At 70.3% G+C, this 57,671-nt stretch carries 47 protein-coding genes and 1 tRNA gene (2 of these 48 cut by a window edge); 19 read left to right on the top strand and 29 right to left on the bottom strand.

Annotated elements, in window-relative coordinates; translation table 11 throughout:
* The 3 genes from BA895_RS03530 to BA895_RS03540 form a co-directional block, all read left to right on the top strand.
* Window positions 1-1,058 carry the 3' portion of an aminotransferase class V-fold PLP-dependent enzyme gene (locus BA895_RS03530; protein ID WP_070190513.1) on the top strand. It extends 649 nt beyond the left edge of the window, so the window shows 1,058 of its 1,707 coding nt (coding positions 650-1,707); its start codon lies beyond the left edge, outside the window; its stop codon occupies window positions 1,056-1,058.
* A 164-nt stretch (window positions 1,059-1,222) separates the two neighbouring features.
* Window positions 1,223-2,563 (top strand): magnesium transporter, encoded by a 1,341-nt coding sequence (gene mgtE / locus BA895_RS03535; protein ID WP_070190514.1) that lies wholly within the window; start codon window positions 1,223-1,225, stop codon window positions 2,561-2,563.
* Window positions 2,564-2,768: 205 nt separating this feature from the next.
* Window positions 2,769-3,992, top strand: a complete 1,224-nt coding sequence (locus BA895_RS03540) for a ScyD/ScyE family protein (RefSeq protein ID WP_175442246.1) — start codon at window positions 2,769-2,771, stop codon at window positions 3,990-3,992.
* An 84-nt stretch (window positions 3,993-4,076) separates the two neighbouring features.
* Here the strand turns inward: BA895_RS03540 and BA895_RS03545 are convergent.
* Together BA895_RS03545 and BA895_RS03550 are read right to left on the bottom strand one after the other, a co-directional pair.
* Window positions 4,077-4,150: transfer RNA gene (locus BA895_RS03545), tRNA-Met, on the bottom strand.
* A gap of 77 nt (window positions 4,151-4,227) precedes the next feature.
* The gene (locus BA895_RS03550) at window positions 4,228-7,275 is read right to left on the bottom strand and encodes a UPF0182 family protein (RefSeq protein WP_070190515.1); all 3,048 of its coding nucleotides are present in this window, start codon (window positions 7,273-7,275) and stop codon (window positions 4,228-4,230) included.
* Between the two features lie 331 nt (window positions 7,276-7,606).
* Between BA895_RS03550 and BA895_RS03555 the strand changes: the two genes are divergently transcribed.
* Entirely contained in the window at window positions 7,607-8,137 is a 531-nt protein-coding gene (locus BA895_RS03555; protein WP_139142501.1) for a PPA1309 family protein, read from the top strand.
* A 358-nt stretch (window positions 8,138-8,495) separates the two neighbouring features.
* Here the strand turns inward: BA895_RS03555 and BA895_RS03560 are convergent, their stop codons facing one another.
* Together BA895_RS03560 and BA895_RS03565 are read right to left on the bottom strand one after the other, a co-directional pair.
* Complete coding sequence (locus tag BA895_RS03560; protein ID WP_254666300.1) at window positions 8,496-9,695, bottom strand: PDZ domain-containing protein; 1,200 nt, start codon at window positions 9,693-9,695, stop codon at window positions 8,496-8,498.
* Entirely contained in the window at window positions 9,692-10,111 is a 420-nt protein-coding gene (locus BA895_RS03565; RefSeq protein ID WP_083282928.1) for a molybdenum cofactor biosynthesis protein MoaE, read from the bottom strand. Before BA895_RS03565 ends, BA895_RS03560 begins: the two co-directional genes overlap by 4 nt.
* Before the next feature lie 205 nt (window positions 10,112-10,316).
* Here BA895_RS03565 and BA895_RS03570 point away from each other — a divergent pair, with 205 nt between their 5' ends.
* Both BA895_RS03570 and BA895_RS03575 read left to right on the top strand, forming a co-directional pair.
* A complete protein-coding gene (locus tag BA895_RS03570) occupies window positions 10,317-11,921 on the top strand; it encodes a zinc-dependent metalloprotease (protein WP_254666301.1) in 1,605 nt (534 codons plus the stop codon).
* Window positions 11,918-12,484, top strand: coding sequence for an NUDIX hydrolase (locus tag BA895_RS03575; RefSeq protein WP_070190517.1), 567 nt, complete (start codon window positions 11,918-11,920; stop codon window positions 12,482-12,484). The genes BA895_RS03570 and BA895_RS03575 overlap by 4 nt, the downstream gene beginning before the upstream one ends.
* Here the strand turns inward: BA895_RS03575 and BA895_RS03580 are convergent.
* Window positions 12,474-13,127, bottom strand: coding sequence for a M48 family metallopeptidase (locus BA895_RS03580; RefSeq protein ID WP_083282930.1), 654 nt, complete (start codon window positions 13,125-13,127; stop codon window positions 12,474-12,476). The two genes, BA895_RS03575 and BA895_RS03580, sit on opposite strands and share 11 nt — an antisense overlap.
* Window positions 13,128-13,292: 165 nt before the next feature.
* Here BA895_RS03580 and BA895_RS23390 point away from each other — a divergent pair, with 165 nt between their 5' ends.
* From BA895_RS23390 to BA895_RS03590, 3 genes are all read left to right on the top strand, one after another.
* Entirely contained in the window at window positions 13,293-13,454 is a 162-nt protein-coding gene (locus tag BA895_RS23390) for a DUF5679 domain-containing protein (protein ID WP_009775774.1), read from the top strand.
* A 226-nt stretch (window positions 13,455-13,680) separates the two neighbouring features.
* On the top strand, window positions 13,681-14,802 hold the full coding sequence (locus BA895_RS03585; RefSeq protein ID WP_070190518.1) for a hypothetical protein: 1,122 nt from the start codon (window positions 13,681-13,683) through the stop codon (window positions 14,800-14,802).
* 96 nt (window positions 14,803-14,898) lie between these two features.
* Complete coding sequence (locus tag BA895_RS03590) at window positions 14,899-16,224, top strand: AarF/ABC1/UbiB kinase family protein (RefSeq protein WP_070190565.1); 1,326 nt, start codon at window positions 14,899-14,901, stop codon at window positions 16,222-16,224.
* 111 nt (window positions 16,225-16,335) lie between these two features.
* Here BA895_RS03590 and BA895_RS24695 read toward each other — a convergent pair whose 3' ends face one another.
* From BA895_RS24695 to ppk2, 5 genes are all read right to left on the bottom strand, one after another.
* A complete protein-coding gene (locus tag BA895_RS24695) occupies window positions 16,336-16,470 on the bottom strand; it encodes a hypothetical protein (protein ID WP_256388426.1) in 135 nt (44 codons plus the stop codon).
* A gap of 53 nt (window positions 16,471-16,523) precedes the next feature.
* Window positions 16,524-16,811 carry a WhiB family transcriptional regulator gene (locus BA895_RS03595; RefSeq protein WP_070190566.1) on the bottom strand — a complete coding sequence of 96 codons (288 nt, stop codon included), beginning with the start codon at window positions 16,809-16,811 and terminating at the stop codon, window positions 16,524-16,526.
* A gap of 293 nt (window positions 16,812-17,104) precedes the next feature.
* Window positions 17,105-17,389, bottom strand: a complete 285-nt coding sequence (locus tag BA895_RS03600; RefSeq protein WP_139142502.1) for a hypothetical protein — start codon at window positions 17,387-17,389, stop codon at window positions 17,105-17,107.
* Window positions 17,390-17,521: 132 nt separating this feature from the next.
* Complete coding sequence (locus tag BA895_RS03605; RefSeq protein ID WP_070190520.1) at window positions 17,522-19,675, bottom strand: ATP-dependent DNA helicase UvrD2; 2,154 nt, start codon at window positions 19,673-19,675, stop codon at window positions 17,522-17,524.
* On the bottom strand, window positions 19,672-20,487 hold the full coding sequence (ppk2, locus tag BA895_RS03610) for a polyphosphate kinase 2 (RefSeq protein WP_070190567.1): 816 nt from the start codon (window positions 20,485-20,487) through the stop codon (window positions 19,672-19,674). The genes BA895_RS03605 and ppk2 overlap by 4 nt, the downstream gene beginning before the upstream one ends.
* A 159-nt stretch (window positions 20,488-20,646) precedes the next feature.
* On the opposite strand from ppk2, the gene BA895_RS03615 reads away from it, so the two are divergent.
* Window positions 20,647-20,976: a mycoredoxin gene (locus BA895_RS03615; RefSeq protein WP_371327686.1), complete on the top strand. Its 330-nt coding sequence runs from the start codon at window positions 20,647-20,649 to the stop codon at window positions 20,974-20,976.
* A gap of 33 nt (window positions 20,977-21,009) precedes the next feature.
* On the opposite strand, the gene nudC is transcribed toward BA895_RS03615, so the two are convergent.
* Entirely contained in the window at window positions 21,010-21,960 is a 951-nt protein-coding gene (gene nudC, locus BA895_RS03620) for an NAD(+) diphosphatase (RefSeq protein ID WP_070190521.1), read from the bottom strand.
* Between the two features lie 81 nt (window positions 21,961-22,041).
* Here nudC and BA895_RS03625 point away from each other — a divergent pair, with 81 nt between their 5' ends.
* Complete coding sequence (locus BA895_RS03625; RefSeq protein WP_070190522.1) at window positions 22,042-23,544, top strand: phosphotransferase; 1,503 nt, start codon at window positions 22,042-22,044, stop codon at window positions 23,542-23,544.
* A gap of 169 nt (window positions 23,545-23,713) precedes the next feature.
* Here BA895_RS03625 and BA895_RS03630 read toward each other — a convergent pair whose 3' ends face one another.
* The 4 genes from BA895_RS03630 to moeB all read right to left on the bottom strand — a co-directional run bounded on the left by BA895_RS03630 (window position 23,714) and on the right by moeB (window position 32,462).
* Window positions 23,714-27,214 carry an ATP-dependent DNA helicase gene (locus BA895_RS03630; RefSeq protein ID WP_254666302.1) on the bottom strand — a complete coding sequence of 1,167 codons (3,501 nt, stop codon included), beginning with the start codon at window positions 27,212-27,214 and terminating at the stop codon, window positions 23,714-23,716.
* Window positions 27,211-30,468 (bottom strand): ATP-dependent DNA helicase, encoded by a 3,258-nt coding sequence (locus BA895_RS03635; RefSeq protein ID WP_070190523.1) that lies wholly within the window; start codon window positions 30,466-30,468, stop codon window positions 27,211-27,213. Before BA895_RS03635 ends, BA895_RS03630 begins: the two co-directional genes overlap by 4 nt.
* A gap of 68 nt (window positions 30,469-30,536) precedes the next feature.
* Complete coding sequence (locus BA895_RS22960) at window positions 30,537-31,256, bottom strand: MGMT family protein (protein WP_083282931.1); 720 nt, start codon at window positions 31,254-31,256, stop codon at window positions 30,537-30,539.
* 30 nt (window positions 31,257-31,286) lie between these two features.
* Entirely contained in the window at window positions 31,287-32,462 is a 1,176-nt protein-coding gene (gene moeB, locus BA895_RS03645) for a molybdopterin-synthase adenylyltransferase MoeB (protein WP_070190524.1), read from the bottom strand.
* A gap of 152 nt (window positions 32,463-32,614) precedes the next feature.
* Here moeB and BA895_RS03650 point away from each other — a divergent pair, with 152 nt between their 5' ends.
* The 3 genes from BA895_RS03650 to BA895_RS03660 all read left to right on the top strand — a co-directional run bounded on the left by BA895_RS03650 (window position 32,615) and on the right by BA895_RS03660 (window position 34,012).
* Entirely contained in the window at window positions 32,615-33,286 is a 672-nt protein-coding gene (locus BA895_RS03650) for a TetR/AcrR family transcriptional regulator (protein ID WP_070190525.1), read from the top strand.
* Between the two features lie 74 nt (window positions 33,287-33,360).
* Window positions 33,361-33,582, top strand: a complete 222-nt coding sequence (locus tag BA895_RS03655) for a DUF3107 domain-containing protein (protein ID WP_070190526.1) — start codon at window positions 33,361-33,363, stop codon at window positions 33,580-33,582.
* A 166-nt stretch (window positions 33,583-33,748) separates the two neighbouring features.
* On the top strand, window positions 33,749-34,012 hold the full coding sequence (locus BA895_RS03660; RefSeq protein WP_070190527.1) for a GlsB/YeaQ/YmgE family stress response membrane protein: 264 nt from the start codon (window positions 33,749-33,751) through the stop codon (window positions 34,010-34,012).
* 140 nt (window positions 34,013-34,152) lie between these two features.
* Here the strand turns inward: BA895_RS03660 and BA895_RS03665 are convergent, their stop codons facing one another.
* Entirely contained in the window at window positions 34,153-34,869 is a 717-nt protein-coding gene (locus BA895_RS03665; protein WP_070190528.1) for a ferritin-like fold-containing protein, read from the bottom strand.
* A gap of 345 nt (window positions 34,870-35,214) precedes the next feature.
* On the opposite strand from BA895_RS03665, the gene BA895_RS03670 reads away from it, so the two are divergent.
* Both BA895_RS03670 and BA895_RS03675 read left to right on the top strand, forming a co-directional pair.
* On the top strand, window positions 35,215-36,855 hold the full coding sequence (locus tag BA895_RS03670; protein WP_254666307.1) for a DEAD/DEAH box helicase: 1,641 nt from the start codon (window positions 35,215-35,217) through the stop codon (window positions 36,853-36,855).
* Window positions 36,856-36,921: 66 nt separating this feature from the next.
* Window positions 36,922-37,470, top strand: coding sequence for a pyridoxamine 5'-phosphate oxidase family protein (locus BA895_RS03675; RefSeq protein ID WP_070190530.1), 549 nt, complete (start codon window positions 36,922-36,924; stop codon window positions 37,468-37,470).
* An 86-nt stretch (window positions 37,471-37,556) separates the two neighbouring features.
* Here BA895_RS03675 and BA895_RS03680 read toward each other — a convergent pair whose 3' ends face one another.
* The 10 genes from BA895_RS03680 to BA895_RS03725 all read right to left on the bottom strand — a co-directional run bounded on the left by BA895_RS03680 (window position 37,557) and on the right by BA895_RS03725 (window position 50,759).
* Window positions 37,557-38,606, bottom strand: a complete 1,050-nt coding sequence (locus tag BA895_RS03680; RefSeq protein ID WP_070190531.1) for an NAD(P)-dependent alcohol dehydrogenase — start codon at window positions 38,604-38,606, stop codon at window positions 37,557-37,559.
* A 96-nt stretch (window positions 38,607-38,702) separates the two neighbouring features.
* Window positions 38,703-39,524: a ParA family protein gene (locus BA895_RS03685; RefSeq protein WP_070190532.1), complete on the bottom strand. Its 822-nt coding sequence runs from the start codon at window positions 39,522-39,524 to the stop codon at window positions 38,703-38,705.
* A gap of 21 nt (window positions 39,525-39,545) precedes the next feature.
* Window positions 39,546-42,089: a glycoside hydrolase family 65 protein gene (locus BA895_RS03690; RefSeq protein WP_070190533.1), complete on the bottom strand. Its 2,544-nt coding sequence runs from the start codon at window positions 42,087-42,089 to the stop codon at window positions 39,546-39,548.
* A gap of 12 nt (window positions 42,090-42,101) precedes the next feature.
* A complete protein-coding gene (locus BA895_RS03695; RefSeq protein ID WP_070190534.1) occupies window positions 42,102-42,848 on the bottom strand; it encodes an HAD family phosphatase in 747 nt (248 codons plus the stop codon).
* A 56-nt stretch (window positions 42,849-42,904) separates the two neighbouring features.
* Window positions 42,905-43,795 carry a PD-(D/E)XK nuclease family protein gene (locus tag BA895_RS03700; RefSeq protein WP_254666303.1) on the bottom strand — a complete coding sequence of 297 codons (891 nt, stop codon included), beginning with the start codon at window positions 43,793-43,795 and terminating at the stop codon, window positions 42,905-42,907.
* 106 nt (window positions 43,796-43,901) lie between these two features.
* Window positions 43,902-44,945 carry a nitronate monooxygenase family protein gene (locus BA895_RS03705; RefSeq protein WP_254666304.1) on the bottom strand — a complete coding sequence of 348 codons (1,044 nt, stop codon included), beginning with the start codon at window positions 44,943-44,945 and terminating at the stop codon, window positions 43,902-43,904.
* Entirely contained in the window at window positions 44,942-46,663 is a 1,722-nt protein-coding gene (locus tag BA895_RS03710) for a class I adenylate-forming enzyme family protein (RefSeq protein WP_070190535.1), read from the bottom strand. The genes BA895_RS03705 and BA895_RS03710 overlap by 4 nt, the downstream gene beginning before the upstream one ends.
* A 220-nt stretch (window positions 46,664-46,883) precedes the next feature.
* A complete protein-coding gene (locus BA895_RS03715) occupies window positions 46,884-48,401 on the bottom strand; it encodes a carotenoid oxygenase family protein (protein WP_070190536.1) in 1,518 nt (505 codons plus the stop codon).
* Window positions 48,402-48,438: 37 nt separating this feature from the next.
* Window positions 48,439-49,665 (bottom strand): acetyl-CoA acetyltransferase, encoded by a 1,227-nt coding sequence (locus BA895_RS03720; RefSeq protein WP_070190537.1) that lies wholly within the window; start codon window positions 49,663-49,665, stop codon window positions 48,439-48,441.
* A gap of 233 nt (window positions 49,666-49,898) precedes the next feature.
* Window positions 49,899-50,759 (bottom strand): PHP domain-containing protein, encoded by an 861-nt coding sequence (locus BA895_RS03725; protein ID WP_254666305.1) that lies wholly within the window; start codon window positions 50,757-50,759, stop codon window positions 49,899-49,901.
* A gap of 192 nt (window positions 50,760-50,951) precedes the next feature.
* On the opposite strand from BA895_RS03725, the gene BA895_RS03730 reads away from it, so the two are divergent.
* Window positions 50,952-51,536, top strand: coding sequence for a SigE family RNA polymerase sigma factor (locus BA895_RS03730; RefSeq protein WP_083282932.1), 585 nt, complete (start codon window positions 50,952-50,954; stop codon window positions 51,534-51,536).
* Window positions 51,533-52,678 carry a hypothetical protein gene (locus tag BA895_RS03735; protein ID WP_070190538.1) on the top strand — a complete coding sequence of 382 codons (1,146 nt, stop codon included), beginning with the start codon at window positions 51,533-51,535 and terminating at the stop codon, window positions 52,676-52,678. Before BA895_RS03730 ends, BA895_RS03735 begins: the two co-directional genes overlap by 4 nt.
* 71 nt (window positions 52,679-52,749) lie before the next feature.
* On the opposite strand, the gene BA895_RS03740 is transcribed toward BA895_RS03735, so the two are convergent.
* The 3 genes from BA895_RS03740 to BA895_RS03750 all read right to left on the bottom strand — a co-directional run bounded on the left by BA895_RS03740 (window position 52,750) and on the right by BA895_RS03750 (window position 56,082).
* Entirely contained in the window at window positions 52,750-53,685 is a 936-nt protein-coding gene (locus tag BA895_RS03740) for a type IV toxin-antitoxin system AbiEi family antitoxin domain-containing protein (RefSeq protein WP_070190539.1), read from the bottom strand.
* Between the two features lie 192 nt (window positions 53,686-53,877).
* Window positions 53,878-54,408 carry a MaoC family dehydratase gene (locus BA895_RS03745; RefSeq protein ID WP_070190575.1) on the bottom strand — a complete coding sequence of 177 codons (531 nt, stop codon included), beginning with the start codon at window positions 54,406-54,408 and terminating at the stop codon, window positions 53,878-53,880.
* A 96-nt stretch (window positions 54,409-54,504) separates the two neighbouring features.
* The gene (locus BA895_RS03750; RefSeq protein ID WP_070190540.1) at window positions 54,505-56,082 is read right to left on the bottom strand and encodes a threonine/serine exporter ThrE family protein; all 1,578 of its coding nucleotides are present in this window, start codon (window positions 56,080-56,082) and stop codon (window positions 54,505-54,507) included.
* A gap of 76 nt (window positions 56,083-56,158) precedes the next feature.
* On the opposite strand from BA895_RS03750, the gene BA895_RS03755 reads away from it, so the two are divergent.
* Window positions 56,159-57,671, top strand: partial view of an aminopeptidase P family protein gene (locus tag BA895_RS03755; protein WP_070190541.1) — the 5' portion only. Its footprint extends 2 nt past the window's final position; only the first 1,513 of its 1,515 coding nucleotides appear in the window; the start codon lies at window positions 56,159-56,161; only part of the stop codon is in view: it crosses the right edge, with 1 base visible at window position 57,671.

The following is a 57,671-nucleotide window of genomic DNA, read 5'->3' on the forward strand; positions in this document are numbered from 1 at the left end:
ACGAGCACGGCGCGCTCGCCTTCTGGGACTTCGCGGCCGCGGGGCCCTACGTCGACATCTCGATGTACGGCGCGCTCGGCCACGCCGACCCGGCCAACACTGCGTACAAGGATGCCGTCTTCCTCAGCCCCCACAAGTTCATCGGTGGCCCGAGCACGCCCGGGGTTCTCGTCGTTCGTCGCGAGCTGCTGACCAACCGAGTGCCCGACGTGCCCGGCGGCGGCACCGTCAGCTACGTCGGCCCCAGCCGACACGACTTCCTGCGCGACGCCGAGCACCGCGAGGAGGGCGGCACGCCGGCCATCATCGAGTCGATCCGCGCCGGCCTGGTCTTCGCCCTCAAGGAGGCGGTCGGGGTCGACACGATCCGCGCCAACGAGGAGCGCTTCCTCCGGCGTGCAGTTGAGGCCTGGCGGCACGAACCGGCCATCGAGATCCTGGGCAACCTCGAGGCCGAACGACTCTCGATCGTCTCCTTCGTCGTGCGAGCTCCCAGCGGCAGCTACCTGCACCACAACTTCGTCGTCGCAGTGCTGAGCGACCTGTTCGGCATCCAGAGCCGCGGGGGCTGCTCGTGCGCCGGCCCCTACGGCCACCACCTGCTCGGCATCGACCTCGAGCGGTCGCAGGAGTTCGGGCGTGAGGTCGACCGCGGATGCGAGGGCATCAAGCCCGGTTGGGTGCGCATCAACTTCAACTACTTCATCTCGGATGCCGTCTTCGACTACATCGTGCAGGCCGTGCTGCTCGTGGCGCGTGACGGGTGGCGGCTGCTCGCTGACTACGACTTCGACGCCGCCAGCGGGCGATGGCGACACCAGCACGGGCCCGTCGAACCGCCCCTGCGGTTGTCGCAGGTCAGCTACGTCGACGGCGTGCTCACCTACCCGCGGCAGGTCGATCTGGCGACCGAGGACGACCTGACGGGCTATCTCGAGCAAGCCCGCACCGTGCTGGCCGAGGCCACCTGCGCCGGCGCCGAGCCCGGGCACGTCAACGCCGACTTCGACCAGCTGCGGTGGTTCGACCTACCGGCCGAGAGCCTCGCCGAGCGGTAGAGCATCTCGTCGACCGGGCCGGCCACGACGGTGGCCGCAGGGCCCAGCTGTCTCCGACCTGTCGCTCTCGTGCTCGACCGAGACCAGGGTCCAGCCCTGGGCGACTAGCCTTCGAGATCGAAGGATTCGAGAGACAACCTCATTCAGCCGGCAGGGAGGCCGCGATGGCAGCCGAGGTCGATGTGCTCACAGATCTGTTGCGCGAGAACGACATCGACGCGCTCAAGGCCCGGATGTCGCACACCCCCGACCGTTCGCTGGCCCGGCTCCTGCGACAGCTGGGCCGCCACGACGTCCGCACGATCTTCCAGCTCCTGCCGGCCGAACGGGCCGATGGGCTCTTTCAGATCCTTGACGGCGAGGTGCGGGTCGACCTGCTGACCGAGCTTTCCCAGGCGCCGGCCGCCCGGCTGTTCGCGCTGCTCGACCCCGACGACCGGGCATGGCTCTGCCAGCGGCTGCCCAAAGACGTCTGGCTCCCTCTGCTCGACCGGCTCACCCCCGACTCCCGCGAGGCCACCGAGCGGCTGATGGCCTATCCGCAGGACTCGACCGGGAGGGCGATGAGCCCGCACGTCATCGGCGTCGATGTCGACCAGCTGGCCGGCGCCGCCCTGGAGCGGGTGCGACAGGCCAGCCCGAGAACCGAGACGATCTACATGCTCCCCGTCATCGACGGGCACGACGTCGTGGTCGGTGTGGTCAGCCTCCGACGCCTCGTCACCAGTGACCCCCAGGCTGCCGTCGCCGACCTGATGAAGACCCCCGCCGTCGTCATGCGGGCCGATCAGCACCAGGAGGAGGCGGCTCGGGCCGTGCGTGAGGCCCAGCTCATCGCGGCGCCGGTCGTCGACGAGTCCGGCCGGCTCGTCGGAGTGCTGACGGTCGATGACGCCATGCGCATCCTCTCCGACGTCGACGACGAGGATGCCGCCCGCAGCACGGGAAGCTCACCGCTGCGGCGGTCGTACCTGGCCACGTCGGTGTTCGACCTGATGCGTTCACGCATCGGGTGGCTGCTGATCCTCATCATCGCCGCCACCTTGACCGTCAACGTGCTCGACTACTTCGAGGACACCCTGGCCGAGGTCGTGACGCTGGCTCTCTTCGTGCCCCTGCTGATCGGCACCGGGGGCAACGCCGGATCGCAGTCGGCGACCATGGTCGTACGCGCCATGGCGGTGGGCGACATCCAGACCCGCGACCTGCGCCGGGTCGTGCGCCGAGAGGTCTCGACCGGCTTGATGCTCGGCTTGACGCTCGCCGCGTTCGGACTGTTACCGGCCGCCTGGTTCGCCGGCTGGTCGATCGCCTTGGTGGTCGCAGTGTCGTTGGTCACCATCTGCGTGCTGGCCACCGGCGTCGGCTCGACCATCCCCCTGCTGGCGCGCCGGTTCGGCTTCGACCCGGCCGTGGTGAGCGCTCCGTTCATCAGCACCGTCGTCGACGCCACGGGCCTGATCGTGTACTTCGTCACCGCCCGCATCGTGCTCGGGATCGGCTGAGCGCGGGGTCGAGCCAAGAGGCGGGAGTTGCGCCGCGACGGCAACCGGACACCGCGTCCCCCACCCGACCCAATGTTCACGTTTCTGTCACGACAGCATGGAAGCGGTGCTAATTTCGCAGAGCCGTGATCGGGACCGGTGCGGTTCAGGGGGCCACGGCCGTCCGAAAGGCATGCGCATGAAAGCAGGTCACGTGCACCCATCCATGGCAACACGAAGCATCGGCGCCGCAGCAGGAGTCATCACCTGTCTCGGTGTGGTGGTAGCCCCGGCAGTGGCGATGCCGACCGAAGCAGCAACCGGTGCGGTCACGGCCAGCAGCGCTCCGGCGCCGACCTACCCCGTGATCGCCTCGGGCCTGGACAACCCCCGTCAGCTCGCGTTCGCCGCCAACGGAGACCTCTACGTCGCTGAGTCCGGTCACGGCGGCAACGGCCCCTGCATCCCCGGCGGCGACGACCCCACGGTCAGCACGTGCTTCGGCACATCTGGTGCCATCACCCTGATCCACGGCAAGCGCGCCCGACAGGTCATCACCGGGCTGCCATCGCTCGCGGCGCAGGTTGCGACGTCTGGCGGGCAGCTCCCGCCCGGCGCCCAGGCGGCCGGCCCGTCGGATGTCACCATGGCCGGTCGCTCCACCATTGCGTTCACGGTCGGCTTCGGCTCCGACCCCGTCAACCGGTTCGCCTTCTCCGCCGCGTCCTCAGCCGGGCACCTCCTCGGGACCGTCGGAACGAGCAGGGTGTCACCTGGGTGGGCGCCGTTCCGTCGCAGCGGGATCGACGGCGTGCAGCAACGCGCCGACATCGCCGCCTTCGAAGCGGTCAACAACCCTGCCCCGCCCGTTGACGCACCGGACTCCAACCCCAACGCGCTCATCCCGGACGGAGACGGGTTCGTGGTCGCCGACGCCGGCGGCAACGACCTGCTTCGGGTCTCTGCCAGTGGACAGGTCAGCCTCATTGCGACCTTCCCGCCCGCGAAGGCCTGCCCACCGCTGCCCATCGAGCCCCAGGCCGTTCCCACCTCGGTCGTGCGCGGTCCCGACCACGCCTACTACGTCAGCGAGCTGACGGGGTTCCCGTTCTGCGAGGGCAGCGCGAGGATCTGGAAGGTCAAGGACGGTCAGACCAGCGTCTACGCTTCCGGCCTGACCAACGTCACCGACCTGGCCTTCGGCCCCCGCGGTGAGCTGTACGCGGTCGAGATTGCCCAGAACGGGCTGCAGAGCGGCCCGGTCGGGGCGGTCGTGAAGATCCCCCGGGGTGGCGGTGACCAGCACGAGGTCGTCGCGGCCGGGCTGTTCGCGCCCTACGGCATCGCCCTGCGAGGCAGTTCCGCCTATGTCACCACGGGCTCCATCCTGCCCACGACGGCCGGGGGTGGACAGGTCGTCCGCATCCCGCTGAAGCACAGCACGCACTGACCGCGGCCCGGCCACGATCACCTGCTACCGCTCCGGAAAGAACTTCAGGCTCGGATCCCTGTTGGGATCCGAGCCTGAACTTTGTAGCGGGGGCAGGATTTGAACCTGCGACCTCCGGGTTATGAGCCCGGCGAGCTACCGAGCTGCTCCACCCCGCGTCGGTAGTCCCAAGATTACGGGACCCTCCGCGAAAGACCAAATCGCCTCTGCGGCCGGGCGGCAGGCGGACTGCCGGTCAGGGCTTCGTCGTGGTGACGCCCTGCGGCGAGGCCTGGACGGCACGCTTGAGCGCATCCCTCAGCTGGGTCTGCGCCGCACCGTAAGCCGCGAAGTCACCCTTCTTCAGAGCTGCCTCCCCAGCGGCGTAGGCCGCCTCGGCGTCCTTGAGCGCCGCAGCGAGCGCGGCCTCGTTCGGAGTGCCCGAGACCGACGGCTTCGGCGTCGACGGGGAGGTCGTGGCCCCGCCGGTCGGCGTTGCCGGGCTCGTCGGAGTCGTCGGAGTCGTCGGCGTGGCCGTTCCGTTGTCACCCGCCTGCGCACCGGACGAGCCGCCGAAGAGGTCGTCCAGGGCGCCGTCGAGCGACCCGGCCCAGGCGATCTTGGCCCCGAACGCCACGGCGATGGCCGACAGCCGCGGGTAGGACCCGCCGGCCTTGGCCTGCACGTAGATCGGCTGGACGTAGAGCAGCCCGCCACCCACGGGTAGTGTCAGCTGGTTGCCGAACGTCACCGTGGAGGCGCCTTGGCTCCCGGTGGTGGTGATGAACTGGGCCAGCGTCAGCCCGCCGAGGCTGGCGTCCTTCGACGTCTGCGCCGACGTGCGCATGTCGTTGAACACCTGACCAGGACCGTTGACCGTGCCGCCGGTCGTCTCCAGCAGCCGCAGGCTGCCGTACTCCGGTGACCGCTGACCGTTCACCGAACCGGCATCCCCGTCGGCCGCGAGGAACCCGGTGAGCACGTTGCGGTCACCGGCCGGCATGAACGTCGAGGTGAGCGAGAAGGACGGCTTCTTCGTACCGGGCATCGCCAGCGAGAGGTAGTACGGCGGCTGTGTGAGCCCGCCGGTCGTCGCCTGGGACTGGGTGGGGTCGTCGGGGACCTGCCAGAAGGTCTGCCCGGTGAAGAAGGAGGCAGCATCGGTCTCGTGGTACTTCGAGAGCAGGGTGCGCTGGACCTTGAAGAGGTCTTCGGGGTAGCGCAGGTGCTGCATCAGCGAGCCCTTGATGGCCGACAGCGGCTTGACGCTGTCGGGGAAGATCGACATCCACGCCTTGAGCACCGGGTCGGTCGGGTCCCATTCGTAGAGGTTCACCGTGCCGTCGTAGGCGTCGACGGTGGCCTTGACCGAGTTGCGCACGTAGTTGACCTTGCCGCCCTGCACGGCACGGACGGCCGTGCGCGTGCGGGTGACGGCATCTTCCGTCGCCTGGTCGAGCGTGGTCGTCTCGGAGTACGGGTACCCGTCGGAGGTGGTGTACCCGTCGAGGATCCACTGCACGCGACCGTCGATGACCGCCGGGTAGGCGTTGCCGTCGAGCGTCAGCCAGGGGGCGACTCGTTGCACCCGCTCGCGCGGAGTGCGGTGGTCGAGGATGCGCGAGTCGCTTGTGACGGCATCCGAGAGCAGGAAGTTGATCTCGCGGTACTTCACGGCATAGGCCAGGCGCTTCAGGCCGTCGAGCGGCACCCCACCGGAACCCGCGTAGGTGTAGGTGATCTGCTGCCCGCCGCTGGGGTCGGGGTAGTCGAACTCCTTCTTGTTCCCACCGACGACGGAGTACTCGGGTGAGCTCTCGCCGAAGTAGATGCGCGGCTGGTACTTGCCCAGGGCCCCGGTGGTGCCGATCGTCGACTCGAAGAAGGTCGGGCGACCGTCGGCCTCGCGGGTGTTGCCCTTGGCGGCCACGACGCCGTAGCCGTGCGTGTAGACGGTGTGGTCGTTGAGCCAGTTGCTCTGACCGTCAGGAATGCCATCGAGGTCGAGCTCTCGGGCGGCGATGACGGTGTCCTGCGTCTCGCCGTTGAGCTTGTAGCGGTCGACGTCGAGCACGTCGGCGAACTTGTAGTAGCCCTTGCTCGCCTCGAGCTGCTTGAAGGTGGGGCTGACGATGTTGGGGTCGATGATGCGGATGCCGGGAACGGTCGCGGCATCGCTCGCCAGCTGGCCCGGCGCCGCGACCGTCTTCGTGTCGTAGTTCTGCACCTGGATCTTGTCGAAGCCGTAGGCCGCGCGCGTGGCGTCGATATTTCGTTTGATGTAGGGAGTCTCGAGCGACTTCTCCGACGGGATGACCTTGAGCGACTGCACCAGGGCCGGGTAGATGCCACCGACCGCGACGACGATCACGGTCAGCGCGGCGAGGCCGACGACCGGCAGCCGCCAGGAACGGGTCCAGATGACGGTGAGGAACAAGATCGCGCACATCACGGCCGCGATGGCGAGGATGCCCTTGGTCGGGATGACCGCGTGGGCCTCCTTGTACTGGATGCCGGTCAGTCGCGTCGACTGGCTCGTGGCCAGGTTGTAGCGGTCGACCCAGAAGCCGACGGCCCGCACGAGCACGAGGGCCGCGGCGATGACCGAGAGGTGCACGCGGGCAGCCTGGGTGGAGCGGGTCTTCTGGCCGGCGACGATGCCGCCGTAGAGGTAGTGGGTGAAGGCCGCCGTGATCAGGCCGAGCACGAGGATCATCGTGAGAAAGCCCACGACGAAGTTGATCCAGGGCAGCGTGAACACGAAGAAGCCGATGTCGATACCGAACTCGGGGTCGACCGTGCCGAACGACCCCCCGTTGCGCCAGAGCAGGAACGTGTCCCACTGCGTGGCGGCCGAGAGCCCGGCGAAGAAGCCGACGGCGAGCGGCGCCGCGATGGTGGCGGTGCGGCGCATCGGCTCGACGAGCTGGCGATAGTGCTCCATCGCCTGGGTGTCGGGCGACGGCGCATAGATCGGCCGGTTCGCGAAGGCCACGTGGATGCTCGACCACACGACGGCAGCAGTGAGCAGGCCCCCGACGACCCCGAGAGAGACCTTCGCGATGATCTGGGTCGTGAAGACGCCGGTGAAGTTCACCGACTGGTACCAGAGCACCTCGGTCCAGAACTGGGCCGCGATCGCCAGCACGATGAGGATGACGGCAGCCACCACCAAGGCGGTGACGAGTGGGCGCCGCGCCGGCTTGAGAGCCGCCTGTTGAGGTCGGGCCGGGGGGCCGTCGCCGTCGCCCCCGCCATTACCGCCGGGGTTGGCCCGCGGGGGTCCGAAGTTGCTGTCGCTCACGTGGTGTCTCGCCTCGATGTGCTGGGGCTTGGCTGGTTCGGCCCCAGGGGCTGGCCGTCGCCGACCGGGCCCCGCGAGGCTTTCGTCACTGTCTTGCCGGGATCAGCCCGCCCGAAAGGCGCGGTCGATCCCTGCGCAAACCATAACCCGGGGGGCCGTGACGCCCAGCACGGCCAGGTCACGAGGGCTTCACACCTTGGTGACGGTTCGAGACGGCGCGTGGGCAGCGGTGGTCGGTGGCGGCTTGGTGGCGGCTCGGTGGCGGGTCTGCGGGAGTCGGATGGGAGCCGGCGGTTCCCGGCATCGGCCTCGGGTGCGGCACGATGGTCGCGTGAACTCGCAGCCGGTCATCGACCCCCTCGCCATCGCCGCCCTCGACACCGAACGGCACGTGGCCGCGGGCGGGTGGGACCAGCCGGCCCGCCTGTTCGCGTTGGTACGCACCGAGAGTCTGCTGGCTCGAGAGCCGCACCTGCGAGCGCAGATGGGGCCGAGCGACCTCGCGGGCGGGGCGCTCACCGCGGTCGAGCAGGAGGGCCTGCCCACCACGACCTCCCTCGAGACCCTCCTCGGCCGCCTGGCCTGGCCCGACGAGGTCGACGGCTGCGCCTTCGCGATCGAACGGATGGTGGTTCCCCCCGAGGCGGAGCGCGACCTCCCGACCCGATCTCAGGATGCCGTGGACGCGCTGGCCGCCCACCCTGACCGCAAGGACGTTCGGCTGCTCGTGGCCGTGCTGCGCGAGGGCCCGTCGATCTGTTTGCTGCGCCAACGTGAGCACGACTCCGACGACGCCGTCGCCACCGGCCCCGACATCGCCCCGGGGATCGTCGAGGCGCTGCGGGCCAGCTTCGCCCCCTGACCGTTGCCGGCATCCGCCGCGCGCGCCCTTTCTGCGCGACGCGCCGCGCGACGCGCAACCAGGGTCGAAACCACGACACCAACCGCGCGACGCGCCGCGCGACGCGCAACCAGGGTCGAAACCACGACACCAACCGCGCGACGCGCCGCGCGACGCGCAACCAGGGTCGAAACCACGACACCAACCGCGCGACGCGCCGCGCGACGCGCAACCAGGGTCGAAACCACGACACCAACCGCGCGACGCGCCGCGCGACGCGCAACGAGGGTCGAAACCACGACACCAACCGCGCGACGCGCCGCGCGACGCGCAAGAGGGGTAGGGGTCGCGCGGTCGGGCGGCTACCGCCTGACGGCGGTCAGGTACAGCGGGGCAAGGTCTGCGTCTGGCCCTTGGCGATGCCCTCGACGGCCACCTTGGCCTCGTCGAAGGTGGCGACCTTGAACACCTGCAGGCCGTCGGGCACGTTGCCCACCACCTCGTTGCAGTTGTCGGCCGGGGCCAGGAAGTAGTCGGCTCCACCGTCGCGGGCGCCGGCCATCTTCTGCCGGATGCCGCCGATGGGCCCCACGCTCGCCTGGTCGTCGATGGTGCCGGTGCCGGCGATCTGGTGGTCGCCCGTCAACGGGCCGGGCGTGAGCTTGTCGTAGATACCGAGCGAGAACATCAGGCCCGCCGAGGGCCCACCCACGGCGCCGGCGTTGATGGTGATCTTGGCGGGGAAGTCGTGGTCGACGCCCAGCAGCACCCCGAGCGCAGCGCCTCCGTTCTGCCCCTCGATGGTCGGCACACTCACCGGCACCTGCTTGCCACCCCGCGCCACGACCAGCTTCACGGCCTCGCCCGGCTTGACCCCGGCCAGCGCAGACCGCACGCTCTCGACCCCGGTCACCTTCGTTCCGCTGACCGACTCGAGGCGGTCCCTGGCCTTGAGCACGTCCTTGCCCTTGGACGACGGGGTGAAGCCCGCGATCACGATGTACGTCGGAACCTGCTTGCCGATCGCGCGCAACGCGACCGCGGTCGCCTCCTGCTGCGAACCCTGCATCTGTACAGCGTTCTCCTCGGCGACCTGCTCCTTGCTCGCGTCGGGGTCGAACACGTCGTCGACCGGCGAGACGTCGCGGGCCGGGTCGAGCCAGGCCCCCAGCACCTCCCACAGGTCGACGGGGTAGCCCGGGCCACCCTGGATGCGCACGGTGGTGAACTTCAGACTGCCCTGCGTCGGGTAGGTCTTCAGGTCGGACACCACGATGAGTGGCGTCGCCTTGCCGTTCTCGTCCTGCTCCCCGAGGGTGTTGATCGTCGGACCCGGGCTCTCGATGGCGTAGGGAAGATGAACGAGCGAGCCCACGACGAGCACGATGAGCATCCCGAAGAAAACGCCGAGCACCGTCTTGTTGCCGCGGGTCAGCCGCCCCGACCCGTCTCCGTTCGATTGCGGGCCCGAACCGGTGCGCCCAGCGTCTGCCCCGCCACCGCCTGCTGCCCCGGCGTCACCGGCCGGGCCGAGGGTTCCCTTCGCGGCCGCTCGGGGTGCCCACTTGATCGTTCTCACGGCAGGCCCACCCACTCGTCGGCCCCGTCGGCGAACCGCTGATGTTTCCAGATCGGCACCGTGGCCTTGAACTCGTCGATCAGCTCGCGACACACCTCGAAGGCCTCACCGCGGTGCTGGGCGCTGACACCCACGACGACGGCGATGTCACCGATCTCGAGTCGGCCCACTCGGTGCACGACGCCGATACGGACGCTTCGTCCGTCAGACGCGAGCCGTTCGGCCAACGCCCGTGCGACATCGGCGGCCTGGGGGTGGGCGGAGTAGTCGAGATGGGCGACATCGTTGGCGTGGTCGTGGTTGCGCACCACCCCGACGAAGAGGCAGATGCCGCCTGCCGTGGGGTCGGAGACACAGGCCATCACCTCGTCGACCGACAGAGGAGTGTCGCGGATCTCGGCAAGGGCCACTGTCACGACGTCATCGTAGGCGGTGCTCTGCCCGCGCGAACGTCGCCGGCTACCTCGACCGTGATCGGCGCCCGGTTCGAGGGAACCAATCGCGCGGGTTCGTGGTTGTCTTGACTAACCAAGCAGGGGCGGTGTGGGCCGGGGCTCGACCCAGACCGCAATTCATCTCGATCAGACGTCGACCACACCTCGACTCACGCCAGGAGCAGCCATGTCCGACCCCCGCGACCCCTTCGACGGCCGAGACGACGATCGTGACGAGCTGAGCGGTCGCGACGACGACTTCGACCTCTCCGACCTGCCTGACCTGCCGGACCCGCAGGGGATGAACCCGGGTGATCTCGGCGCGATGCTCGAGCAGGTGCTCGGTGAGGCGGTGTCCAACCCCGAGCTGGCCGAGGCCATGCGCAGCATGGGGGTCGACCCCACCGACCCCTCCACCCAAGCCGCGATGCGAGCCCAGCTCAGCACCTTCATGGCGGCGCAGCAGTCGCCGACCGGCTCGCGTGACCTGGCCACCGAGGTGGCGCGCAAGCACGTGGCCGCCACCGAGGGCAACGACGTGCACGACGCAGCTGCCGCGCGGTCGATCGAGGATGCCGTGTCGGTCGCCACGCTGTGGCTCAACGAGCAGACGACGCTCGACGCCCCCTCCTGGCGGGCCACCGGGTTCAGCCGGGCCGAGTGGGTCGACGCGACGATGCCGCGGTGGTTCGAGCTCATCGAGCCCGTCTCCGACGGCGTGACCACCGCCACCACCGAGGCCCTGCGCAAGCAGGTGCGCGACCTCGGCCCCGAGGCCTTCGGCGATGCGCTCCCCCCGGGCGTCCCTGCTGGGTTCGACCCCAGCGCCATGGTGGAGCAGTGGGCGCCGATGCTCGGAAACCTCAGTCGCCAGATGTTCTCTGCCCAGCTCGGGCAGGCCGTCGGCACCCTTGCGACCGAGGTCGTCGGTGCGACCGAGGTGGGTCTGCCGCTGACCGAGCCGGGGCTCGTGGCCCTGCTGCCGGGCAACGTGGCTGCGATGGCACAGGCCCTCGAGATCGACATCGCCCAGGTGCGGCTCTACCTGGCCGTGCGTGAGGCCGCCCGCGTGCGCCTGTTCTCTCAGGTGCCGTGGCTCGGGCCGCAGCTGTTGTCGGCCGTCAGCGACTACGCACGCAACATCACGATCGACACCGAGGCCATCGAGTCGGCCCTGTCGACCATCGACGCCACCGACCCGGAGGCTCTGCAAGGAGCCTTGCAGGGCAACCTCTTCCGCCCGCAACCCACTGAGGCGCAGCGCGCTGCGCTCGATCGGCTCGAGACCCTGCTCGCGCTGGCCGAAGGCTGGGTCGACCACGTCACCGACCGGGCCACGTCGGCCCATCTCCCCCAGTCGGCGGCCCTGGGTGAGACGATCCGGCGGCGCCGGGTCGGAGGCGCCGCTCAGAAGACCTTCGCGGGGCTGGTCGGGCTCGAGCTGCGACCGCGGCGTCTTCGCGACGCTGCCAACCTCTGGGCTGCCCTGGAGGATGCCGGCGGCGCGAGCCTGCGTGACGGTCGGTGGGCCCACCCCGACCTCGCACCCACGTCGGCCGACCTCGACGACCTGATCGGGTTCGTCGAACGGGCCACCGGCACGGGCCCGGCACGGGCGTCCGGCGACTCCGACGCGCCCACCGACGAGCTCGACTCCGCGGGGCTGGGCGCCGACCTCGACTCGGTGCTCAAGGGCATTCTCGACGAGGCGGAGCGTTCCGGCGACACGCCCGGCGCGCCCGACGACACGCCCGACGACGCTGGTCGAGACCACCCTGACGAGCGGTCTTGACGGAGCGGCATCCCACCGCGCCGGCTGCACGTCACGACGCGATCGACCGACTCACCCACTGGCCCGCCCCCGACCCGCAGCAGGAGCAGCTTCGGCGTGAGCTGCTCGCGCACATCACGGCCCACCCCGACGGACTGTCGAAGGCCGGCCCGCCTGACCATCTCACCGCCAGCCTCGTCGTGCTCGACGACGCCCGTCAGCGGGTGCTGCTCACCCTGCATCGCCGGGCGCGCGCGTGGTTCCAGTTCGGGGGGCACATCGAGCACGACGACGCGACGCTGTGGCACGCGGCGGCCCGGGAAGGGCGCGAGGAGTCGGGGATCGACGACCTGCGCGTGTTTCCCGAGATCGTCCACCTCGACCGCCACCTGCTCGACGGCGACTTCGGCACCTGTCGCGAGCACCTCGACGTGCGGTTCGCGGCCATCGCCCCACCGGGCTCCGTGCCCGATGTGAGCACCGAGTCGCTCGACGTGCGCTGGTGGCCGGTCGACGCGCTCCCCTCGGGAAGCAGGGACGACCTCACGCCGCTGGTCATGGCCGCCCTGAGGCTCAGACGCTGACCGTCGGCGGAACACCTTTCGATGGCGTGCACGCCTCGAGCGTGGCCTCGACGTCCGCAGCATCAGGATCGGGATCGGGGTCGGTATCGGGGTCGTCGTCCGTGATCTCGAGACGGGCGGTGGCTGCGACGCCCTGCAGGTAGCCGCGGGCCCGTTCCAGCCTGGGGTAGCCCGCGAGCAGACCCCAGAACTCGACGCCGTGTCCCGTCTCGAGCAGGTGGGCCAGCTCGTGCAGCAAGACGTAGTCGCGCACCCAGCCAGGCATGTCGCGCAGCTGGGCCGAGAGGCGGATCGTGCCGTCGGCCGGGGTGCACGAGCCCCATCGGGTGCGCTGGTTTGTCACCCAGCGCACGCTCGCCGGCCGAGCCCGGCCCGAAAGGTACTGCCGCGAGAGCTCCGTCGCCCGCCGCTGCAGGTCGGTGTCACTGCGAGGGCGGCGCGCCTCGGACGCCTCGACCCTGGCCACCATGGCCCGCACCCACTCGTCCTCCTCCGACCGGCTCATCCGCGCCGGAACGAGCACGACGAGCCGCCCCTCCTGCCGGTAGGCCGACACGGTTCGTCGACGCCGTCCGCTGCGGCGCACCTCGACACTGACGCCGTCGACCACCCGCTGCACCACCTCACGTGCTCCCCCCGCCATGGAGGCAGCGTACGCAGCCAGGGTCCAGCCGGGCGTCGACAGGGCGTCCAGCGCATCGGCGGCAGACGCGCCCAACGGACGCCAGCATGATTTCGTGCTCAGCGTGCTCTAGGGTGAGCGGAGCCGAGGCGCCCGTCGGATGGGGGCCCGCAACGAGGAGACACCATGGCTGATGAGACATACAAGGGCGAGTTCTACTGCGTGAAGTGCAAGGAGAAGCGCGAAGCCGAGGGCAACGTTGTCGTGTCCGACAACGGTCGCCGCATGGCCAAGGGCAAGTGCCCGGTCTGCGGAACGAACCTCAACCGCATCCTGGGCAAGGCCTGAACCAGGCTGGTCCAGGCAGGTCACACGACACGCGCACCCGTCACGGATGCCGTAACCGCCTGAACCGGTGACCGGGGGCCTCTGGCTCCCGCATCGCCAAACACTGCCGTAGTCGTGCGGCGTGTGCTGCCGGCCGATCGGGCCTGTGGACGACCCACCATCCTGCCGAGGCAGACCTGCGACCCTGACGGCATCCGGGGCCCTCGCCCGCCAGCACGGAGGTCTCATGGTCAGCGCCAACCCAGACTCACGACTACGGTTCCACCCGTGGCACCGGCCGATCCTGCGGTGCGCCGGGGAGGTGCAGTTCGGGCTGCTGCCCGAAGGTCCCATCGTGGCGGGGCTCACCGAGGCCGAGGTGGCTCTACTGGCCCGCCTCGACGGGTCGCGCAGCCTTCGCACCTGTTTTGTCGAGGCCGCCGCCACCGGGGTGAAGGCCCTCCGATGGCGTGAGCTGGTCGACCTGTTGGTCGAGCTCGGCCTGGTCGAGTCCCTGCCCGAGCACGTCGGCTGGTCAGGCTCAGCGCAGGGGCCGGCGTTGGGTTCGGCGCTCGAGTCGGTGTCTGCTTCGACGCGCCGACCCGCGTTCCCAGGCGCTGGCGGGTCAGCCCGGCTGGGTCGTGCCGGTCCCCCGAGCCTGACGGCACCCACCGGACCGGTCGTCGTCGACGGGTCCGGCCCGTTGGCCGAACAGCTGGTCACGCTGCTGAGTCGCGACCTGCCGGCTCGGTCGGTGTCCACCACGTCAGCCGTGATGGGCCGGTCGGTGGCGTCGACCGGCGCGGTCTCATCTGTCGTGACCGTCGACCAGGTCAACGCGACTCCCTCGCTCGTCGTTCTCGTCGGCGCACCAGCTCTCGACCCGCGGTCCGGCGACCGGTGGCTGGCCAGCGGAACCACCCACCTGCCCGTGTCGGCTGCCGGCCGGCGCACCACCATCGGACCCCTCGTCGAGGGGCCCGCAGGTCCCTGCCTGTGGTGCCTCGACCTGCATCGTGCCGACCGCGACGACGCCTGGCCCACGGTCATGGCCCAGCTCTGCCCAGACGATGCCACCCGGCTCACCGCTTCGGTCCGGGGGGCTGGGCCACTGCACGGCGTCGACCTGCTGACCGCGGCCGAGCTGCACCTGACGGCCGGAAGCGTTGCGGTGTTCGTCCAGAGCGTGCTGGCCGGCCACCGGCCGCCACCAGGCATCTCGATCGACATCTGCCTGCCCTGGCCGCGAACGGACCACCGTCGATGGGCGGTGCACCCACGCTGTCGCCTGCACGACGGCGTCGAGCCATACGAAGACCGTCAGGGGTCTGACGGGCAGCGCGTCGACGACGGCGATGCTGTGGCCTGAGGCGTGCCGACAGTCACCGCTCCGACGTGCGCCGGAGCCAGCGTCTAGAGTCGAAGTCAGGGGCGCAACCAACAACCATCGGCAGGGGTGCACGGCGTGACCGATCTACCGCGCAAGGCAGTCGTGCGCAGCGCGCGCCTTGCCAGTGTGCCGCTCGGCCTGGCCGGGCGCACCGCCCTCGGCCTCGGCAAGCGCATCGGTGGCAAGCCGGCCGAGCTGGTGGCCGCCGAGCTGCAGGCGCGCACGGCCCAACAGCTGTTCCAGGTGCTCGGTGAGCTCAAGGGCGGCGCGATGAAGTTCGGACAGGCGCTCTCGATCTTCGAAGCCGCCTTCCCGGAGGAGATGGCCGGCCCGTACCGCGCGATGCTCACCAAGCTGCAGGACAGCGCACCACCGATGCCCACCAGCTCGGTGCACGGTGTGCTGCGCGACGAGCTGGGGGCACGCTGGCGCAACCAGTTCGAGTCCTTCGACGACGCACCGGTGGCGTCGGCCTCCATCGGGCAGGTGCACCGAGCCGTCTGGAAGGACGGACGCGCAGCCGCCGTCAAGATCCAGTACCCGGGCGCCGGCGCCGCCCTCATGAGCGACATCAAACAGCTGTCGCGGGTGGCGAAGGTGGCGACCGCCTGGGTGCCCGGCATCGAGATCGGGCCGATCCTGACCGAGCTGCGTGACCGCATGGCCGAAGAGCTCGACTACCGGCTGGAGGCGCAGTCGCAGGCGGTGTTCGCGGAGGCCTTCGAGGGCGACCCGGAGTTCGCGGTGCCGGTGGTTCTCGCCGGCACCGAGCACGTCATCGTGTCGGAGTGGCTGGAGGGAAAGCCGCTGTCGCGCATCATCGCCGACGGCACTCCCGCAGAGCGGAACGCCGCCTCCCAGCTCTACCTCGGGTTTCTGATGGCGGGCCCCGCCTACACCGGGATGCTGCACGCCGACCCCCACCCGGGCAACTTCCGGATGACCCCCGACGGCCGTCTGGGGGTCATCGACTTCGGAGCCGTCAACCGTCTTCCGGGCGGGATGCCGGTCGAGATCGGGCATCTGCTCACTGCCGGCCTCGACGGGGGCGCCGATGCGGTGCTGCAGGGGCTGCGCAACATTGGCTTCGTGCGCGAGAACATCGACCTCGACGCCAACCGGCTGCTCGACTACCTCGAACCGTTCCTGGCGCCGTTCCGCTCTGACGAGTTCACCTTCAGCCGTGACTGGCTCCGGGGGGTGTTCGCTCACATCAACGATCCGCGCCAGCCGAACTACACCGTCGGCTACAAGCTGAACCTGCCCGCGGAGTACCTGCTCATCCACCGGGTATGGGGTGGCGGCATCGGTGTGCTCAGCCAGCTCGAGGGAACGGTGCGCGGTCGCGAGCTCGTCGACGAGCTGCTCCCGGGCGCCGACCTGCCGCCGGTCTCGGCCTGACAGACGAAACCGCGGGTGACGTGCGCGTCACCCGCGGCTCGCTCACTGCATCCAGTGGTTCAGCGTGATGTTCCTCTGTCGTGCTCCGGTCGCCCTCATCGAGGCGGCGGCTCACGTGTCGTCGTGCCGACGGCTCGCCCGGATCTCCTGAGCAATCAGCCTGGCACTGCGGCGAATTCCGCTGCGGTCCTGGCGCCGAGTGCGCTGGGCGATCCGTTCGCGAGCCAGCATCTCCAGCTGGTTCATGACGTCCTCCTTGTCGGTGAATGGTCTTCTCGTGTGCCATCTGGGCCCTCGCCTCAGGCCGCCACGGGATGTTTGCGAGGCCGGCCCCGTGGCCGCTTGCGCGCCACGACCGCCCCCTGCACGAGCAGCTGCCCGCCCCAGACGCCCCAGGGCTCGTGACGCTCGAGGGCGCCGGCGAGGCACTGGGTCCGTAGTGGGCACATCCCGCACAGCGTCTTGGCGAACTCGACGTCCTCCGGGCGCTCGGCGAACCAGAGCTCAGCGTCGTAGTCACGACAGGGGATGGTCTCGCCACCCGGCTCGACCTCCGCCTGGTGGTCGAGCAGCTGGCTGAGCGGCATCGTTCTCACCTCCGTCTGGGCGGTGCCCGGCTGGGCGCCGCCGTTCTCACTGGCCTGCTCTCTGTCGGTTCTGCTCCGAAGGCCCGCGCCCGTGGCGCGGGTCTCGGTCCTGCTGCTCGGCATCCGGGGTGTCATGGTGTCCCGATCTGTCTCGCACCCGGTGGGTGCTGCGGTGGATGGTTGCTGACGGTGGGAGCGGCCGGTTGTTCTCTTGCCGAACGTCAGGCAAACGAAAAGGCCGCCAACCCGGTGATGTCGGGTTCGCGGCCTGTGAGGTGAGGCTGGGTCTGGGGTCAGACCGGGGGCCTCCCACGGCGGGAGCGAGCGACATCAGGGGTCTTGTAGGCGAAGGTGGAGCCGGTCGAATCGCCGATGACTCCCGTGAACGGGGCATCGACAGAGGCGAGGCACACCCACGCGATGGGCAGGGCGATAGGCAGCGCGTTCGGCGTGACGATCGACACAGCGGTGCCTAGGGCGCCGACCATGACGGGTGCGACACGACGCTGGTCAACCCGGCGCACACGCACAGAAGCGACGCAGCTGTCTGCGTGCTTCGTGGTGGTGTTGTTCTTCATCAGGCTGACCTCCTCACTGTTCTCGCGCTCCCCGGCGGGCAACCGATGCCTCCGGGCTTGACTTGATCAGGGTACGCGGGTGGTTCCCGGCCCAACAACTGATTTTCCGAACTTTCCTGAAGATTTTCTCGGCTACGAAGGCTTGGCGGCCGATTCGCTTGTGTCAGAACGCTTCTCAAGGAGTTCTTCAGGGTCTGCACCACCCATGATGGCGATGACATCGTCGGCGTACTGCTCGAGCTTGCGGGCGCCCACGCCGCTGATGGCCGACAGTGCCCTCGCATCGGCGGGCTCACTCTCGGCAATGGCCGTGAGGGTGGCATCGGTGAACACGACGTACGCCGGCACACTCGCCTCGCGGGCGACGGCCAGACGCCAGGCCCGCAGACGCTCGAAGGTCGCCTCGTCGTAGGTGGGGGGGCAGTCGTCACAACGACCCACCTTGCGCTGCGCCGCGCTCGTCAGCTCGGCTCCGCACCCCCGGCACGTTCGCGGGGTGGAGACCTTCGGGCTCGAGCGCCGCCCGCCGCCGCTCGCCTTGGTGGCGCTGGTGCGGGCGCCATCACCGAGGATGCCGGTGGCGCCGGCCAGGAAGCGTGAGACCCGGCGGCCCCGGCGGCCTCCGGGGTTGCGGGCTCCCGACCACGACAGGAACAGCTCGCGGCGAGCCCGGGTGAGGCCGACGTAGAGCAGCCGTCGCTCCTCCTCGATCTCGTCAGGCCCCTCGGCCATCGAGATCGGGAGAAGGCCCTCGGAGACACCGACGATGAACACGGTGTCCCACTCGAGACCTTTCGCTGCGTGCAGGCTGGCGAGGGTGACGCCCTGGACGACCGGGGCGTGCTGCTCAGCAGCGCGCCGGTCGAGCTCGGCGACGAGCTCGGGCAGCCGCGCCTCGGGCGCGGCCACCGCCAGGTTGTCGGCCTCGCTCGCCAGGGCGTTCAGCGACTCCCACCGTTCGCGGGTGGCACCGCTGCCGGCGGGGGGCTGCTCGGCCCAGCCTGCGCCGGTGATGACGTCGCGAACCAGGTGCCCCAGCGGCTTCTCGCCGTCGTCGCCTCGTGCCGCTCCCCGGAGCAGCAGGATCGCCGCCCGCACCTCCTTGCGGGCGAAGAAACGCTCGCCGCCGCGCACGAGGTACGGCACGCCGGCATCCGTGAGGGCCGACTCGAAGGCCTCCGACTGGGCGTTGATCCGAAAGAGCACGGCTATCTCAGCCGCGGGGTGACCTTTGTCGACGAGGCGCCGGATGCGCTCGGCCACGGCCACCGCCTCGGCCGGGTCGTCAGGGTGCTCGCTCAGCAGCGGGGTCGGGCCCGGCGCACCCTCGGAGACCAGGCGCAGGGCGCCGCTGCGCACCGCCTCGGGGCCCGAGCCGATCACGGTGTTGGCGAGCGTCACGATCTGCGGGGTCGAACGGTAGTTGCGCACCAGCCGCACGACGTGCGCCTTCGGGAAGCGGTTCGTGAACCCGAGCAGGTGGCGGGGGCTCGCCCCGGTGAAGGAGTAGATCGTCTGGCTCGGGTCACCCACGACGACGAGGTCGTCGCGCTCGCCCAGCCACACGTCGAGCAGGCGCTGCTGCACGGCGTTGACGTCCTGGTACTCGTCGACGACGAACGAGCGGTACTGCCCTCGCACGGCGCGGGCGATGTCGTCGCGCTCGTCGAGGATGCCGACCGTCGTCAGCAGCACGTCCTCGAAGTCGATGACCCCCCGCCGTTGCAGCACCTCCCCGTAGGCCTCGAAGAGCCGGGCCATCGCGGTGAGGTCGAGCCCGGGTGGCTCACGGCGAGCCGCCTTGGCCCCGGCGACGTAGGAGGCCGGGTCGAGCAGGTTGACCTTGGCCCACTCGATCTCGCCGGCGAGGTCACGAATGGTGGTGCGGTCGAACTGCAGCCGCAACCGCCCGGCGGCCTCCGCCACCGCTGACGCCTTCTGGCTGAGGATCTCCGGGGCGGCGCCCCCAACGGCCTGAGGCCAGAAGAAGTGCAGCTGCCGCAACGCCGCCGAGTGGAAGGTGCGGGCCTGCACCCCGGCCACCCCGAGCTGGCGCAGTCGGGTGCGCATCTCGCCGGCTGCCCGGGCGGTGAAGGTCAGGGCCAGCACGCGCTGGGGCTGCACCTGACCGGAGTGCACGGCGTAGGCGATGCGGTGGGTGATGGCACGCGTCTTACCGGTGCCGGCACCGGCCAGCACACACACGGGGCCGGGCGGTGCCGTGGCGACGTCGCGCTGCTCGGGGTCGAGGCCGGCGAGGATGTCGTCGGATGCCGCCGGGTTCAGGAGGGATCACCCGCGGTGGCGGCGTGCGCCGCGAGCACTGCGGCGGCATGGTCAGGCACGTAGTTCTGGTTGGCCTGCGGCGGGCGCACGTAGCCGCGCGGCGCCGGGCGGTCGGGGATGGGGGGCACGTCGGGCTGAACGGCGTCGTGGGGGATCGAGGTGAGCAGGTGGTTGATCACGTTGACCCGGGAGGAGCGCTTGTCTTCGGACTCGACGACGTACCACGGGGCCCACGCGGTGTCGGTGGCCGCCATCATCTCGTCCTTGGCCTGGGAGTAGTCCTCCCAGCGCGTGATCGACTCGAGGTCCATCGGTGAGAGCTTCCACTGCCGCATGGGGTCTTTCGCCCGCGACCGGAACCGGCGCTCCTGCTCGACGTCGGACACGCTGAACCAGTACTTGCGCACCACGATGCCGTCATCGACCAGCATCTGCTCGAAGACGGGAGCCTGCACGAGGAAGCGTGAATGCTGCTCGTCACTGCAGAAGCCCATCACTCGCTCGACACCGGCCCGGTTGTACCAGGAGCGGTCGAACAGCACGATCTCGCCGGCAGCCGGCAGATGGGCCACGTAGCGCTGGAAGTACCATTCGGTCTTCTCGCGGTCGGTCGGCGCGGGCAGCGCCGAGATGCGCGCGACGCGGGGGCTGAGGTACTCGGTGATCCGCTTGATGGCCGAGCCCTTGCCGGCGGCGTCACGGCCCTCGAACACCACCACCACGCGTGCTCCGGTGGCTCGCGCCCACTCCTGCATCGCCACCAGCTCGGTCTGCAGCCGCCGCAGCTCGGCCTCGTAGACACCAAGGTCCATCTTCTTGGGCTTCGGCAGCTTCCGGTGCTTCTCGTGCTTCTCGTGCTTCTCGTGCTTCTCGTGCTTCTCGTCGCGATTGGCGTGATGCTTTCCCATGGGGTCATCCTTGCATCGAAGGACGACGCAGCGACGACGCAGCAAGGAGAGGCCGAGGCACCCGTGGACAACGCAACCGACCCAGAGACCAACCCCACCCAGCACGGATCCGGAACAGGCAGCGGCCACCCGGTTGCCGACCTGCTCCCACCACGCGGGACGGTGACGATGTTCACGACGTCGTGGTGCGGCTACTGCGCGCAGCTGAAGGGCGCGCTCACCCGCGACGGGCTCTCGTTCACCGAGGTCGACATCGAGGCCAACCCGACGCGGGCCGAGTTCGTCGAGCACGTCAACGCGGGCAACCGCACCGTGCCCACGGTGCTCTTCCCCGACGGCACGACCGCGACCAACCCGACGATCGCTGAGGTGCGCGAGCGGATCGCCGGCTGAGCGGCATCCTGCTGCGCTGCGCTCTGCCGCCGCTCAGAAGGGCCGGCCGCCCACCGACTCGACGCTCGCGCCGAGCCAGTGCTCGATGAGCCGCTTGGCGATGGAGATCCCGCTCGGGGTGCGGATCTCGTCACTGCGCAGGGCGGCCACGTACTCGTCGCGGGTGACCCAGCGCGCCTCGGCCATCTCCACCGGGTCGAGGCGCAGCGTCGGGTCACGGGTGGTGGCGATGAACCCGATCATGACCGACGCCGGGAACGGCCAGGGCTGGTTGCCGAGGTAGCGGGCCTGGTCGACGACGACCCCGACCTCCTCCATGACCTCGCGGGCCACAGCGGCCTCGAACGACTCCCCCGGTTCGACGAAGCCGGCCAGCACGGAGAAGCGCCCCTCGGGCCAGAGGGGCGAGCGTCCGAGCAACAAGCGGTCGTCGGAGTCGACGACCGCCATGATCACGGCCGGGTCGGTGCGAGGGTAGTGCTCGCTGCCCTCGGCCGTGCAGCGACGCACCCAGCCGGCGTTGACCGGCTCGGTGAGCGCTCCGCAGCGGGGGCAGTGGGTGTTCCGCGCGTGCCAGTTCGCCAGCGCCAGCGTCGTGGTGAAGACACCGGCGTCACGGTCTGAGAGCTCGCTGCCGACAGCGCGCAGACCCACCCAGGAACCGTCGGAGCCGTCGGCCCAGTCTGCGCCGTCGATCGGGTCGCTCATCACGACGGCGAGGTGGGCCCGGCCCTCGTCGTCGCGCCCCAGGTCGACGACGAGTCGCTCGACATCGGCCGGCTGCGGGGCGCTGAAGGCCAACGTCACCGCACCGCTGTCGTCACGGACGACCTCGAGCAGCTCACCGCGCAACCGCACGACGCGCGTGCCCCGGTCGGCGAGCAGCCGCTCGACGAGCCCGTCGTCGCGGCGTTCGAGGCCCGCCCGGTCGAGGGCCCCGCGGGAGAGCGCCAGATCGGTCAGGACGTCGTGAGTCGGTAGCACGCTTCCAGCCTAGGCCGGTTCGACCTGCGTGGCCCCGCCCACCTCCCACGTTCAGGGCCCCGTGCCGCCTACCGTGAAGGGGTGACCCGCAGTCCGCTCTTTCTCGCTGCCCTTGCGAGCTCGGCCGTGCCGGGCCTCGATCCGGTGTCTGTCGAGGGTGTGCACACCCGACCCGACGACCCGTTCGAGGTCGCCCACATCCATGACAGCCAGGACCGTCTCTGGGCGGTCAAGGTGCCGCGCACCCAGGCCGCCGGCGCCACCCTCGAAGACGTCACGCGCCTGTGTCAGCTGCTCGGACGACGTCTCGAGGTTGCCATCCCGATGGTGCGCGGCCAGGTGACCGTGCCCGAGGGCCGTGCCGTGGTCTACCCCCGGGTGCCGGGGCGTCCGCTCGACTTCGCCAGCCTCCCTCCGGGGCCGCTGGCCGGTGAGGTGGGGCGCGCCCTGGCCCACATCCACAACGTCGAGCACCTGCTGTTCGAGGAGGCCGGACTGGTCTCCTACGACGCCGAGGGCCGCCGACGACGTCAGCTCTCAGAGCTCGACCGGGCCGCCGCCACCGGTCACGTGCCGACCAACCTGCTCACCCGCTGGGAGCGCGCGCTCGAGGACGTCTCGCTGTGGCGGTTCGCCCCCTGCCCGGTTCACGGCACCTTCGTCGGCGAGAACGTGCTGGCCTCGTTCGACGACGAGGGGGATGCCGGCACCGGGCGGGTTCGGGGCGTGCTGGCGTGGGAGGAGGCGCACATCGGCGACCCGGCTGACGACTTCGCCGAGCTGATCGCACGGGCCTCCCCCGACGCTGTCGACTCGGTGCTGGAGGCCTACGCCCAGTCTCGGGTCGAGCGGCCCGATGCCAGTCTCGTGACGCGGGCTCGTCTGGCGGGTGAGATGAGCGTCGTGCGCACCCTGCTGCGCGCGCTCTCCGCCGGCCTGCTGGGCGTGGTCGAGCAGGCGTCCGAGGCGTTGCGCGACCTCGACGAGCAGACGGGGGCCGAAGACCGCCGCCACGAGCAGGAGGACGCCGCCCGGCTCGAACGGGACCGCCTCGAACGCGCCGAGGCCTTCGCGGCCGCCGAGGCCGCCGCGGGCCGGTCCCGCCCTGCGGACCTGCCCGATGACGCCCCCTGGGAGGCCACCGCCCCCCACGTGCCGTCGTTCGGCTCCGAAGCGGAGGCGCCGGCCGAGCTCGCCCCCTCGACTGCCGTTGCGGAGTCCGCTGCCGATGCCATCCCGAACGATCCTGTGCAGGCCGACGGCGACGCGACCCAGCCGCACGTCACGGCCGCGCATCGGGGGGAGGACGCCGCGCCGGTGCTCGACCGGCATGACGCCACCTCGTTCGAGATCGACCAGGCCGAAGCACTTCCCGATAGCGGCGGTGCCAGTAGTGACAGAAGTGACAGCAATGCCGGCGGTGACGGAGATGCGGATGCGGCATACGGGGTGGTGTTCGACGAGCACGAGGGCGCGTCCGCGTTCGTTCCCACCGTTCCCGCCGATCCCGCCGATCCCGCCGATCCCGCCGATCCCGCCGGCCCCAACGACTCGACCGGCGGACCGTCCACCACCTCCGGCTGACCGCGCTGCCGGAAGGGCCGGCAGCCGACACCGACTCCGACTCCAACTCCGACTCCGGGATCACTACGTCACTGACCCGCCCCACGCATCACTGACGTAGCCGACCCGCACCCAGACCGACCGAGCGATTCCAACGGCACAGGACGGGCCGCGCTGACGGCGCGGCCGGTCAGTCGGGAACGGCGCGCAGCAGGTCAGCGAGCTGCGCGGCATCCGGCACGTCGGGTCGTACCGTGCTGCCGTCGGCCGCGTAGTAGAAGGCCGCGTCGACCTGCTCGGGTTCCAGCCCGCGCAGCCGGGTGAAGGCAACGGCGTAGGCCCCCAGCTGCAGGGCGCGCACGCGCGCGTCCTCCCCGGTCGGCCGCCGACCCGTCTTCCAGTCGACGACCGTGTAGCCACCGTCGTCGCGGGCGAAGACGGCATCGATGCGGCCCCGCACGGCGATGCCGTCGATGAGGGTCTCGATCGACATCTCGATCTCGTCGGGGATCCGGCCGGCCCACTCACTCTCGAGGAACAGCTCCTTCATGCGCGGTAGCGCGAGGTCTCCTGCCTCCGCATCGTCGTCGGCGCTGCCGGGCAGGTCGAACAGGTCGACGAACGACGCCCGGGAGTAGTGCTGCTCGACCCAGGCGTGAAAGGCCGTGCCCTGTCGGGCCGCAAGTGCCGGTGGCCCCGGCATCGGTCGTCGCAGGGACATCGCGAAGGCCTGGGCGTCACGGGCGAGCGCCACGATGTTCGAGGCCGACAGGTGGCGGGGCAGGCTGACCAGGGCCTCACCGCTCTGGCGCCGCGCCGCCTGCTCGGCCAGGAGCAGGTGCAGGTCGCCACGACGGGGGTCACCCACCAGCTCGTGGTCTTCGGCGGACCGCGCCGCGACCAGCCGGTCAACCACCTCGAGCAGGGCAGTCCGTCGCGTCGCCATCGGGTCGTAGGGGAACTGACCCGAGACAGCGTGCGCGAGGTGCGGGTTCGGCGGCGAGACGAGCCCGCCCTTGCCGTCGTCGACGGCGAGCGGCGCCGGCGCCCAGGCGGAGACGCGCAGACGGGGGCCCAGCTCGTCGATGAGCTCGCGCAGGAACCGCGACGGAGCACAGAGCCCCTTACGCGTCGCCCCCCAGAAATGGGTCGAGAGCAACAGCTGCGACCGGGCGCGGGTGAAGGCCACGTAGGCGAGCCGGCGTTCCTCGGCCACGGCGTGCGCTCCCCCGGCGAGCGCGAACGACTCGAGGTCGCGACCGAGCGACTTACGGTCGGACGGCCCCCTCCAGTCGAGGTGCGGCAACCCGTCGCGGTCGCCCCGCAGGTCGTAGGGAACGGAGTCGATTCCCGTGAGCCAGCCGAGGTCTTTCGGGCGTCCGGTTCCGACCCAGTCGCCCTCCGCTGCGGTGGTGACCCGCACGGCCCTCGCCGAGTGGTCGGGAAACACCGACTCCACCAGGGCGGGGACGGCCACAAGGTCCCACTCGAGGCCCTTGGCCGCATGAACGGTGAGCACCTGCACGGCTTCGCTGGCGGCTTCGACGTGACCGGCGTCGAGGCCCCGCTCCTGGTCGCGTGCGGCATCGAGCCAGGCGAGAAAGCCCGCAAGCGTCGGCCGGTCGGACGTCATCGCGTACCGGGAGGCGACGTCACCGAAGGCGTCGAGGTGCACCCGCGCCGTGGAAGCGGTGTGCTCGGGTCGAGACAGCACCTCGATGTCGAGGCCGAGGGCCCGCTCGGCCTGCGCGACAAGGTCGATCAGCGGCAGTGCGGTGAGACGTCGCAACGACCGCACCACCTGGGCCAGCGCGGTGAGGCGGGCGAGCGCGGCGTCGCTGACACGGGCTCCGCCCCGGCTGACCCAGCCGGGTCGAGGCAGCTCGTCGAGCGCCTCGACGAGCCTGGCGGCGTCGGCGCTGTCGGGGCTGAGGTCGGCGTGGCGCAGACCTTCGGCCACCCCCCCGACGGCGCCGGATGCCAGCCCTTCGCCGCCTCGGTCGACCCCCCGGTTCCTCCCCTGCTCGCCACCCTGCTCGCCACCCTGCCCGTCACCCTGCTCGCCACCCTGCCCGTCACCCTGCTCGCCACCCAGCGACATGACGCCCTGGGTGGCCGGCGGATGACCCACTCGCCACGGTCTCGCGTGCAGCTCCCTGGCCCAGGCCCACAGCCCGTCGAGGTCGGCTGCCCCCAGACGGGTGACCGGGCCCGTGAGGAGGCGCATCAGCTGGTCTCCCCGCGAGGGGTCCTGAACGACCCAGAGGATGGCGACGAGGTCACCGATCTCGGGAGTCATCAGCAACCCGCCCAGGCCCACCACCTCAACGGGCAGGTCCGCGGCGCGCAGGGCGTCGATGACGAAGGGGAAGTGCGAGCGGCGCCGGCACAGCACGGCCGCCGTCAGGCCCGTGCGCCGCCCGCTCGGGGAGCGCCACCGTTGCGCGATCCACTCCGCCACGTGGGTGGCCTCGGCCTCGATGCCCTCGAGCCGGGCCACGTACACCGTGCCGTCACCCGCGCCGGGCCGGGGCGTGAGCGGCTTGACGTGGGCTGCGGCGAGGGGGGCCGCCGTGATGTTCGCGGCCTCGAGCACGAGACGGTCGTTGCGCCAGCTCGTCGACAGCGGAAGCACCTGGGCGAGCCCGCCCGCGTCGGCGAACTCGGTCGGGAACCGCGTCAACGTCGTGGCACTCGCCCCCCGCCAGCCGTAGATCGACTGGTTCGGGTCACCCACCGCCGTGAGGGCAACCGTGTCACCACCACCACCGGCGTCACCAGCACCTTCAGCCCCGTGGAAGAGGGAGCGCAGCACGGCGAGCTGGGCCTCGGAGGTGTCCTGGAACTCATCGAGCAGCACCGCCCGAAACCGTTGCCGCTCGATCTGCCCTACGAGGGGAACCCTCGATGCCAGCCGGGCCGCGACAGCCATCTGGTCGGCGAAGTCGAGCGACTCCCTCGTTCGCTTCAGCGCCTGGAACTGCTCAACCACGGGCAGCACGGCCCTGCGCTCGCGCAACACCGCGAGCGCGCTGCGCACCCCGGCCAGCGAACCTGGCCCGTCACCGTCGGGAAGGGAGTCGACCCGGGCGATCACCTCATCGAGATGGGCGCTGACCTCCTCCGGCGTGCGTACGTGCTCGGCCATCTCACCCGCCAGCGACATCACCGCGTCGATGATCGTCGACTCGGCCTTGGAGACACCGGCCATCGGGCCGTCGTAGCGGCTCACCGCCTCGGCTGCGAGCTGCCAGGCGCCGGCCTCGGTGAGCACCCGGAACTCGGGCTCGATGCCCACCCGCAGGGCATGCTCGCGCACCAGCCGTCCGGCGTAGGAGTGGTAGGTCGAGACGGTCGGGGTGCCGCCGAGCACCTCGGCCCCCGTTCCGTCGTCGGTGGGTGGAGACCAGAGGCCGGTTCTGACCAAGGCCCGCAGCCGGGTGGTGATGCGCTGTGACAGCTCGGCCGCAGCCTTGCGGGTGAAGGTCAGCCCGAGCACCTGGTCAGGCTCGACGAGCCCGTTCGCGACGAGCCACACCACCCTGGCGGCCATCGTCTCGGTCTTGCCCGACCCTGCGCCCGCCACCACGAGCAGTGGCCGCGGCCCGGCCTCGATCACGGCGCACTGTTCGGTCGTCGGGTTCGGCTGGCCGAGAGCCGCGGCGATGTCGAGCGCAGAGTGACGGGTCACAGCGACTCCCCCTCGGGCTGTACGGGGCACGACGACTTCAGCGCGCAGGTCTTGCACCAGCTGCCGGCGGTGGCCGTGAAGTCGGCCGCGCCCATGCCGTCAGCGGTCGCCTCGACCAGGGCCCGGGCCCAGCCGGGGTCAGGTGCCTGCCCGAGCTGTGCCTGTTGCTGCACACTCGGTTTGAGCCCGGAGAGCCCGGCCTTGCCGATCTGCACCAGCGCCGCCCCCGCGCTCTGGTCGCCGAGTGTCTCGAACGCGCCCGCCTCGACCGCCACCTGGTAGGCACCGAGCTGGCCGTGCTGCTCGAGGTCGGCCTGGGTCGGTTTGCCGGTACCGGTCTTGAGGTCGATGATGCGCAGCCGTGAGCGGTCGTCGCGTTCGATGCGGTCGACCCGACCACTGAGCTCGGCCCGGCCCACCGTCACCCGGAAGTCGGTCTCGATACCGACCGGCGCCCAGCCCTGCCCCTCTGCGATGACGCGGTAGGCCACGTAACGCGCCACCATGTCGTGCGCCTCCTGGCGTTTGCGGTCGGTGAGCCAGCCGGGACGCAGACCGAGGCGGCCCCACTGCGAGTCGACCTGTGCGCCCAGAGCGGCGATGTCGGCGTCGGGGTGCTCGGCCACGATGTCGTGCACCAGGGTGCCGATGGTCGCGGCTCCCTGGGAGGGGCCCTCACCCCCCACCGCGGACAGGAACCAGCGAACCCCGCACTGGCGGAAGTACTCGACCTTCGACGGCGAGACCCGCACGAGCTCGTCGGGGGCCCGCACCGAACGGTCGCTCGTCAGTCCCCGAAGGGCCCACCACGAGCCCGGGTCGGCGCCGGCCACCCCCGACCGGGCCGCCTGCGCCAGCAGGCCGATCGCCGGCTCCGACACACCGGGGTCGGGGCTGACCGCCTCGCGCCGCAGCTCCCCCACGAGCCCGGTGAGCGTCATCGCCCGGCCGACCTCGGTGTGGGCCCGCACCTCGTCGTCGATACGGCTGTCTCTACCGTCGCCCCTACCGGCTCGGTCATCGGCCCCCTCGGCTCCGTCGTCATCTCTGGGGTCGACCAGGTCGAGGTAAGGCGACGGCTGCTCGTCCTCGTTGCCGACCGCCGTGACCACGAGCCGCTCGGTGGCCCGGGAGATCGCGACGTGGAACAGCCGCGTCTCGTCGTAGCGCACGGCGGCCTGAGCAGCCCGGAAGCCGTGGGGGCGACCTGACACGACGTCGACGAGGTCTTCGGATCCGAGCACCGACCCCCGCAGCCGCAGGTCGGGCCAGACGCCCTCCTGCACCCCGGCGACCACCACGATGCGCCACTGCCGCCCTGCCGCGGTCTGAGGGGTGAGCAGCTCGACGGCCGCGCCGGCCTGGGCTCGCGGGGCGAGCGTGTCACCGGGAACGTCCTGGCCGGTGATGTGGTCGACGAACTGGTCTGGCCCGGCCTGCGGCAGGCGGTCGACGAAGGCGCCGGCCGCCTCGAAGAGCGCGAGCACGGCGTCGAGGTCACGGTCGGCACGTTCGCCGCCCGGTCCCCCGCCCAGGGCCGTGCGCCGCCACGTCTCAGCGACCCCTGACCCCTGCCACACGGCCCAGAGCACCTGCTCGGCACTGACCCCGGCCGCCCAGCGCCCGTCGTCGGCGATGGGAGCCGCAGCGACCCCTGCCGCCAGGGCGGCGGCGACCCGGGCCGCCGCCCGAGCGGGCGTTCCCATCACCACAGCCCGGCCGGGTTCGACCAGCAGCTCGGCGAGCAGCTCGTCACTCGACCGAGCGCCACCGGCGGCCAGCTCGTCGTGGCGAAGCAGTCGACGCAGGCGACGCAGGCTCACGGCATCCGAACCCCCGATCGGCGACAGCAGGAGGTCGGCCGCTCGAACCGGGTCGATCTTGTGGTCGCCACCCGAGTGCCGCGCCCGCGAGATCGCCAACGACTCCTCGAGGATGACGAGCAGCGGACGCACAGCAGTCTCGTCGCGCACGGGCGTCTCGGTGGCGGGGGCCGTCACCGGAACGCCACCCGAGGCGAGCAGACGGCGCAGGGTGGCGGCCCGACCCGAACCTCGCACGATGACGGCCATCTCGTTCCAGCCGACACCCTCGACGAGATGCGCCCGGCGCAGCAGGGAGCCGATGTGGCTGGCCTCCTGGGCGACCGAGCGCAGCAGGGCGACATCGACACTGCCGACACTGCCCGTCTCTGCTCGGCTGGCCGCGCCCCGCTGGGCCCCCCCGCCGAGGGCCCCGATACGGCGACTGACGCGAAGGGCCACTGCGGCGACCGACGCGGGCAACCGGGCGCTCGCGCCGAGGATGACCGTCTCGCTCTGCACGGACCGGGTCGACGGCACGCCCGGTCGAGGGTCGGGCCCCAGCTCACGCCAACCGTCGGCCAGAAACCGCGGGTCGGCACCGCGGAAGGTCTGCACCGCAGAGTCGGGGTCACCGAGCAGCACCATGCGCGGCCCGGCCGGGGCGATCACCCGCAGCAGCCGCGCCGCGGCTGACGTCAGCTCCTGCGCGTCGTCGACCACGATGAGGTCGAGTCGCTCGTGCAGCCGGGCGAGCGCCTGCTCGTCGTCAGCGAGCAGGTCGGCGGTCGCCGTCAGCACCCAGGCCGGGTCGTAGGCGCCGTGTCGGCTGAAGGAGGTCACCTCGTCGTACTCGCGCAGCACCTGCGCGGCCGCGACCCACTCCGCACGGTCGTGCCTCAGCCCGAGCTCGTGCAGGTCGGCCGGGACGAGGCCGTGCTCCACGGTGCGCATGAGCAGGTCACGCAGCTCGTTTCGAAAGCCCCGCGTCGTCAGGGCATCACTCACGGACGCCGGCCAGCTCGGCCCGGGGGCGTCACCGGCTGCGTGGCCGGCGAGCAGGTCGCGCAGGATGACGTCCTGCTCAGGGCCGTTGAGCAGGCGCGGCGCCGGGTCGCCGCGCAGGGTGGCCTCGGCGCGCAGCACGCCGAACCCGAACGCCTGCCAGGTGCGCGCCAGTGACTCGGTCGACGTGCCGTCGAGCCGGGCCGTGACTCGTTGCCGCAGCGCCGCGGCCGCCGACCGGCTCGAGGTGAGCACCAGGCAGGCGTCGGCCCGGGTACCCGATCGCACCGCCGAGACCACGGCCTCGACGGCGAGCGTCGACTTGCCCGTTCCGGGCCCACCGAGCACCCGCAGCACCTTCGCCGACGAGTCGAGCACCCGCTGCTGCGTCACGTCGAGAGGCGCCGCGTCGGCCACGAAGGCTGGCGCGCGACGGAGGATGACCACTCACGGATTCCATCACAGCCCGCCGACGGAGGCGGCCCGCTGCCCCACCACGCCGAACGGCATCCGTCTCAGTCGGCGACCAGCTCGACCTCGAAGCCCTCCCCGCTCTCGAGGTAGGCGGCGTACTGGTCGGGCCCCCCTGCGTGCGGATGCCGGTCGGCGAACATCAGCGACCAGCCACCCTGTTCGCAGTCGGTGGCCACGGCATCGACCTCGGCTCGCGAGCCCGCATGAAAGGCAAGGTGGTTGACTCCCGCTCGCTTTCTCTCGTGAGCGCCCGCCACGACGTCGGGGCCCGACTCCACCACGATGTAGAGACTGCCCAGCTCCCACGCCTGACCGTGGCCCCAGTCGTCACCGAGCCGGAAGCCGAGCCGGTCGAGCAACCACCCCCACTCCCGCGCGGCAGCCGTGATGTCGGACACCCAGATCTCGACGTGGTGCAGTGAACCGCGTGGCCCGCTCGTCAGAGCCGGCTCGCCATCGAAGTCCCAACGGGCCAGCGCGAGGTCGGCCCGACCACCCTCGAGGAGGCCGCGCACCATCGGGGTTCCCTCGGCGCGCCAGTGCTCGCGAGCCTCGTCCTCGTGGCACTGCGGTGGGCGCCCGTCGGCGCGGATGACCCGCCACCACGGCACGTCGGAGCCGTACCGGCTCATCACCGTGCCCACGGTGCGCGGGCCGAGGCCCCCCAGCCGTTTGGCGATGTCGCCGTAAGCGAGCACCCGCCCCTCGGGGATGCGCGCCACGAGGTCGAGCACGCGGGCGGCGTGATCCTCCACCGACACGATGTCTCCTGCGTTCTCTCGGGTTCTCGGTCAGTACTCGGGCTGGCTCGGGTCGATCTCGCGCAGATACGCCAAGATGCCGCCCTCGACGTTGGCGACGTCGGTGAAGCCCGCCTCCAGCGCGAGCCGGGTGGCCTCGGCCGAACGGCCGCCGACCTTGCAGTGGATCAGCACCCGACGGTCTCGTGGCAGCTCGGCGAAGGCGCCGCCGTCGCGGAATCTGTCGAGGTGGATCGGGACCGCCCCGGGGATGCTGGCGATGGACCGCTCCTGCTCACCTCGAACGTCGACGAGCACCGGGGGGTGGGGGCTCGCCAGCTCAGCCGCCATGGCACTGACCGACACGGAGGGCAGGTCGGTCGTGGTTGCCCCGCCCACCGGCATCCCGCAGAACTGCTCATAGTCGACCAGCTCGGTGACGGTCGGGGAGTCGCCACAGACCGGGCAGTCGGGGTCGCGGCGCACCGTGAGGTCGTCCCAGGTCTGGCGCAGGGCGTCGTGCACGAGCAGACGCCCGACCAGTGGCTCACCGATGCCGAGCAGCAGCTTGACCGTCTCGGTCGACTGCACCGACCCGATGGCGGCGCAGAGCACGCCGAGCACGCCTCCCTCGGCGCAGCTCGGCACCGTGCCGGGGGGCGGCGGCTCGGGGAAGACGCAGCGGTAGCAAGGGCCGTGCCCCGCCCACCACACCGAGACCTGCCCGTCGAACCGCAGGATCGAGGCCCAGACGTGGGGCTTGCCCAACAGCACGCACGCGTCGTTGACGAGGTAGCGGGTCGGGAAGTTGTCGGTGCCGTCGACGACCACGTCATAGTCGGCGATGACCGACAGGGCGTTGCCCGAGTCGAGCGTCACGTCGTGACGAACCACCGTGACGTGTGGGTTGACCCGGTGCACGGCCCTTTCGGCGGATGCCGTCTTCGGGTGGCCGATGTCGTCGTCGGAGTGGATGACCTGGCGGTGGAGGTTGGTCAGCTCGACGACGTCGGCGTCGACGACCCCGATCGTGCCGACACCGGCGGCGGCGAGATAGAGCAACGCGGGCGAGCCCAGGCCGCCGGCTCCGACCACCAGCACCTTGGCCGCGGCGAGCCGCTCCTGGCCCTCCCGGCCCACGCCGGGCAGCAGGAGGTGGCGGGCGTAACGGGTGACCTCGGCCGGCTCGAGCGGCCGACCGGTCGTCACCAGGGGATCGGTGGGCATGGCCTCACCGTACTGCGGTGCCGCGCAACGACGGCTACCTGAGGCGTCATCGACCTACTGCTCGGTATGGTGATCCCGGGCTGTCGTCGCCAGGAGTCGTCCTCACGCCGACGCTCGCAGCAGGCCGAGACCCGACGCAGGCGAGGATGGCGATGAACGACGACTTCCAGGCGACCCGGGGCCAGCGCCTGCCCCGCTCCGAGCGACGCGCCCAGCTGCTCGACTCCGCGCTCGGGGTCTTCGTCGAGAAGGGCTACCACCAGGCAGCCATGGACGACATCGCGGCGAGCGCCGGCGTGTCCAAGCCCGTGCTCTACCAGCACTTCCCCGGCAAGCTCGAGCTGTACCTGGCCCTGATCGACCAGCACGCCAGCGAGCTGGAGACGCTCGTGCGCGACGCCCTCGCCCTCACCGACAACAAGGCCCGCATCGCCACCATGGTCGGTGCCTACTTCGACTTCGTCAGCCAGGACGGAGCCGCCTTCCGGCTCATCTTCGAGTCCGACCTCGCCAACGTGCCCGAGGTGCGGAGCCGGCTCGACCAGATCGACCTCACCTGTGCCCAGGCGATGGCCGACATCATCATCAGCGAGTCGTCGCTGGGCCAGCAGGAGGCGATGCTCGTCGGGGTCCAGCTGGTGAGCCTGGCCCAGACATCGGCCCGCTACTGGCTCACCCACGAGGCGACGTTGCCCAAGGAGACCGCCATCCGCGTCACGGGTTCGCTCATCCGTCGCGGCATCAGCGCCTTCCCGGCAGTGGCGAGCAAGAGCGGCGCGCGTTCCGATGGCGCGCGGGAATCGGTCGCCACCCCTGCTCGTTAAGGTGGCGGTGCGGGTCGTTCCGCATCACCAGGCGCTGCAGCGCAGCGCACCAGAACGGAGAGAGTGGGTTTGACGTGGAGGTTCGCATCGGCGTGCAGAACGTGGCGCGCGAGATCACCTTCGAGACGACGCTGACGGCCGACGAGCTCGTGGCCGCCGTCAAGGCGGCGCGTGGTTCCGACGTGCTCGAGCTGACCGACGACAAGGGCGGCAGGGTGATCGTGCCGACCGAGTCGATCGGCTACGTGACCACCGGCGCGGAGAAGAAGGGTGGGGTCGGCTTCGGCGCCCACTGAGAGGCTGCGCCCCAGAACGCGGGAGGCCACCGGAGCGTCGCCGAACATTGACGGTTCGACCGCGTGTGGCGTGCCTGCGATGAAGTGGGTACATGAAAGCCTGAAGGCGGCCTGGAGACCCCGGGCCGTCACCGCCCGACACCGGGCTTGAGGGAGGGAGCACACCATGATCGGAACCATTATCGGCGCCATCGTCGCCGGCCTTGTCATCGGCGCGCTCGGCCGGCTGATCCTGCCGGGCAAGCAGAACATCTCGATCGTGATGACGATCGTCATCGGCATCGTCGCCTCGTTGGTCGGCACGTTGATCCTCGGGGGGATCTTCGGTTACGGCAACGACAACGGCGGCGTGAAGTGGTGGTACTGGATCGTCAGCGCGATTCTCGCGGCGGTCGGCATCTCGGCCTACGGCCGACTGCAGAAGAAGTAGTCCAGACCAAGTACCGCAGGCGGATGCGTCTGAAGGGCCCGACCACCATGGTCGGGCCCTTTCGCCGTGCTGCTCCGTTCGCGTCTCCACCCTTGCTGCTCGAGCGAGAAGGCTGCTCGAGCGGGAAGGCTGAACGGGCCTCAGGCCGACAGCCCGAGGCGCTCCATGCGCCTCGTGTGCTCGTCGGTGAGCCGCACGAACATCCGCCCGAGCTCAGCCAGATCAGCCCCCGCCCGGCCCGGTGAGCCGACGAGGATGCTGGCCAGAGCGTCCCGTTCGACCCCGACGCGTTGGGCCTGCTGGATCGCCTCGCCGACGAGGCGTCGACCCCACAGCGCCAGGCGTCCGGCCACCCGCGGCTCGGCCACGATCGCGTCGCGGATCACTCCGACGATGAACTCCGCCTGCCCGGTGTCTTCGAGCACGCGGGTGACCAGGGCTCGGGTGTCGTCGTCGACATACGCGGAGATCTCGCGGTAGAAGTCCTGCGCGATGCCCTCCCCGACGTAGGCCTTGACCAGGCCCTCGAGCCAGTCGGAGGCCACGGTGCGTTCGTGGAAGGCATCCAGCGGTGCGACGAACGGCTCCATCGCGACCTCCGTCGCCACGCCCAGGGCCGCGAGACGCTCCGAGAGCAACGTGAAGTTCTTCAGCTCCTGGGCCGCCAGCATGGCGAGCGACGACTTGTGACTGAGGTCGGGGGCGAGGTCGGTGTCTTTCGCGAGCTGGGTGAAGGCCCGCAGCTCGCCGTAGGCCAGCACGCCGAGCAGGTCGGTGACGGCCGCGAGGTATCCCGGATCGGCAGGCACGGCGAACTCGACAGGGTCGGATGCGGCACGTTCGGGGAGCTCGCTCATGCGGGCCAATCTAGTGACCTGAGCAGGAGTGCAGGCGCTTGCCGCTAGACTGGTGTCGACAACTCGGTGCCCGGTCGGCCCGATGGTTTGCCCTGGTGGTGCCCGCGAACACGATGAGCACCGGTGGAACCGCCCGAACAGTGGCGGCCACGCGCCGTAACGACACTCTCCGATCGGCCCGTCATGAGCCACTGAGCTCCCACGCCCTTGTGGGGTGCTCGTGCTGATCGAGAGACCTCAATGACTGACCTGAACGACACGAACAGCGTCCAACCCCTGCTCGAGACGGAGTCCGACCTCACGGTCGAGGCCATCGCCGCAGAGGTCATCGAGGCACCAGCCGAGATGCCGGAAGACGTGCCCGAGGTGACCTTCGCCGACTTCGGCATCCACCCCGACATCGTCGCGGCCCTGGCCGACGGTGGCATCCTGACGCCGTTCCCCATCCAGTCGATGACCCTCCCCGTGGCGCTCGGCGGCCACGACATCATCGGGCAGGCCAAGACCGGCACCGGCAAGACCCTTGGGTTCGGTGTGCCGATGCTCAACCAGGTCGTCGCACCCGGCGATGAGGGCTTCGACGCACTGGCCCGACCCGGCAAGCCCCAGGCCCTTGCCGTGGCTCCGACCCGCGAGCTGGCGGTGCAGGTGGCCGGCGACCTCGAGCGGGCCGGTCGGCGGCGCGGCATCCGCGTGCTGACGGTCTACGGCGGCCGGGCCTACGAGCCGCAGATCGAAGCCCTGCGCACCGGGGTCGAGATCGTCGTCGGCACCCCCGGGCGCCTCATCGACCTGGCCAAGCAGGGCCACCTCGACCTGTCGCAGGCCAAGGTCGTCGTGCTCGACGAGGCCGACGAGATGCTCGACCTCGGCTTTCTGCCCGACGTCGAGACCCTGATGTCGCAGACGCCCGGCAGCCGCCAGACCATGCTGTTCTCGGCCACCATGCCCGGCGCCATCGTCACCCTGGCTCGTCGCTACATGACCCAGCCCACCCACATCCGTGCCATGGGCGACGAGAACGAGAACGCCCATACCGTCAAGGCCGTCGAGCAGTTCGTCTACCGCGCTCACGCCATGGACAAGGTCGAGATGCTCTCGCGCATGCTCCAGGCCCGCGATCGTGGCCTCACCATCATCTTCAGCCGCACCAAGCGCACCGCGGCCAAGGTCTCCGACGAGCTCGTCGACCGTGGCTTCGCCGCCGCGGCCATCCACGGCGATCTGGGTCAGGGAGCCCGCGAGCAGGCCCTGCGCGCCTTCCGCAACGGCAAGGTCGACATCCTCGTGGCCACCGACGTCGCCGCCCGCGGCATCGACGTCGACAACGTCACGCACGTCATCAACTACCAGTGCCCCGAAGACGAGAAGACCTACCTGCACCGCATCGGCCGTACGGCCCGCGCCGGCAACACCGGGGTGGCCGTCACCTTCGTCGACTGGGATGACCTGCACCGCTGGGCGCTCATCAACAAGACCCTCGATCTCGGCATCCCGGAGCCCCAGGAGACCTACTCGAGCTCTGACCACCTCTACTCCGACCTCGACATCCCCACCGACTCCAAGGGCCGGCTGCGCAGGTCACAGCAGACCCGCGAGGGCTTGGGCGCCGAGCAGATCGAAGACCTCGGAGAGACCGGGAAACGGCACGGCAAGAGCGGTGGTGACCGCCACACCAAGGGCGGGTCCGGTCGTGACGGTGGCAGCGCCGCCCGCCGCCCGGAGCGTGCGAGTGAGTCCCGCGACGCCGGGCCGGCCGATGACAGCGAGAGCCGTCCCCGGCGCAGCCGCAACCGTCGCCGAACGCGCGGCGGCGGGGCTGCCGCTGCGGGGTCCGCGGTGAGCGACATCGAGAGCAGCGCCGCCCCGTCGAGCGAAGCCGCCGCCACCGACGACTCCGGTCCGTCGCGCTCACCGCGCCGTCGGCGTCGGGGTGGGGCCGGCCGCGACAAGCAGACCGCGGGCGCGGGCACGTCCACCGACTGACCTCAGGGTGACCCTCTTGGTCACCACCGAGATGAGGTGGGCGGACACCACGAAAGGGAGCATGCGATGAGGGTGCATGACGCCATCGGCGGTCGGCTTCAGGCCTTCATCGAGAGTCAGCACCTCTTCTTCGTGGCCACCGCTCCCCTGTCCGCCACGGGTCATGTGAACGTGTCGCCCAAGGGGATGGGCGACACGTTCACCGTGGTCGACGAACACACGGTCGCCTACCTCGACCTCACCGGCAGCGGGTCCGAGACCGTGGCCCACCTGCGCGAGAACGGTCGAATCACCGTGATGTTCTGTGCCTTCGACGGGGCACCCAACATCGTGCGACTGCACGGCGCCGGTCGCTACCTCACCCCCGACGACGCCGAGTTCGCCTCTCATCGATCGCGGTTCGGTCACCATCCCGGAGCTCGTGGCCTGGTCGTCGTCGACGTCGAGCGGGTATCCGACTCGTGCGGCTACGCCGTGCCCAACCTGGCCTTCGAGAACGACCGAGGGGTTCTCGACGCCTGGGCCCAGACCCGGGGTGAGGTCAAGCTCGCTGCCTACCACCGCGAACGCAACGCCACCTCGATCGACGGGCTCCCGGCGCTACCCTCCGACTGAAGCGGCCGCTTCCACGCTCAGACCCACTCCGGGCAGACGAACGCCGGCCGACGGGTCGACGTCGGCCGGCGTTGGTGTCCCCTGGCTCAGGCCGAGGGGATGGTGGAGGTGTCGATGACAAACCGGTAGCGCACGTCACCGGCGACGACACGGTCGTAGGCGGCATCCACCTCGTCGGCGCCGATCGTCTCGATGGTCGCCGCGATGCCGTGCTCGGCACAGAAGTCGAGCATCTCCTGGGTGGCCGGGATGCCACCGATGGCCGAACCGGCGATGACACGGCTACCCCCGATGACGGCGCCCGGGGGGAACTCGTAGTTGTTCGAGGGCAGCCCGACGTTGGCCATGACCCCGAGCGGCTTGAGCATCGCGAGGTAGGTGCCCATCGGCAGGTCGGCGCTCACCGTGTTGATGATGATGTCGAAGCTGGCCCGTAGCGCCTTCAGCGTCTCCTCGTCGGAGGTGGCGTGGTAACCGGTGGCTCCGAGCTGCTCGGCGTCGTCCTTCTTCGCGTCGGTGCGGCTCAGCACGCTCACTTCGGCGCCCATCGCGGCGGCGAGCTTGACGGCCATGTGGCCCAGGCCTCCGAGACCGATGACGGCTACCTTCTTGCCGGGCCCGGCGCCCCAGCGCTTGAGCGGGCTCCAGGTGGTGATGCCCGCACACAGCAGCGGCGCGGCGGCATCCAGCTCGATGCCCTCGGGGATGCGTAGCGCGAAGTCTTCAGAGACCACGAGCTGCTGGGCGTAGCCACCCAGGGTGTCCTCGCCGTCGTAGTCCTTGCCGTTGTAGGTCGGCACCGAGCCCTTGACGCAGAACTGCTCCTCGCCGTTCTTGCAGTACTCGCACTCGCCACACGAGCCGACCATGCAGCCGACACCGACGCGGTCGCCGACCTTGTGCTTGGTCACGCCGTCACCGACCTTGGCCACCACTCCGGCGATCTCGTGACCGGGAACCATCGGGAAGATCGCGCTGCCCCACTCCTCCCGCACCTGGTGGATGTCGCTGTGGCAGATGCCGGCGAACTTGACGTCGATGAGGATGTCGTCGTCACGCAGGTCGCGGTGCTCAACGGTGCCGGTCTCGAACGCTGCTCCAGCGCGGGGGGCGATGATAGCTGCGGTGCTGATCATGGATCTCCTTGGGGTCGTCGGCCACCGACGGTTATCGAAGCGGCACTCCTCGTTCCAGCGTCTCGCTGTAGCCGTTCATTCCCCGGAACGGAAGACTCACAGCCTCGGCAGCAGGGCGGTGGCCACGTCGCGGTAGGCCTGAGCACCCTTCGACGAGCGGGCCGTCGTCAGGATCGAACGGCCCACGGCCGGGGCCTCGGCGAACCGCACCGTCTTGGGGATCGCCGGGGTGAGCACCGGCAGGTCGTAGCGCTCGCCGACGTCGGCGAGCACCTCGCGGGCGTGGTTGCTGCGCCCGTCGAACAGGGTCGGCAGGATGCCCCAGACCTCGAGGTCGGGGTTGAGGATCGTGCGCACGTCGGCCACGGTGTCGAGCAGCTGGCCCACTCCGCGGTGGCTCAGCATCTCGCACGGCATCGGGATGATGAGCCCGTTCGCGGCTGTCAGCGCGTTGAGGGTGAGCACCCCGAGGCTGGGCGAGCAGTCGAGCACCACGACGTCCCAAGGCCGCCCGCCCTCGTCGGATGCCGCTGCGGCGCGTAGCGCGGTGCGCAGCACGTACTCGCGACCGGGGCGTCCCAGCAGCATCGCCTCGGCGCCCGCCAGCTCGATCGCCGACGGCACGAGGTCGACCCCGTCAGCGCACTCCACGACGACCTCGGCCAGCCCCACACCGGTGGTGAGCACGTCGTGAACCGACCGTTCGACGGCGTCGGGATCGACACCGAGCGAGAACGTGAGGCAGGCCTGCGGGTCGAGGTCGACCAGCAGCACCCGCTTGCCGAGCTCGGCGAACGCGGCCCCCAGGCTGGCCACCGACGTGGTCTTGGCGACCCCACCCTTCTGGTTCGCCACGGCAATGACGACCGGTGCCGACGAGGGGGACTGCTTCGAGCTCTGCTGGTTACGGCGGGCCATGGTGGTCAGTCTGTCAGGTCGTCAGGATGCCGCTTCACCCCGCTTGCGGCGCCGATGGCGGGCGACGGGCACCCCTGCTGTGTGGACCAGCTCGTGCTCCCCGGCGTTCCCCACGAGGGGCACGCTGCCGAGCTGCCGTTCGATCACCGGGCCCTGGCCGTCGAGCGCGACGACCGCCGGGGCACCCGGGCCAACCGTCACCCGGTCTCCGCGAACGATCACGTCGATGCTGGCGCCCTCCGCCCGGGCGGCCTCGGCACTCACCTGACCGAGGGTGAACTCGATCCGGTCACGGAACAGCTCGACCCGAAGGCGATGCCCGCGCACCTGAAGGCCGAACTCCAGCGACGGCCAGTGGGCCGGTAGGCGCGGGTCGAAGGTGAGCGTGCCGTTGTGGTCACGCATTCCCGCGAAGCCGTAGACCAGACTGTTCCAGACGCCGCCGGCCGAGGCCACGTGCACCCCTTCCGACGCGTTGCCGTGCAGGTCGGCGAGGTCGACGTAGAGCCCGGCGTGGAAGTATTCGACGGCCAGTCGCTGGTGTCCGACCTCGGCGGCCACGATCGACTGCACGACCGATGACAGGGTGGAGTCACCGGTGGTGATGGGGTCGTAGTACTCGAAGTCGGCCCGCTTCTGCTCCAACGAGAACATCTGACCCTGCAGGAACAGGGCGGCCACGACGTCAGCCTGCTTGAGCACCTGGAAGCGGTAGATGACCAAGGGGTGGTAGTGCAGCAGCAGCGGCCACTTGTCGTCAGGGGTGGCGGCGAGGTCCCACACCTCCCGCTCGAGGAAGTGCTGGTCCTGGGGGTGGATCCCCAGAGCCTCGTCGTAGGGGAAGTACATGCGTTCAGCACAGTCCGCCCACTCGGTCACCTCATTCTCGGCGAGGTCGAGCCGGGCACACATCCGGGCATACCCGTCGGGGTAGTCCTCGGCGAGCCGAAGGGCCCACCGGGCGGCCTGGCGCAGGTTGTCGCTCGCCATGACGTTGGTGAAGAGGTTGTTGTTCACCACGGTGGTGTACTCGTCGGGCCCGGTCACCCCGTGCAGGTGGAAGCGCCGCTCGTCGCCTCGGCCGAGCCAGAACCCCAGGTCGGCCCACAACCGGGCGGTCAGCACGAGGATGTCGATGCCTTCGCGCAGCATGAAGTCGTCGTCGCCGGTGGCCTGGACGTACTTGCACAGAGCGAAGGCGATGTCGGCGTTGATGTGGTACTGCGCCGTGCCGGCCGCGTAGTAGGCCGAGGCCTCCTCACCGTTGATGGTGCGCCACGGATACAGCGCCCCGAGCTGGCTGAGGTCATGCGCCCGGCGACGGGCCGCCGGGAGCATCAGGTACCGGAACCGCAGCGCGCCCCGAGCCACTCGGGGCGAGGTGTAGCTGAGGAACGGCAGCACGTAGGTCTCGGTGTCCCAGAAGTAGTGGCCCTCGTACCCGGAGCCGGTGACGCCCTTCGCCGCGACCCCCGACTGCTCGACGCGGCCGGTGGCCTGCGCCAGCTGGAAGAGGTTCCAACGGATGGCCTGCTGAATGGCCGGGTGTCCGTCGACCCTGACGTCGGCATCGGCCCAGAAGCCGTCGAGCCAGCGCCGCTGTTCGGCGAAGCACTCGTCCACCCCGTCGTCACGCACGCGGTCGAGGGTGCGCCTCGCACGGTCGACGAGCTCTCGCACGGGCACCCCCCGTGACGTGTGGTAGACCGCTGCCTTGACGATGCGGATGGTCTGCCCGACCTTGCCCTTGACCCGGTAGATCTTCTTGCCGAGGTCGGCCTCGGCGTGGCTCAGCTCCTCGTACGCGTTGTCGGTCACGATCTCGTGGTCGACGGCCACGGCGAGGGTCATGCCCGAGTTGGCGCAGCGGTAGCTGAGAATGGTGCGTCGGTCGCTCGACCACTGCGTCTGGGGCTCGAGCACCCGCTCGGTCATCTTCCTCGCCTTACGCGGGTCGCGGCCGTCGCCCGCCCCCGCCGACGCGACGTGGTACTCGTCCTCGCCGTCCTGACGGTTGAGAATCTGCGACGAGATCGCCACCGGCGCGTCGACGTCGAGCAGGGTGACGTCGAAGGTCATGACCGCCAGGTGTCGTTGCTCGAACGAGACCATCCGCTGCGACTCGATGCGAACCCGCTTGCCCGACGGGGTGACCCAGATGAGCGACCGCCTCAGCACCCCGTCGCGGAAGTCGAGTCGACGCTCGTAGTGTTCGAGGTCGGCCATCGAGAGCATCAGCGGCTCGTCGTCGACATACAGCTTGATCGTCTTGACGTCGGGGACGTTGACGATGGTCTGCCCGGTGTGGGCGAACCCGAACGCCTCCTCCGCGTGGCGGATCGGCCACGTCTCGTGGAAGCCGTTGATGTACGTGCCGTGGGAATGCACGTCGCGGCCCTCCTCGACGTTGCCGCGCATGCCCAGGTAGCCGTTGGCGACGGCGAAGACCGTCTCGGTGATGCCGAGATCCTCCGTGCTGTGCCACGTCTCGGTCCACGCCCACTCGTCGACGGGGAAGCGGGTTCGGTCGATGGGGTCGGGATTGCCCTGCAGTGAGTTCTTCATCGGGCAGTGCCTTCAGGCCGTCGAGGCAACACGACGGTGAACCGGGTCGGGGATCAGCTCGTCGAGCTCGTTCACCACGAGGTCAGCCCCCTCGTCGAGCAGGGGCTGCGCGCCGACACCCCGGTCGACGCCGACCACGAGCCCGAAGGCCCCGGCCCGGCCGGACGCGACCCCTGACAGCGCGTCTTCGAAGACCACCGAGCGTGCGGCTGCCACGCCGAGAAGCTCGGCGGCGCGAAGGTAGGTGGCGGGTGACGGCTTGCCGTCGAGACCCTCGCGAACGGCCACCACGCCGTCGACCACGACCGGGAAGCGGTGCGCGAGCCCAGCGGCGGCCAGCACCGTGGCGGCGTTGCGCGACGACGAGACGACTGCCATCGCGGTGCCCTCCTGCGCGAGGTGGTCGAGCAGCCGAACCGAGGCGGGATACGGCTCGACGCCCTCGTCGTGCAGGATCGCCGAGAAGACCGCGTTCTTGCGGTTGCCGAGCCCGCCCACCGTCTCCTCTTCAGGAGCGTCGTCGGGTGTGCCCTCCGGGAGCGAGATGGCACGCGAGGCCAGGAGGTCGCGCACGCCGTCGAAACGGGGCTTGCCGTCGATGTGGGCGAAGTAGTCGGCCGACGTGTACCGGTCGGCGACACCTCGACCATCGAGGTACTCGCTGAACATCCGGTTCCACGCACGCATGTGGACCTCAGCGGTGGGTGTCAGCACCCCGTCAAGGTCGAAGAGCGCGGCGTCGTAGTCGCTCCAGTTCACTCTTCAACCTTAGAGCCATACCCGCCTTCGCGTGGGGACACGCGCCGACCCCGGGCTCAGGAGGCAGGGCCACCCTCGTTGCTGCCCGCAGCGGGGTAGCCGGCGGCATCGAGGCCGGCCCAGTCGCTCTTCTCGGGCCCCATCGTCTGACCCTCCGGGCAGTGGGCCCGAAAGTCACACCACGAGCACATCGCCGACAGCCGCGGCGCAAAACGGCTCGACTCCACCCCCACCTCGCGAAACTCGGCGTCGGCCCGGCGCAGGTCGGAGGCGATCGACTCGGCCTCGGCCACCTTGCGCTGCAACGACTCCGGCGTGTGCTCGTGGGCAACGACGGTACCGGAGGGGATGTGGTGCAGCTCCACCCGACGGCTGGGCCGACGGAACACCCTGGCCGCAGCGACGGCGTAGAGCGCCAGCGGCAGCGAGGTGCGCGCGTCGTCGTCGGTCGGCACCTGTCGGCCGGTCTTGTAGTCGACCACCACCACCTCGTCGTCGCGCTCGTCGAGGCGGTCGATGCGACCGGTGACCGCGATGTGGTCGGTCTTGAGGGAGACGCTGCGCTCGATACCGGCCGGTTGTCGGTCGCGGTCGATGCCCCGCAGGTACTCGATGACGGCGTCGCGAACGCGGGCCCGCCAGGCCATCGACTGCTCCGGGTCGCGAAATCCGGCGTCGATCCAGCTTGCCCGAACGAGCTCGGCCACGCCGGCTGGGGTGCGTCGGGAAACCGGGAGGTCCCAGAAGTCGCGGAGCGCGTTGTGGGTGGCGATACCGACGGAGGTGTGGGCGCGCTGGGGCCGGGTCGGCGGCTTGGGCCGGTCGAGGTACTGCATCCGGTAGCGACGGGGGCAGTCGAGCCAGGCGTTGAGCCGTGACGGCGACGCCACGTAGAGCGGGGTCGGCATGTCGGCGAAGCTCGCCTGTTGCGGTTGGGCGGTCGTCACGCTGACCACCCTAGGCGTCCGGTCGCCCCTGTCCCGGATGCCGTCCCCACCCTCGACGCTCGAGCGGCCGTGACCGGAGCAGCTGACGCCGGCACCTGGACGGCGCCTAGCGACGCGATCGGACGACGGCGCCGAAGCGGTCTGCCGCCACCGCCAGCTCGCGCTCGAGGTCGTCGACGACCTGCGCCACCGACTGCACCTCCCGAACGGACTGCAGCCCCTGGCCGGCCGCCCAGATGCGGGACCAGCGTTTGGCGGGACTCTGGGCTGCGTCGTACCTGCGGTCGCCCTCGAAGACGAGGTGGTCGGGGTCGAGGCCGTTCGCCAGCAGGCTGGGTCGTAGCCACGACGCGGCGGCGCCGGTGACGCCGGCACTGACGACCAGGTCGTCGAGGCCGTGCTCGACCACCATCTGCTTGTACTCGGCAGCAGCCCGACTCTCGTCAGTGGCGAGGAACCGCGTGCCGAGGTAGACGAGGTCGGCTCCCGTCGCGATGGCCCCGGCCACGCCGTGCCCGTCGCCCACCCCACCTCCCACCGTGACGATGCCGTCGAAGAACTCCCGCACAGCCGACACGAAGGGGAACGGTGAGAGGTGCCCGGTGTGCCCACCGGCTCCTGCGCAGATGCAGGCGAGACCGTCGACTCCTGCGGCCACTGCCTTGCGCGACAGTGCCAGGTCGACGACGTCGGCGATGACCAGCCCGCCGTAGCCCTTGACGACGTCCATCACCGGCCGGGGTGAACCCAGCGCCGTGATCACGACGGGCGGTCGGTACTTCGCGACCAGACGCAGGTCGTCGGCCAGCCTCGTGTTCGACCGGTGGGTGATCAGGTTGACGGCCCAGGGCGCCGGTGGGCGCGGGGGCGACACGACGGCAGCCGGCCCAGCGGCGTTCGACGCGGCGGCGTTCGACGCGGCGGCGTTCGACGCGACGGCGTCGGAGGCGACGGCATCCGAGGCGACGGCATCCGAGATGGCGGCGAGCCACCCGTCGAGCTGTTCGACGGTTCGGCAGTTCTGGGTGGGGAACGCTCCGAGGATGCCGGCCCGCGCCGCGGCGATGACCAGCTCGGGCCCCGAGACGAGGAACATGGGGGCCGCGACGACCGGCAGCCGCAGCGCCGCGAGCAGCGACTCGCGGTTCACGGACCCACCTGCTGGCGGAGGGCGCGTTTGAGGATCTTGCCCACCGGGTTGCGTGGCAGCTCGTCGCGGATCTCGAGCCGCTCGGGCAGCTTGAACGACGCGATCCTCTTGTTCCGCAGAAACGCCACCAGCTGGTCGAGGGTGAGGCTCTCGCCCGGCGCCAGTGACACGACGGCGGCCACCCGCTCACCGAGGAGGTCGTCGGGGTCGCCGATCACCGCCACATCGACAACGGCCGGGTGGTCGGCGATGAGGCCCTCCAGCTCGGCCGGAGCGATGTTCATGCCGCCGCGGATGACGAGGTCTCTGGCCCGGTCGAGGTAGTGCAGAAACTGGCCCTGGTCTCCGGCGATCTCGAACAGGTCGCCCGAGCACAGGTAGCCCTGGTCGTCGAAGGGGCTCGGGCGAGCCGCGCCGTTGAGATACCCGGCGAAAACGGTCGGTCCGTTGAGCCGCATCTCTCCCGGTACCCCCGGCGCGGTGATGTCGTCACCCGTGACGAGGTCGACGAGCCGCACGTCGATCCATTCGGAGACCCGGGTCGACCATTTCACGTCGGGGGCACCGAAGCGGGGAAAGAACCGGGCACGTTCGTCGGGATCGGGGAAGTCGTCGGGGCTCGAGAGAAGCCCGACCCCCTCGTTGGAGCCGAAGAAGTTGATGATGCCGATGCCGTGCTTCTCCTGCCAGCCGCGCACCATCGCCGGCTGGAGCGGTACCGACCCCGAGCCGATGCGGGTGAGGCTGCTGAGGTCGACCTTCGCCATCAGGGCCTCGTTGTGGAGCAGCATCGAGAGCAGGGCGGGCGGCGCCACCGTGTAGGTCGCCCGCTCAGTCGCGATCTGTGCGAGGAAGGTGGGTAGGTCGAACGGATGATGTTGCACCAGAACACAACCCGTCCGGATCCAGGGCAAGAACATGCCGCTGATGCCGGCCATGTTGATCATCGGGAAGGGGTTGAGCAGCACGTCATCGGCGGTGACCCCCGGGGCGTCGACGGTGGCCCAGGTGACCGCCAGCCAGTCGAGATGACAGCGCGGCACGCCCTTCGGCTCGCTCTCGGTGCCGGACGTCCAGCAGATCGTCAGGGCGTCGTTCGCGTCGTTCGGGTCGGCGGAGACGTGCTCGGTGACGAGGGCGCGCTCGTCGTCGGTGGCCGGCAGCGGCTGGAGGCACACGGCATCCGGCGGCATGCCGTGCAGCTCGACATCGGCACCGAAGGCGACGACGTGCTCGACGGTCGGCATTCGGTCACGCACTCCCAGCACCTCCGCCACCGGCGAGCGACCACCGAAACGGGGAGAGGTCACGAAGGCCACGAAGCTCGCCTGCGTGCCCATCGTCACGATCTCGTGCTCGCGGTACTGCATGGGCAGCGGGGACACGACGACGCCGATCGTCCAGGCGGCCAGGTACACCTCGACGAGCTCGATGGTGTTGGGCAGCTGCACGCCGAGCACGTCTCCACGACCCAGCCCGAGCCCCAGCAGCCGGGCGGCGAGGTGGGTGACCTCGTCGCTCAGCTGCGACCAGGTGAGGCGCCGCGGCGGCGACCCCAGCAACGCCTCGCGGTTCGCCGGGTCGACCACGGCGAGGTGGTCACCCCGGGCGCCCACCTGTTCGGCGAAGAGCCGGTCGACGGTCTCGTCGGTCCACCAGCCGCGGGCCTGGAAGTCGGCCACCCTCGCGGCCGGGTGCAGCCCTCGCGCCATCGTCATCTGACTACCCGCCCCACTTCGTCGTGTCGGCCATCCGCCCCGATCCTGCCGCACCTGCCGGTCAGGAGGAGGCGAACGAGATGGTTGTCGTGCTGCGGGCCGGGCAGTTTTAGCGGTGTTGGCCGCGCCCGGGAGCAGAGCTCCGTCGTGGCTGCCGTCGGCGGGACCCGGCTCGACGAGACAGAGCGCGTTGGCGGCACCCCGGCCACGACAGCCCGGGTCAGAGCCCGACGGCGTCAGCCGCAGTGTCGGTCGTCTGCCACCGACGCAGCTCAGAACCCGGCGCCCACGTCGAGTGCGTACCGCTGGAGATCCGTTCGGGGAGGCGCAGCTTGCACACCGGCCCGTCGCCGACGCGGGCGGCGTCGAACACCACGGCGTAGGACGCGTCGGCGCCCATGTCGGTGGTGAGGGTGACGAGGTAGCCGTCGTCCTCACCCGTGCTGCCGACGCGTGGAGCCATCGCCGTCTCACTGCCGTAGACGCCGTCACCGAAGGAGTAGCGCTCCTCCGACCCCGTGAGCACGTCGTGCTTGACCAGCCCGTCGAACAGGAACCAGTGCGGCTTGCCGGAGGCCGCGTAGGTGTACCGGTGCTTCGTGCCGGCGTAGGCGCCGTTGATCATCCCGAACTCGGTGATGCTCTCGCTGAGCGGTTCCTCCTTGACCAGGCCCGTGGCGAGGTTGAGACGCCAGCGGTGCAGGCGGGCCTGCATCCGGTCGAGGGCCAGAAAGCGGAAGGCTCGCTGCCACTTGTCGCCCATTCCGTTGTCGGCCGGCTCGGGGTCACCCTGGAAGAAGCCGTCGAGCACGATCTCGTCACCGTCCTCGTAGGCGTTGACGAAGTGCAGCACGAAGGTCGACTCCGCCTCGAACCACCTGATCTCAGAGCTCTGCCCGCGCCGCGGGATGACAGCGAAGCGGGTCGGCAGCTCAGGGTGGAACCGTGCGACGTGAACGCCCTTGGCCAGCAGGTCGGGCTCCCAGAACAGGGGGCAGTCGTTCAGGATCGCAAAGTTCTCGGTGAAGGCCATGTCGTGGGGCAGCCGGGGGCCCGGAAGGGGCACGTCGACGTAGTGCACCAGCTCGTTCCGGGCGTCGACGACGCCGTAGTGCAGGTAGGGCGCCTCCTTGCCATAGTTGAAGAAGAGCATCTCGCCGGTGCGGTCGTCGACCTTGGGGTGGGCCGATACACCCCACTCGAAGGGGAACCGCCCGTTCCAGGTCTCCTTGCCCATCGTCGCTGCTGACATCGGGTCGACCCGGTAGAGGTCACCGCACTGGTAGAAGCTCGTGAGGGCGGTGCCACGGTGCACGGTCACGTCGGTGCTCGACGCGTCTTTCATCCGCCCACGCGCACCCCAACCGTGCTCTCTCAGTGAGAGGGCCGGGGGCTCGGCGAGGCCGGCCCACAGCGCCCGCCCCGCTTCCTGTTCTGCCGCCAGCCCATCAGTGCGGATGAAACGGTTGCGGTAGAAGGCTTTGCCGTCACGGAACCCGACGACGTGGATCATGCCGTCGCCGTCGAAGGGGTGGTAGTTCTTCATCGACGGGTGCACGGGGTTCTCGGTGTTGCGCAGGTAGACGCCGTCGAGGTCGGTCGGGATCTCACCCTCGACGACCGTCAGATCGTCGGCCTTCCACTCGGTCGTCTGCGGGCGCCAGGGACCGGTGCGATAGGGGTGGTCGTCGTCGGCGGGCAGGGTGGAGAGCAGACGGCCGACGACTTCGACATCCATGCGGGCATCCCTGTTCTTCGGTGGGTGATCGGTCGTCTCAGGCGGGGGCGCCGACGACGAGGCTGACGGTGGTGGCGGTACTACCGCCGAAGTTGAGCGTGCCGAAGGTTCGAGCGCCGTCGACCTGGTAGTCGCCTGCGGTGCCGCTCACCTGTCTGACGGCGTCGAGCAGCATCCGCACGCCGCTGGCACCGACGGGGTGGCCCCCGCCGATGAGGCCACCGCTGGGGTTGATCGGCAGGCGACCACCGATCTCGATGTCGCCGTTCTCGATGGCCTTCCACGACTCCCCCGGGCCGGTGAGCCCGATGTGGTCGATGGCGAGGTACTCGCTGGGGGTGAAGCAGTCGTGGGTCTCGAGGCCGTCGAGGTCATCGAGGTCGACCCCCGCCCGGCGCCACGCGTCGGCGACCGCCGCCCGCACGTGCGGCAGCACATAGGGGTCGTCGCGGTCGCGGTCGAGCTTCTGTCGCAGGCCGAGCCCCACGGTGCGGTGTCCCCAACCGGTCACCCGCGCCAACGGCGCCACCGCCGCGCTGGGGTGGTCGCGCCGCCAGGCATCGGAGACCAGCACCACTCCGGCTCCGCCGTCGGTGACCTGACTGCAGTCGAAGCGCCGCAGCCGGCCCTCGACGACCGGGTTCGTGGCGTCGTCGGCGTCGGCGAGGTCAGGAACGGTCCAGCCGCGGGTCTGCGCGTTGGGGTTGCGCCGCGCGTTGGCGAGGTTGAGCGTGGCGATGGCACGCAGATGGGCGTCGTCGAGGCCGTACCGACGGTCGTACTCGTCGGCGATGTCGCTGAAGAGGTGCGGCCACACGAAAGTGGCGCCCTCGCCCTCTCGCCCGACCCAGGCCGCGGCGGCGAGGTAGCCGGCTGCCGCCTCGCTCGCGACGGTCTTCTCGACCTCCACCCCGAGCACGAGCGCGCTGTCGTAGTTGCCCGCCCGCAGGTCGGCCATGGCCGCAAGGATGGCGATACTGCCACTCGCACAGGCGGCCTCGTGCCGCGACGCCGGTACGCCCCAGAGGTCGGGGCGCACCGTGGCCGGCATGGCACCGAGCTGACCCTGACCCGTGAAGAGCTGACCGAAGGCGTTGCCGACGTGAACCACGTCGATCTGCGAGCCGTCGAGCCCGGCGGAGCCCAGAGTGCCGTCGACCACCTCGCGCGTCAGGTCGGAGACGTCACGGCCCTCTCGGGCCAGGTTGCGCGCGAAGTCGCTCTGGTAGCCGCCGAGCACCCAGACACCGGTGTCGCTCGCCATGCGCGACCTCCTTGCGTCTACGGTCTCGCGGGATGCCGTAGGGCTGATGAGGCCCCGACCCACGTGCTCCAACTGGCAGAGTAACCCCCGCGTCGGAGCGAACACCATCAACGATGTGCTCGCGCTTGCCGCGCGCAACCGCATCCAGCCCCGTTCGGTCGACGGACGGTGTCGCGGCCGTCAGCGGTCCGGCATCCGGTAGGGGGCCTCTGGTCTGAGGCCCGCCGCCTCGGTCAGGGCCGCAGCACAGCGGTGACGCCCGTGCCGGCGGCCTCGATGGTGGCCAGCACCTCTGGAGCCGTGGTGTTCTCGGCAAGGCGGTTCTGCTTGCCCACCCCGTGGTAGTCGCTGGAGCCGGTGAGCACCAGACCGAGCCGGTCAGCGAGCCATCGGCAGCGAGCGATCTCGTCGGGCCCGTGGTCGCGGTGGAAGGCCTCGAGCCCCACGAGTCCGGCGGCCGTCATCTGCTCCACGAGCGCGTCGGTGACGGTGTCGACGCGCGTACGCGTGAACGGGTGCGCGATCACCGGCACTCCCCCAGCGGCCCGGATCAGCTCGACCGCTCGCACGGGGTCGGGCGAGTAGTGCGTGACGTAGTAGGGCGACTCGTCGGTCAGCCAGTCCTCGAAGGCCTCGTCTCGGTGCTCGATGACGCCGTTCGCGATGAGGGCGTCGGCGATGTGTGGCCGACCCGGGGTCGCCCCGTCGGCCACCTGGGCGAGCACGTCGTCGTGTGAGATGGGGATGCCGTCGTCGGCCATCCGCTCGACCATGCGCAGCAGGCGGGTGGCCCGAGACGCCCGCGCCCGGGCCAGCTCAGCCATCAGATCGGGGTCGTGCTGGTCGGTGAGGTAGCCGAGCAGGTGCACGCCGGCCTCCCCGAAGGTGCACGAGATCTCGATGCCGCGCACCAGCGCGATGCCCAGCCGTTCGGCGGCCGTGGCGGCCTCGTCCCAGCCGCCGACCGTGTCGTGGTCGGTGATCCCGAGCACGTCCACGCCCGCAGCCGCGGCCGCTTCGACGAGCTCGGTGGGCGTCTCGGTGCCGTCGCTCACGGTCGAGTGCGTGTGCAGGTCGATCACCGGTGAGCTCACGCCTGACACTCTAGGGCTGCCGCTTCTGCCCCCACCTACCCCACAACACACCGAGTAGTCCTCAACTCACCGAGTAGCTACCCGGTGAGTTGAGGATTACTCGGTGTGTTGCGTAGAAGGTCGCACTTCGTGGCAACCTTTCAGCGACGTGCTCCGTAGACAGGGTATGAACGCATCCGACAGGGGACCACGGTGAGCGGCGGCACGAAGGCACGTGATGCCGAGTTCGCCGCCTTCATGAGCCAGGCCGGGCCGGCCCTGCTGCGCACGGCGTGGCTGCTGACCGGTGACCATCACCGGGCCCAGGAGCTGACCCAGGCGGCTCTCGTCAAGACCTACGTCGCATGGCCCCGGGTTCGCCCCGGCGAGGCCCTGGCCTACACCCGGAGGGTGCTGGTCAACCAGCGCACCGACACCTGGCGCTCGACCCGCAAGGAGGTCACGACGGATGCCGTTCCCGAAGTCGCGCCGGCGCTGACCCGCGACGAAACGGCTACCGCCGACAACCGCGACCTCGTGGTTCGTCTGCTGAAGCGCCTACCCGAGCAGCAACGCAAGGTCGTCGTGCTGCGCTACTACACCGACCTGTCGGAACAGGCCACCGCCGACGCGCTCGGCATCTCGGTCGGCGCCGTCAAGAGCGCAGCGTCGAGGGGACTGGCGGCCTTACGCCGGGGGCTGCCCACACCGCCGGATGGTGACGACCCCGACCTCGACCTGGCCACCGGGTCAGGCGCCGATCAGACGTGCGAACCACGCGAAGGGAGCAACCGATGACCAACACGCCCGAGACCGACGTTCGCACGGCGCTGAACGAGGCGGCGACCGTCACCGGACTGGGCTTCGACGAGGCTGCCGTGCTCTCTCGAGGACATCGCGTGGTGCGCCGCCGCCGCATCGCTACCGCCGGAGCCGGGATCGCCGCAGTTGCCCTCGGCACCGTCGTGGCCCTGCAGGTCAGTGGCAACGGCTTCAACCGTGCCCTGCCCCCGGCCACCAGCCCGACCTCGACCGTGGTCGCCGTGGCCGGCACGGTCGACGAGGCCGGCGAGGTGGTGCCAGGGACCGACGAAGCGGGCGCGTCTCAGGGCTACGGCGCCCGCCTGTCGGTCAAGGGCGGGACGGGCGGCAGGGTAGTCGAGACGTGGACTGTGACGGAATCGGGCACGACGGTCAAAAGCCTCACCCGGGAGGCCGGCCTGCTTGCAGTCGGCCAGGCGAGCCTGCTGCTACCGGCCGAGAGCGGCCTACCCGGTCTCGTGCTCGGCTACGTCAACACCGGCAGCGATCGCAGCGTCTCGGTCGGCATCAACACCGCTCCTGAGCAACTGATAGGAGGCGGCGGCAGTGCCACGCACCTTGCGGCGGTCGGCGGCGCAGCCCGACGACACGACCACCTCTTCGTCCAGAAATACGACGCCTTCGACCCGTCGAAGATCGTCGGTCTTTCGTGGGCCGAGGCGAACGATCCCGACCCCACCAAGCTGCAGAAGCGGTCGATCCTGCTCAACACCGACCGCCGCGACCTCGACGCCGTCGTATTGAGCCAACCCGACGGCAACCAGTGGATCAGCTGGGCGAGCGACACTGAGATCGGCGTCGCGAGCTCGAACGGGAACAGTCGACCGGAGGCGGTCACCGGAGCGCTGCGGCTGCTGGCGCTACCCGCGGTGGACAACCCGGCAGTTGGGGAGCCCGACAAAATTTTCGGTTGGGTGACAGGAAACGAGAGCACCACCGTGACAGTGAGAACGACAGCCTCCGACAGCGTGGTCACCTCTTACGGGCCGGTCCGCTCCGGGCGGCGCCCGTTCCTGATCACCTCGAAGCAAGGCCTCCTGAGGAGCCCAGTCACCGTGACGGGCGCCGGCATCACCCAGACCATCGACCTGGAAACACTCCGCAACATCCCCCAGTAGCCCCACCCCTCTCCCCCGCAACACACCGGGTAGTCGCCAACACACCGAGTAGCTTCCCGGTGGGTTGAGGACTACTCGGTGTGTTGCAGGGCCGGGCGGCGGGCGGCGCGGATGCGGGCGCCGATGAGGCCCGGCCGGTCGAGTTCTGGCCAGATCACGCGCTCGACAGCGTGGCCCTGACGCCGGATGACATCCTCTCGCTGCTTCTCGCGCCAGACGACCTCAGCCGCATCGGCCCCGTCGACGTCCCCATCACGTTGGTACTTGATCCGCCCGTCGAACTCGAGCACCACTCCCTCGACGAGGAAGTCGACCCGAGCGAGAAACCGACCGTGGTCGTCACACAGCACCTTCTGGCTCTCGTACCTCATGCCCAGGTTCTGCAGCACCATGCGGGTTCGCGACTCGCCCACCGACTCGGCAGCGGGATCCATACGATCGACAGCCGCTTGGGCGCGCTTCCTGCCCTGGTGTGGCGAGACGCGCGCGACCTCCGTCCGCAGCTCTTCTTCGGTGACGAGCCTGGCATGCAACGCCGCGTCCCCGGCCACGACCGCGCACTCGAAGCCCATGGTCACGGCCGTTCGCACCACCGCCTCGGCCACGGGTACGACGAGCAGTCCGTCGACGAGGAAGGTGCGGCGTCCGCCGGGATGCAGGTGGAGTCCGCCTCGCACCACCCCTTGGGCCACGTTGGCGACCAGGTCGATGCGTCTGGGGTCGTACGACCACAGCGGGAGGCCGTGCAGGCTCAGGGCCGCGTGGTGACTGAGGGCATCGCCCCGGCGGGTGCGCGCGACAGCGAGACACTCGAGCCGAAAGCGCCCGGCGAGATCGGCGGCATCCCACTGGCGCCTGTGGACGTACGCACCCCGCCGCACCCGTACCAGCTCACCCGTCGCCACGGCCCGGGGTAGCTCGGCCTCGGGCACTCCCCGCGCGACGGCCTCGGCTGCGGAGAACGCGCCGCCCTGCCGTCCGGCCAGGGCCGCGAGTCGAGAGTCCATGTCGAGCAGGCTGCCCGCTCCGTGGCGAGGGCGCGCGGAGACCGGCTCGCCGCTGTGGACAACCCGGCGACCGTCCGGGACCTGTGGATCCCGACAACACACCGAGTAGTCCTCAACTCACCGGGAAGTTTCCCGGTGAGTTGAGGACTACTCGGTGTGTTGTCGGGATCGGGGGCAGGCACGGCGCAGCGGTCAGGGGGTGGGCCCGGGCCAGTTGCGGTCGGGCACCGGCACGGGGCGGGCGGGCTGGGCGCCACCGCGCGCCTCGAGGTAGCTGCGCTTGGGCACCATCACCGAGCGGCGGAAGATGCACACCACCGTGCCGTGCTGGTTGTAGCCGATCGTCTCGACCTGCACGACGCCACGGTCGTGCTTCGAGGTCGACTCGCGCTTGCCGAGCACCCGCGACTCGCCGTAGAGGGTGTCACCGTGAAAGGTCGGCGCCACATGACGCAGCGATTCGACCTCGAGGTTGGCGATCGCCTGACCCGACACGTCGGCCACCGACATCCCGAGAAGCAGCGAGTAGACGTAGTTGCCGACCACGACGTTCTGGCCGAACCCGGTCGCCTCACCCGCGTAGTGCGCGTCGAGGTGCAGCGGGTGGTGGTTCATCGTCAGGAGGCAGAACAGGTGGTCGTCGTACTCGGTGACCGTCTTGCCGGGCCAGTGCCGGTAGACGGCCCCGACCTCGAACTCCTCGTAGCTGCGACCGAACGCCATGACCACTCCTTCTCGACCTCGACGCGACCCTGCGTCGTCGGTCTCAGCCTGCCGGAGTGGGCGCTGACAACCCATGGTCGGATGCCGTGTGCTTGCTCACGATCTCGACCCCCCGGTGGCATGGGTGTCGGGGGTGTCACGGGGCCCGCTCGGGCGTTGCCCGACCACAGGCAGCTCTCCGGAGTCGGAGAGGATGGCCGAGGTGCTGTTGCGGTCTCGGGGTTGCTCCCGCCGGGTGGCCGCCGCTGGTGGACGAAGAGCCACCCCCCGCCGGCTGGCCACGAGCAGACCGGCGAAGTAGGTGCCCATCGCCACCCCGGCCGCGAGCGCGAGGCCCGTGCCGAACGCCTGGGCCAGTGTCGACAGGCCCGAGCTGACCCCGGTCTCGTCGGGGCGGGTGACGATCTTCGAGATGCCCTGGTAGGCGAGGCGACCGGGCAACAGGGGCACGATGGCCGCCGTGGTCACCGACAGCGCGGAGACCCCGACCCGTCGGGCGAGCAGTCGAGAGGCGAACCCGACGACGGCCGCGGCGAGCCCGGCCGAGGTGATTGCCCCGAACTCCAGACGTTCACCGAGAGCGACGATCGACCAGCCCATGACCCCCGCGACGGCGGCCGCCACCACGACGCGACCCCGGCAGTACGACCCCACGGCGAAGGCGACGGCGATGGCGGCCGCACAGACCAGCTGCACCACGATGTCGTCGGTGAGGCGGGTGCGAGAGGTGATCGCGATCGGCAGGCCGAACCGTTGCCCGAACGAGAGCACCAGCGAGATGCCGACGGCGATGCCGACCGACAGCACGACGACCTCGAAGGCGCGGGCGGCGGCCGTCACGTAGTAGCCCTCGATGGCGTCCTCGGCGGTGCCGACGACTGACATCCCCGACAGGAGCAGCACGATGCCGGCGGCCACGATGAGAGACGGTGACACGTCGCCGAAGAACCTGAGGCCTTTCGACTGGGCGAAGACCACCAGGGTGGCGACCACGGTGGGGATGGCGGCACCGATGGTCTGGGAGAAGAACGAGGTGATACCGGCGTTCGAGAGCCAGTTCTGAACTCGTCTGACGAGCAGCGCCGTGAAGAAGCTGAGGATGACGATGAAGGGACCGGCGCCGAGGAGGCCGGCCGCGCCGGCGGCCAGCACGCCCCCAGCGGTCGTGACGACCCACCGACGGTAGGGATGCGGTGAGCTGACGACGCTCTCGAACTCGACGCGTGCCTCCTCGACCGGCCTCGGGTCGTTCGCGAGCGAGATGATGAGGTCGCGCAACCGTTCGAGCCGGGTGAAGTCCTGGGTGCGGAACTTCAGCACCCGCATGGCGGTCATCGGGTCGGCGTGCGGACCGCGGTGGTACGACACGGTGACGGAGGTGTAGCTGACGTCGACGTGCACCGCGTCGAGCCCGTAGGCCCGCGTCAGCAACAGCACGGTGGCGGTCACGTCGGCCGCGGCAGCGCCGGTCGACAGCATCGCTACGCCCGCCCGCATGGCGAGGTCGATGACGGCCTGGGCGGTCTCGCGGTCAACCCCGTCGGGGCCCGTCCAGGTCGGGATCTCGTCGGTCGGGGGGCCTTCGGCACGCACGGCCCTGCGCGTGCCGGCGCGCAGTGACGGCCGCGACGGTCGCGCGGACGTCGGCCGGGTCTTTCGGTCGATGCGCGCCACCCCCGCACCATATGCCGCCGGGGCGTGCCCACTGAAACGGCCGGTGTTTGGCTGGTCATGGCACCATGAGCGAGTGATGAGCGAAGCGCAGAAGAAGTCACCCAGCCGGGCCCGCCCGACCACCGACGAGTTCCGGGCCTTCGTGGCGAGCGGCTGGTCGTCTCGACCGACCGGCACCACGCCGCGAGCCGACGTTGCCGACCACGCGGCGAAGCGGCGCGAGGCCGTGAGCGCAGCCTTCGCCGGCGAGCGGCTCGTCATCCCGGCGGGTGGCCTGAAGGTGCGCAGCAACGACTGCGACTACGTGTTCCGCCCACACTCCGCCTTCGCCCACCTGACCGGGCTCGGGAGCGACCGTGAACCGGATGCCGTGCTCGTGCTCGAGCCCACCGGGGCCAGCGGCCACGAGGCGATCCTCTACTTCCGTCCGCTCGCCGGCCGCGACACCGATGAGTTCTTCGGCGACTCCCGCTACGGCGAGTTCTGGGTCGGCGCCCGCCCCACCCTGGTCGACATCGAGAGCGAGCTGGGAGTCACCGCCCGGCACATCGACGAGTTCGCCGACGCCGTCGCGAAGGATGCCGGAACCGTGACGGTTCGCGTCGTTCGTGACGCCGACCCTGAGGTCGCTGCCGTCGTCGACGCGGCCCGCACCGCGACATCCGGGCAGGAGGGCGCCCAGAGCGAGGCCGCCGCCGAGACCCAGCAGACCGCCGACGACGAGCTCTCGGCCTTCCTGTCGGTGCTGCGCTTCGTCAAGGACGACTGGGAGGTCGAGCAGATGCGCGCGGCGGTCGAGGGCACGCATCTCGGCTTCGACGCCGTGATCGCCGACCTGCCCGAAGCGGTGCGTCGCGGTCGCGGTGAACGCTGGGTCGAAGGAGTCTTCGGGCTGCACGCCCGCCACCACGGCAACGGCGTCGGCTACGACTCGATCGCCGCGAGCGGCGACCACGCCAACACCCTGCACTGGATCAAGAACACCGGTGACGTGCAGGAGGGCGACCTGCTGCTGCTCGACGCCGGGGTCGAGGTCGACGCCCTCTACACGGCCGACATCACTCGCACCCTTCCCGTCAGCGGCACCTTCACCGATGCGCAGCGTGAGATCTACGACGCCGTGTTCGCGGCCCAGGAGGCGGGCATCGCCGCCTGCAAACCGGGCAACACGTTCTCTGACGTGCACGCGGCCGCGATCCGGGTGATCGCCGAGCACCTGCACGCGTGGGGCCTGCTGCCCGATGGCGTCGACGTCGAGGCGACGCTCGACGCGGAGCATGGCCAGTACCACCGCCGGTGGATGGTGCACGGCACCAGCCACCACCTCGGCCTCGACGTGCACGACTGCGCACTGGCGACGCGCGAGCAGTACTCCGACGCCGAGCTGCAGCCCGGCATGATCATCACCGTCGAGCCGGGGCTCTACTTCAAGGCCGACGACGAGCTGGTGCCGGCGAAGTTCCGCGGGAACGGGGTGCGCATCGAGGATGACGTGCTGATCACCGACGACGGGCACGAGAACCTCTCGGCGGCGATGCCGCGCACGAGCGCCGACGTCGAACGGTGGATCGCCGACGTCTGGGCCCGCT

The organism is Humibacillus sp. DSM 29435 (assembly GCF_001758225.1).
Taxonomy (GTDB): Bacteria; Actinomycetota; Actinomycetes; order Actinomycetales; family Dermatophilaceae; genus DSM-29435.

Bases quoted from the DNA above. Each gene is read 5' to 3' on its own strand.
- mgtE (WP_070190514.1), top strand. From the start codon at position 1,223: ATGGCAGCCGAGGTCGATGTGCTCACAGATCTGTTGCGCGAGAACGAC.
- BA895_RS03540 (WP_175442246.1), top strand. From the start codon at position 2,769: ATGGCAACACGAAGCATCGGCGCCGCAGCAGGAGTCATCACCTGTCTC.
- BA895_RS03570 (WP_254666301.1), top strand. From the start codon at position 10,317: ATGTCCGACCCCCGCGACCCCTTCGACGGCCGAGACGACGATCGTGAC.
- BA895_RS03580 (WP_083282930.1), bottom strand. From the start codon at position 13,127: ATGGCGGGGGGAGCACGTGAGGTGGTGCAGCGGGTGGTCGACGGCGTC.
- BA895_RS23390 (WP_009775774.1), top strand. From the start codon at position 13,293: ATGGCTGATGAGACATACAAGGGCGAGTTCTACTGCGTGAAGTGCAAG.
- BA895_RS03585 (WP_070190518.1), top strand. From the start codon at position 13,681: ATGGTCAGCGCCAACCCAGACTCACGACTACGGTTCCACCCGTGGCAC.
- BA895_RS24695 (WP_256388426.1), bottom strand. From the start codon at position 16,470: ATGAACCAGCTGGAGATGCTGGCTCGCGAACGGATCGCCCAGCGCACT.
- BA895_RS03595 (WP_070190566.1), bottom strand. From the start codon at position 16,811: ATGCCGCTCAGCCAGCTGCTCGACCACCAGGCGGAGGTCGAGCCGGGT.
- BA895_RS03600 (WP_139142502.1), bottom strand. From the start codon at position 17,389: ATGAAGAACAACACCACCACGAAGCACGCAGACAGCTGCGTCGCTTCT.
- ppk2 (WP_070190567.1), bottom strand. From the start codon at position 20,487: ATGGACCTTGGTGTCTACGAGGCCGAGCTGCGGCGGCTGCAGACCGAG.
- moeB (WP_070190524.1), bottom strand. From the start codon at position 32,462: ATGCCCACCGATCCCCTGGTGACGACCGGTCGGCCGCTCGAGCCGGCC.
- BA895_RS03650 (WP_070190525.1), top strand. From the start codon at position 32,615: ATGAACGACGACTTCCAGGCGACCCGGGGCCAGCGCCTGCCCCGCTCC.
- BA895_RS03660 (WP_070190527.1), top strand. From the start codon at position 33,749: ATGATCGGAACCATTATCGGCGCCATCGTCGCCGGCCTTGTCATCGGC.
- BA895_RS03665 (WP_070190528.1), bottom strand. From the start codon at position 34,869: ATGAGCGAGCTCCCCGAACGTGCCGCATCCGACCCTGTCGAGTTCGCC.
- BA895_RS03670 (WP_254666307.1), top strand. From the start codon at position 35,215: ATGCCGGAAGACGTGCCCGAGGTGACCTTCGCCGACTTCGGCATCCAC.
- BA895_RS03675 (WP_070190530.1), top strand. From the start codon at position 36,922: ATGAGGGTGCATGACGCCATCGGCGGTCGGCTTCAGGCCTTCATCGAG.
- BA895_RS03680 (WP_070190531.1), bottom strand. From the start codon at position 38,606: ATGATCAGCACCGCAGCTATCATCGCCCCCCGCGCTGGAGCAGCGTTC.
- BA895_RS03685 (WP_070190532.1), bottom strand. From the start codon at position 39,524: ATGGCCCGCCGTAACCAGCAGAGCTCGAAGCAGTCCCCCTCGTCGGCA.
- BA895_RS03690 (WP_070190533.1), bottom strand. From the start codon at position 42,089: ATGAAGAACTCACTGCAGGGCAATCCCGACCCCATCGACCGAACCCGC.
- BA895_RS03710 (WP_070190535.1), bottom strand. From the start codon at position 46,663: ATGACGATGGCGCGAGGGCTGCACCCGGCCGCGAGGGTGGCCGACTTC.
- BA895_RS03715 (WP_070190536.1), bottom strand. From the start codon at position 48,401: ATGGATGTCGAAGTCGTCGGCCGTCTGCTCTCCACCCTGCCCGCCGAC.
- BA895_RS03720 (WP_070190537.1), bottom strand. From the start codon at position 49,665: ATGGCGAGCGACACCGGTGTCTGGGTGCTCGGCGGCTACCAGAGCGAC.
- BA895_RS03735 (WP_070190538.1), top strand. From the start codon at position 51,533: ATGACCAACACGCCCGAGACCGACGTTCGCACGGCGCTGAACGAGGCG.
- BA895_RS03740 (WP_070190539.1), bottom strand. From the start codon at position 53,685: ATGGACTCTCGACTCGCGGCCCTGGCCGGACGGCAGGGCGGCGCGTTC.
- BA895_RS03745 (WP_070190575.1), bottom strand. From the start codon at position 54,408: ATGGCGTTCGGTCGCAGCTACGAGGAGTTCGAGGTCGGGGCCGTCTAC.